Below are 57,671 nucleotides of genomic sequence, written 5' to 3' on the forward strand. Positions count from 1 at the left end.
CTGTGCCGATCCGGTGCGGATCAGGCCGGGCAGGTCGAACCAGCGCCAGATCAGCGCCGCCAGCCCCGCAAAAAATACCAGCAGGATCAGCGCGGTGACCAGATCCAGCGCGGCACGGGCGCGGGGCGGCAGATGCTCGGGCAGCAGGGTGATCGCCATATGGCCCGCGCGCCCGAAAAGCGCCGCCGCCCCCAGAAACCCGGCCCAGACCATGGCGGCAATCGCCGCCTCGTCGGCCCAGACCAGCGGCACGCCCGCGCTGCGCGCCACCGCCCCCGCCGCAGAGATGCCCAGCACCCCCGCCAGCATCAGCCCCGCCGCCGCCGCCTCGACCGAGGCCAGCGCGTCAGAGACCGCGGCAAGCGGGCCGGGGGGGCGGGGGGCGGTGCGGGGGGAGATCATGCCTGCCTCGTGTCTTTGCGCCCCTTCTAATCTTGTAGCCGACAGATTCAATCAGGAATTTTTGCCGCCCCTTGCTCCGCCGGTCCTCGATTCGTTTTGGCCAAGACAGATTCAGGGGTGATGCGCAAGAGCGTCAGCCTGTCTCGGATGCGCGTCGAACGTAATTTCATAGGGTTGCGCCCAATTCTTAACACATTTGCCTGTGCCAAAATCAGAAGTGACGAAAATCACCTTCTGGAGTAAGCTGACGAGGCATTCAGAGGGTGGGGTCACCCCTTGACGCGGAGAACCCCGACCGGGATTTGCCCCGGCCCGCTGAGCCGATTGTTACAAAGGCCCGCTGTTTTCAGGGCCATGGTGTTTTTAACGAGGGGGGCCAGAACATGGCGGGTAACCTATTGGAAGGGCTGTCTGAATTAAAAGAAGCGCGGCGCGGGTTGCGAAAGCTCCTGTGGCTTGCGGCGGGGTTCAGCATCTTTGTGAACCTGCTGATGCTGACCGGCCCTCTGTTCATGCTGCAGACCTATGACCGCGTGCTGGCGGCCCGGTCAGAGCCGACGCTGGTGGCGCTATTTAGCGTCATGGTTTTCATGTTTCTTATCATGGGCATTCTGGACTGGGCCCGGGCGCGGGTGCTGAACCGCATCGGCACCCGGTTTCAGGCCGGGCTTGACCGCCGCGTGTTCGACGCGCTGCTGAAAAAATCCGCCAGCGACCACAGCATCGACGAGACCACCGGGGCGGGCCAGCAGCTCAAGGATCTGGAGGCGATGCGGCGGTTCTATGGCTCGCCGGTCTTTGCCGCGCTGTTCGACGCACCTTGGGCGCCGGTGTTTCTGGTCGGGCTGGGGCTGTTCCACCCGATGATCGGGCTCTTCGCCACGGTGGGCGGCGGTCTGCTGATCCTGTCGGCGCTGCTGAACCAGATGCTGACGCGGGGGGCGGCGGTGAAATCGCAGGTCTCCGCCTATGTGGCGGACCGCTATTCCGACCAGCTGCAGAACGAGGCAGAGACGATCCGCAGTCTGGGCATGCAGAGCAATGCCTTTGAAAAATGGGCGAAATCGCGGGAACGCGCGCTGGATCTGAGCCTGCGCGCCAGCGACATGGGCGGCAATTTCGCCAGCCTCAGCCGGGTGTTCCGGATGTTCTTGCAATCGGCGATCCTTGGTCTGGGCGCGTGGCTGGTGCTGCGCGGAGAGATCACGCCCGGCCTGATGATCGCCTCGTCCATCCTGCTGGGCCGCGCGCTGGCGCCGGTGGAGACCATCGTCAACCAGTGGAGCACGGTGCAGCGCACCCGCCGCGCCTGGGACAATCTGGCGGCGCTGCTGTCGGAAATCCCCGAAGACCGCGTGGCGGTGACGCTGCCGCGTCCGCGCGCCCGGCTGGAGGTGATGGGCCTGACCGTGACGCCGCCGCAGGGCCATGCGCCCACGCTGCGGCAGGTCAGCTTTGCCGTGGCCCCCGGCGAGGCGGTGGGGGTGATCGGCCCCAGCGGGTCGGGAAAATCCACGCTCGCCTCGGCGCTGACCGGCGTCTGGCCGGCGGGGGCGGGCAAGATCCGGCTCGATGGCGCGCCGATCGAACAGTATCACCCGGAACGGCTGGCGGAATATGTGGGCTACCTGCCGCAGCGCGTGACGCTGTTCGACGGCACCGTGGCGGAAAACATCGCGCGTCTGGCCACCAGTTTCGACAGCACCCGCGTGATCGAAGCGGCACAGCGCGCCGCCGCGCATGAGATGATCCTGAAGCTGCCCAAGGGCTACAACACCCCGGTGCAGACCATCGGCACCCAGCTCTCGGGCGGGCAGATCCAGCGCATCGGCCTTGCCCGTGCGCTTTATGGCGATCCGGTGCTGCTGGTGCTGGACGAGCCCAATTCCAACCTCGACAACGAAGGCTCGGTGGCGCTGAACGGCGCGGTTCTGGCGATGAAGGCGGCGGGACATGCCGTTATCATCATGGCGCACCGCCCCGCCGCGATCAAGGAATGCGACAAGCTGCTGGTGCTGGAGGATGGCACCCGCAAGGCATGGGGCCCGCGTGAAGAGGTCATGTCGGAGATGCTGTCCAATGTGCAGGTCATCCGCCGCAACGTGGCCAAGACCAGCGTCGGAGGGCTGGCATGATGGGCAAATCAGATCGCAACCCGCTGTTTTCCGTGACCCTGCCCGCGCTGGCGGGGGGGCTGGCGCTGGTGGCGCTGGTGGGGGGCTTTGGCGCATGGGCCGCCTCGGCGCGCATCGACGGGGCGGTGATCGCCCCCGGCCGCATCGTGGTGGACCGCAACCGGCAGGCGGTGCAGCATCTGGATGGCGGCATGGTCGCCGAGGTGCTGGTCAAGGAAGGCGACCGGATCGAGGCGGGCGCGCTGCTGGTGCGGCTTGACCCGACGCTGGCGCTGTCGGAACTGGCGATCACCGAAAGCCGCCTTTACGAGCTGATGGCGCGGCGCGGCCGGATGGAGGCAGAGCGCGACGATGCGGGCGCGGTGGTCTTTGACCCCGACCTGCTGGCGGCGGCAAGCGCGCCCGAGGTGGCGCGGCTGGTCGAGGGCCAGCGCGGCCTGTTCGAGGCGCGGCAGGACAGCCTGTCCAAGGCGGTGACGCAGCTGGAGAACCAGCAGCTGCAGCTGCAGAACCAGATCGGCGGCATCGACGCGCAGATGGTGGCGCTGGACCGGCAGCTGGATCTGGTGGGGCAGGAAGCGGCGGTGCAGCAGGGCCTGCTGGACCGGGGGCTGGCGCAAAGCTCGCGCGTGCTGAACCTGCAGCGCGAAGAGGCGCGGCTGGCCGGTCTGCGCGGCGAACTGGTGGCGCGCCGCGCCGAGGCGATGGAGCGCATCGCCGAGATCGGCATCGAACTGCTGCAGCTGCAGACCCAGCGCCGCGAGGAGGCGATCACCACGCTGCGCGATCTGGAGATCTCGGAGATGGAAACCCGCGAGCGCCGCGCCGCGCTGAAGACCCAGCTGGACCGGATGCTGATCCGCGCGCCGGTGGCGGGGGTGGCCTATGATCTGCGGCTCTTCGGTGCACAGTCGGTGGTGCGCCCCGCCGATCCGCTGCTCTATATCGTGCCGCAGGACCGGCCCTTGGTGATCGAGGCGCAGGTCGACCCCATCGATGTGACCCGCGTGCATCCGGGGCAGCAGGTGGTGGTGCGGGTGCAGGCCTTCGACATGCGCAACACGCCCGATCTGCTGGGGCAGGTCATGCTGGTTTCGCCCGACGCCTTCACCGACGCGACCACCGGGCGGCCCTATTACCGGGTGGAGGTGGAGCTGCCCAAGACCGAGCTTTCCAAGCTGACCCCGGATCAGGTGCTGATCCCGGGCATGCCGGTGGACAGTTTCATCCGCACCGGCGAACACACGCCGCTGGCCTATCTGACCGCGCCACTGACGCGCTATCTGGATCGCGCCATGCGCGACGACAGCTGACAGGAGCGGCCCATCATCCCCATATATCCCCCTTTGCCGGATTTCACCGAATAAACCCGGGCCCTGATCCGAATTGAATGGCGTTATTGCGCGGCCTGTCCGGCTGAATAAAGGACGGGGGGCGCAATAGCGCCATTTTATTTATGTCTGCAATGGATGTTTTTGCGAAATGACGTTTGCCCCCAAATGAGGGTATCCGGACTCGGGCGACTATGGCTGAATTGGGGCAGGTTCGGGAGAATTGAGACCCGCACCGTGGTGGCCCCGATGAGACCGGAAGAGACCGGACATCCGGGGGGATTTGATTAGCAATCCTTATTTGGGGGAAAGATCATGACCATGAAATCCGCAAACGAAGCCTGGGCCCTTGTCGGGGGCGCTCCCTGGCTGGGCGGCACTCCGAACACCGACAACGGTGATTTCAAGGACATTCCCGGCGTGAACCGGGGCAAGGGCCTTGGGGGTGATGACCACATCGCGGGCAATGCCAATGCCAACGCCATCTTTGGCAACAACGGCAACGACTTCCTGCGCGGCGACGCGGGGGATGACTACCTGTTCGGCGGCAATGGCAACGACATCCTGATGGGAGACGAGCTGAGCGGCGATCAGGGCGATGATGAACTGACCGGCGGCACGGGCGAAGACGTGCTGGCGGGCGGCGGCGGCAACGACAAGATGGACGGCGGGACAGATGATGACCTGCTGATCGGCGGGGCCGGCAACGACTGGGCCACTGGCGGCGACGGCAATGACGTCGTGCTGGGCGGCAGCGACGATGACAAGCTGCTTGGCGGCGAGGGCGACGACTGCATGGCCGGTCAGGACGGCGATGACATGCTGAACGGCCAGGGCGGCAACGACATGATGTCGGGCGGTCTGGGCGATGACACGCTTTATGGCAACAACGGCAACGACACCATGGCGGGCAACGCCGGTGACGATTACATCAACGCCGGCGACGGCGATGACCTTGCCTTCGGGGGCAGCGGCGCGGACACGATGCGCGGCTATGATGGCGATGACAGACTGCTGGGCGGGGCGGATGACGATGCCATCCTTGGCCAGCGCGGTCAGGACAGCCTCTGGGGCAACGAAGGCAACGACAATATCCAGGGCGGGGCGGATGACGACCACATCTGGGGTGGCACCGGCGACGACCTGATCGAAGGCAATGACAACGCCGACTGCATCGCGGGCGGCGACGGCAACGACACCATTTATGGCGACAATGCCGATGGCAACCCCGCCGATGGCGAGGCCAGCGACTCGATCTCCGGCGGTTCGGGCAACGACACCATCTATGCCGGTGAAGATGATGACGTGGTGACCGGCGATACCGGGGACGACGCGATCTATGGCCAGACCGGCAATGACACGCTCGCGGGCAATGACGGACAGGATTTCATGTCCGGCGGCGACGGCGACGATCACATGCAGGGCAATGACGGCTTTGACACCATGTGCGGCGATGCCGGCAATGACGTCATGGACGGCGGCGCCCGGGGGGACAACATGTCCGGTGGCGCGGGCGATGACTGCATGGCCGGTGGTGACGGCAATGACGTTGTCAAGGGCGACGATGGCAACGACCGCATCGACGGCGGCACCGGGCATGACAAGCTGAACGGTGGCCGGGACGATGACTTTGTCTTCGGCGGCAAGGGCAACGACGTGGTCTGCGGCGACTCCGGCGAAACAGGCGGCGGCAACGACACCCTGCTTGGCGGCGTCGGCAACGACACGCTGAAAGGCGGCAAGGACGATGACTGCCTGATCGCGGACAGCGGACAGGACGTGCTGATCGGGGGCGCGGACGGGGATGACTTTGTCTTCGGCCACGAGATCGACGAGGATGGCGACGGCGAATGCGACCGCACCGACCTGACCATCGATTACAACGTCATCAAGGACTTCGACGCCGATCAGGAAGACCGCGTGGTGTTCCACACCGACTTCGAAGGCACGCTCTCTGCCTCGATCGTGGGTGATGACGTGCTCATCACCTCCAGCCTTGGCGGGTCGGTGCTGATCGAAGGTCTGGTGAGCGAGCTTGAGGGCATCGACCCCACCGATCCGTTCTTTGATGAATCGGTGCTGATCGAGTTCCTGACCAAGCAGGGCGAAGATGGCGACGGCAAGGGCATCATCAGCTTCGAGGACAAGTGCATCACGCCCTTCGTCTGCGAACCGGATCAGGCCGAGGTCTACTGCCCCGAACCCTATGTGCCGACGCCGGTCTGCATCACCCCGCTCAGCACCGACAAGGTGGGCGACACGACCATCAACGCCACCGAACTGCAGATCGCCGATCTGTTCGTGGAGGAAGATGCCAACGTGTCGATCCAGAACGGGTCTCTGTATATCGACCTGACCGCCGAGTGAGCGCCGGTCCATCGGTCCAAGAACAGGAGCGCCCCGCAAGGGGCGCTCTGCCGGAGAAGAACCGGACCACGGACAAGACCCCATCCTCGGTCCGTTCTCCGGGGCACCGTTCCAGACATGGGGCGGTGCTTCGGCGCCCCGGTTCCCGGCCTGCACTGCGTGACGCCCCGCCCGCCGCTGATCCGGCAGGCGGGGCGCATGATGTTGGGGTCAGTGGCTGCGCCGGGCCTCGGCGCTGGCGATGCTGGTGCCCACGGGCAGGATTGCGGTGTAATACATGGAAATCAGCTCGCTCTGCCGGTGCGCGCCGGTCTTGGCAAAGATCTGTTTCATGTAGCTGCGCACTGTCGACAGGGAAAACCGCGTATTTTCAGCAGCTTCGTTAAGCGTCTTGCCGTCCAGCACCTCCTGCGCCACCAGCTTTTCCGACTGGGTCAGCCCATGCGTGGCGAAAAAATGCTCGCGCAGCGCGGCGTGATCGGTGCGCGGCGCCTCGAACAGCACCATGGCCTGCGGCGGGGTGCTGGCCAGCAGCGGCGCCACCACCGCCATGCGCATCAGCCCCGACCGCGCCGGCACCGACACGATGGAGGCGGAGGGCGCGGGGCCGGTGGCCACGGCCAGCGCGCGCTGCAGCTGCGCGCGGCAGGCATCGTCGCGCAGGCTCAGCCGCCCGTTCACCATCAGCCAGTCGGGATCATCGGCGCCCGCAGGACCGGGGCTGCGCCCGTCATAACGGATCTCGCCGGTGGCGGTGACCAGAAACACCTCGATGGACAGCACGCGCAGCGTCGCCTCCACCAGACCTTCGGGCCAGATCAGCCGGGAATACACGTCCTCGGTCAGCTGCTGATGGGCATAGGCCAGCCCCATGCGCAAAAGCGCCGCAAGCCCGGGCTGTGTCAGCGGCAGCGGCGCGGTGCAGACCAGCACCGGCACCAGCCGCGCCACCGGCTTGCCCATCCCCACCGCCAGCGGTCCGGCGGCCAGCCAGATCTCGGGCGCCTCCTGCGGCGGGCCATTGGCGGTCAGCGCGGTCTGCACGGCAAGCCGCGCCTCTGCGGCGCGGATCATCGCGGCGGGGGTGGGGCCCCCGTCCGTGCCTGCCGCCCAGCTTTCGCTGATCCGGCGTGTGGCGCTGTCGTAAAACCCCATCAGCAGCGCGGGCAGTTCCGCGCAGAGGCACAGATGCTGAATGAACTCCTGGCGGCGAAAGCCGGAGTCTTCGGAGCCGGTCGGTGACATGAAATTGCCCCTTCTCCCGTCTTTACAAGATAAACCACAACGGGGTCGCCATTTACACACATATGGACGACCCCGAACGACCCTCGGAAATCAAGAAGCCTTATCGGCGAACAGGGGGCCAGACAACGCGACCCGCCCCCGTCATTTTGTGTGAAAGCCCGGTCTGCACCCTGAAAATTGGGCCGTCACCGGAATCGGAAAAATTTGGTTCTAATTACTGTCGAGATTATCCAGACTCCGCCCCAACGTCAACAAATTCCCGGGAATTGCACAAATTGCAACGCTGCGGCGAATTGCGAAAACCCGGCTCTGCTTTGCGGCAAAAGGCGCGGGATCGGGGCCCGCAGCGCGGCGGCTGCGGGCCCGCGCTGCGGTCAGTAGGCGGCCTGATACAGCGCCAGCGCGTCGGCCTCTGTCACCTCGACGGGATTGTTCATCAGCAGCCGTGTCTGCAGCATCGCGTCCTTGGCCAGAACCGGCAGGTGATCCTGTGCCACCTTGCAGTCGCGCAGGCGGCGCGGCGCGCCGGAGCGGGTCATCAGATCGTCCATGAACTCCACAAAGGCTTCGGCCCGCGTCGCGACATCACCCCCCGAGGCGCCCAGCACCACATCGGCCAGTTCGGCATACTGCTGTGCCGCCGCCGTCATGTTGTGGCGCAGCACCGGCCCCAGCATCAGCGCGTTGGTCAGGCCATGGGGCAGGTGGTAATGCCCGCCCAGCGGATAGGCCAGCGCATGCACCGCCGCCACCGGGCTGTTGGAAAAGGCCTGCCCGGCCAGCGTCGCCCCCAGCAGCATCGCCTCGCGCGCGGCGCGGTCGGTGCCGGTGTCGCAGGCGCGCAGCAGGTTCGCCGCCATCAGCCGCAGCGCCTCCTTGGCGAACAGATCGGACAGCGGGTTCTTGCGGTGCCGCCCGGTATAGGCCTCGATGGCGTGCACCATGGCGTCGATGCCGGTGGCGGCGGTCTGCAGCGGCGGCAGGCCCACGGTCAGCTCCGCATCCAGAATGACCCGGTCGGCGTAAAGCTGCGGCGCGACGATGCCCATTTTCGTGGTCTCGCCGGTGGTCAGGATGGTGATGTTGGTCACCTCGGATCCCGTCCCGGCGGTGGTGGGCACCTGCACCAGCGGCGTGCGGCTGCCGCGCACCTTGCCGATGCCATAGAGATCCGCCAGCGGCTGGTCAGAGCGGATCATCACCGCCACCAGCTTGGCAATGTCCATCGACGATCCGCCGCCAAGCCCCAGCACGATATCGACCGAAGCCGCGCGCGCCATGTCCGCACAGGCCAGCACGATGGCTTCGGGCGGGTCGGCCACCACATCGTCGAACACCGTCACCGCAAACCCCGCCTCCTGCAGCGAGGCTTTGGCCGGGTCCAGCAGCCCGTTGCGATGCAGGAAAGCGTCGGTGACGATCAGGATCCGGCGTTCGGCAAAGCTTTCCGCCAGCAGCGGACCAAGCCGCCGGGCGCCGCCCCAGTCCACCAGCAGGGATCCGGGCGTGTCGAAGCTGTAGCTGGGGCGGGCATCGGTCATGATCTTCTCCTTGGGTCATGGCATGGGGTCAGAGCGCCGGGCAAGGCGCTTGCATTTGTATTCACGGTGCCGGGGCACGTGGCGGCGTTTCTGGTCCCGGGGCGGCCAGTGATGCCGCGCCGCCATCCCCGCGCCCGGTCCGGCAAAACTGCGCGGAGTTTCCGGGATAATGCCTGGCTTGGCAAGGCTTGTCGGGCATGGGGCAGGGGGCCAGATGCCCATGCCTTGGGCAGAGGGCACAGGAAAATGCGCTGTCGCCTCGCAGTCTCTTGCCTTTGCAAGCGTATTCATAAATTGTGCGGAAAACCGGCCGCATCCGGGCCAGCCCGGCCCGGCGCATCCCGCAGCGGCCAGCGTTCGGAAAGGGCAGGAGGCAGGCATGGGCCATTGGGCAGACCTCGCAGGACAGAAGATCGCGGTCGTTGGCGGCTGCGGCGGCATCGGCAGGGCGGTGGTGACAGCGCTGCTCGATTCAGGCGCGCAGGTGGCGGTGCTGGATCTGCCGCAGTCGCTGACGCGCCATCCCCCGCCCGCCCCGGTGCGCGGCCATCCGGTTGATGCCGCAAGCTCTGCCAGCGTCGAGGCCGCCTTTGCCGCGCTGGCGCAGGACTGGCCCGCGCTTGACGGCATGGTGAACCTTGTCGGCTTCACCCGGGATCCCGCGCCGCTGGCCGAAACGCCGGATGACCTCTGGTCCGAAATGATCGACGGCAACCTGCAGGCCGCCTTCTTTCTGGCCCGGGCGGCGCTGCCGCTGCTGCGGCGCAGCAACGCGGCCTCGCTGGTCAACATCTCCTCCGGGCTCGCGGTCAAATCCACGCCCGGTTACGGCCCCTATGCCGCGTCCAAGGCGGGGATCCTCGCGCTGACCCGGGTTCTGGCGCAGGAGAACGCGCCGCAGGTCCGGGTCAATGCCGTGGCGCCCTCTGCCGTGGACACCGCGTTTCTGCGCGGTGGCACCGGGCGCGGCGGCGAGGACCGCGCCGACAGCCATCTGGATGTCGGGGCCTATGTCCGCAGCATCCCGCTGGCCCGGCTTGCCACACCGCAGGATGTGGTGGGTCCGGTGCTTTTCCTTCTTTCCCCCGCCGCCGGTTACGTCACGGGTCAGACCCTGCACGTCAATGGCGGCACCTTCATGGCCTGAGAAATGATGAACACGCATACCCTTCCCCAAAGCGTCGGCAGCCTGATCGCCGGCAAGGACGTCACCGGCAGCGGCCACCGCATCCCGGTCTATTACCCCGCCACCGGCGCGCAGATCAGCACCCTGCACGAGGCGGATGCCGCCGAGGTCGATCTGGCCGTGGCCGCCGCGCGCCACAGCTTCGACACCACCGACTGGCCGCGCTGGTCGGTGGAGCGGCGGCAGGCGCTGCTGCTGGCCATCAGCGAAACGCTGCTGGCCCATGCCGATGAGCTGGCGCTGCTGGAATGCTACAATCTGGGCATCTCGCTGCGCGAACTGCGCCAGATCCAGATGACCCGCGCCGCCTACAACTTCCGCTTCTTCGCGGAATATCTGGGCCAGCGCAGCGGCGAGGTTTACGATCAGGTGACCGGCTACCGGTCGGTCGTGGTGCGCGAGGCGGTGGGGGTCGCGGCGCTGATCGCGCCATGGAACGCCCCCACCGCCCTTGCCTCGATGAAGGTGGCGGCGGCGCTGGCCTTCGGCAATACCTGCGTGCTGAAACCGTCAGAGCAGACACCGCTGGCGCTGCGCCGTTTCGTGGAACTGCTGCACGAGGCGGGCCTGCCCGAAGGCGTGGTCAATCTGGTGAACGGGCGCGGTTCGGTGACGGGCGAGGCGCTGGTGGCGCACAGGGGCGTGGATCTGGTCAGCTTCACCGGCGGCACCGAAACCGGGCGGCGGATCATGACCGGGGCGGCGCAGCGGCTGAAACCCTGTTCGCTGGAGCTGGGCGGCAAAAGCGCCAATGTCATCTTTGCCTCCGCCGATCTGGACCGGGCGCTGGATGCGGCGCTGCTGGCGATCTTTTCCGGCAATGGCCAGCAATGTCTTGCCGGGTCGCGCATCCTGCTGGAAAAATCCATCAGCGAGGCGTTCCTTGCCCGCTTTGTCGACCGCGCCCGGCAGCTGCGGATCGGGGATCCGATGCTCGACAGCACCGAAATGGGTCCGCTGGGATCGGCGGCGCATCGCGACCGGGTGCTGTCCTATGTCAAGGTCGCGCAGGAGGATGGCGCGACCCTGCTGACCGGCGGCGGCGTGCCGCAGATGGCGGGGGATCTGGCGGGCGGCTATTTCATCGAGCCGACGGCGGTGCTGGCCCCTTCCAACGCGGCGCGGGTCTGTCAGGAAGAGATCTTTGGCCCCTTCGCCACCTTCCTGACCTTCGAAGGCTACGATCAGGCGATGCAGATGGCCAATGACACCGAATTCGGGCTGGTGTCCTATGTCTGGTCCGATCACCTGCCCACGGTGGAGGCGGCGTCGCGCGACCTGCGTTCGGGGGTGGTCTGGGTCAACACGCCGATGACCCGCGACCTGCGCGCGCCCTTTGGCGGCTACAAGAATTCCGGCGTGGGCCGCGAGGGCGGCGCCGCCTGCGAGGCGTTTTATACCGAGGTCAAGACCGTCACGATCCCCGACCGCCCGGTGACCCTGCGCCAGATCGGCCTGCCGGGCTGAGACGCGGGCCGCCCCCCTTCGGCGGGGCGGCCTCCTTGCCGGGTCAGGGCCGGACCGGTCAGGGCCAGACGGGCGCGCCGTCCAGCCCGGCGGTTTCGGGCAGGCCGCAGATCAGGTTGGCATTCTGCACCGCATGGCCTGCGGCCCCCTTGCCCAGATTGTCGACCACGCCCATGGCGATGACCAGATCGCGCGCCGGATCGGCGGCATAGCTGACAAAGGCAAGGTTCGACCCGCTGGCCCATTTGGTCTGCGGCGGGCGGTCGGTCACCCGGACGAAGGGACGGTCGGCATAAAACTCCCGCGCGGCGGTCAGGCACTGGTCGGTGCTGGCCTGACCCCGGCAGTAGATGGTGACCAGCACGCCGCGCGTCATCGGCACCAGATGCGGCGTGAACACCAGCCCTGCGGCGCTGCCGCCGCTCAGCCCTTCGATGGTGCGGGCCATCTCGGGCATGTGCACATGGCGCAGCAGGCCATAGGGCTGCAGGTTTTCATTGGTTTCGGCATAGCCGAAGCGGTTGTCGGCGCCGCCCCGTCCCGCGCCGGAAATGCCGGTCTTGGCGTCGATCACGATGCGGTCCGGGGCGATCAGCCCGCCGGACAGCAGCGGCGCCAGCGCGGTCAGCGTGGCGGCGGGAAAGCAGCCGGGATTGGCGATGCGGCTCTGGCCGCTGATCCGGTCGGGCCAGACATCGGCGAGCCCGTAGGTCCAGCCCTCGACATGGCGGTGATCGCCGCCAAGATCGACGATCTTCACCTGCGGCGGCACCCGCGCCAGCGCCTCTGCCGAGGTGCCGGTGGGCAGCGAGGCGAAGAGCAGGTCAAGTTCTGGCAGGGTGTCGGGATCCCATTTTTCGATGACCAGACCGGCAAGCCTGGCAGGCACCCCCGGATAGCGGTCCACCAGCCGGCTGCCCGCGCTGCCCTCGCCCGCGGCATAGACCAGATCAAAGGCGGGATGGGCCGCGATCAGGCGCAGCGCCTCGCCGCCGCCAAACCCGCTGATGCCCACGATCCCTGCACGAATGCCCATCTGTCCTGCTCCTGCCTGCCTCCGGCGCCGTACCGGTCTGGCAGACCGGGTCGCGCAGATGAGGGGGCCTGTCAAGCCGCCGATGCAGAAAGGCCGCCCCGGGTGGGGGCGGCCTTTGGGTCCGGCCGGGGGAGGGGTCAGGCCGGAACCTGCCTGTGCCGCCGCACCGCCATCAGGTGATGCAGCATCAGCCCCGCGCCAAGAGCCGAGACGCCCAGCTCCAGCCCGTAGCCGCCCATCTGCGACAGCGGGGTGATGGTCAGCAGCCCGACGATGATCCAGACCGGGCGCAGCAGCCCTTCGACCGGCACGAAACCGTGGCGCAGCCAGCCGCCGCAGACCAGCGCCAGCGCCAGCACCGAGGAGACCGCGACATAGAGGATCTCGGGCCAGCTGCCCTCCATCAGCAGCGCGGGCTTGTAGATGAACAGGAAGGGCAGCAGATAGGCGACCCAGCCGACGCGGAAGGATTCCACCGCCGTCTGGATCTGCCCCGCCCCGGCGATGGTCGCCGCCGCAAAAGAGGCCAGCGCGATCGGCGGCGTGATCATGGACAGCATACCGAAATAGAAGACGAACATATGCGCCGGGATCGGGGCGATGCCAAGCTGCACCAGCGCCGGGGCCGCCAGCGAGGCCAGCAGCAGGTAGACGGCGGTGGTGGGCAGGCCCAGCCCCAGCAGGATCGCCACCAGCGCCGTGACCACCAGCATCCCGAACAGCGAGGCGCCGCCGATGTCGAGCAGCATCATCGACAGCGAGAAGCCAAGCCCGGTGGCCGACAGGATCCCCACGATCATGCCCGCCGCCGCCGTGACCAGCAGCACCTCTGCCGTGGCCATGCCGGTGGTGGCAAGCGCGTCCCATGCCGCGCGCGGCGACAGCGATCCGGGCATCCCGGGCCGCAGCACATGCGCCAGCAGCGCCACGCCCAGCAGGACGAAGATCGTCCATGTCGCCGCGACCTGCGCCTGCAGGTTCAGCACGAAGATCCCCGACAGCAGCACGACAAAGCCAAGGATCGGTGTCCAGCCATTGGCCAGCACCCGCAGCATCGCGACCCGCCGTTCCCCTGCCAGCGTGCCCACGCCGTCGCGCCGCGACAGGAAGTCGATCTGGATGAAGATGGACAGGTAATAGATGAAGGCGGGCAGCAGGGCCGCCACGAGGATGTCGCGATAGGGCACCTGAATGATCTCGGCCATCAGGAAGGCCGCCGCCCCCATGATCGGCGGCATGAGCTGCCCGCCGGTGGAGGCCACCGCCTCGATGGCGCCCGCCTGCCGGGCGCTGAACCCGGTGCGCATCATCATCTGGATGGTGATGACCCCGGTGGACATGACATTGGACACCGCACTGCCCGAGACCGAGCCGAACAGCCCCGAGGCGGTCACCGCGATCTTGGCGGAGCCGCCCGGCCCCTTGCCCGCCACCCGCATCGACAGCTGGGTGAAGAAATCGCCTCCCCCCACCGCGATCAGGAAGCCGCCGAACAGCACGAAGACCGCCACCACATAGGCGCCCACCTGCAGCGAGGCGCCCCATGTCGCGGAACTGTCGGTGCCCAGATAGCGGAACACCTGCGCCAGCGGGATGGCCCGGCCCGACAGCGGGCCGGGGATCAGGTCGCCCCAGAGCGCATAGGCGAAGAAGGCCGCGAAGATGGCGACCAGCGTCCAGCCCACCACCCGGCGCAGCACGTCCATGACCAGCAGCACCACGCAGACGCCAAGGATCAGCGCCTCGGTCGGGTGGAAGGCGGCCATTTCCGACAGCACCTGAAAGCGGGCATAGACCCAGCCGCCCATCAGCAGCGAGGCCAGCGCCCCCGCCATGTCCAGCCAGACGGGCAGGCCCGCCGTGCCCCGCGTGCGCAGGTAGATCGCCGCCATGGAGATGGCGAGCATCACCGCCGCGATCTGTTCGGGAAAGACCAGCATCCCGGCGCGCATCGGCAGGCGCAGCACCCAGATCAGCGCCAGCACCGGCACCGCGGCGCCCAGAATCTGGGCGATCCGCGGGATCAGGGGGGTGTCAGTGAACAGCGTCATCACTCATCCCGGTTTGTGAAAAGGGGGGGAAGGACAGGCAGGGGCAGGTCGCGGTCATTCCGCGACCGGGATCCCGTGTTCCTGATAGAAGGCGAGCGCGCCGGGGTGGTAGGTCATGCCGCCCGCGCGGGCCATGCCTTCGGGCACGAAGCTTTGCCACATCGGGCTGGTGGCCAGCAGATCCTCGCGCCCGTCATGCAGCGCGCGCACCATCGACGTCACCACCGCATCGGGCACGTCGGCATTGGCGAACAGCAGGTATTCATAGCCAAAGACCTTGGTGTCTTCGGTCACCGCCGCCTCGCCGGATCCGGACACGTCGAAGATGCGGGTGCCGGGCAGGATTTCGTCCATCACCGGCGCATCCTCTTCGGACATGGGCAGATAGCGCACTTCGCCGACGCTGGCCTGCATGTCCATCACGAAGGCCGAGCCGATGGTGGCGATGGAGGTGTCGAGGATGCCGTCGCGAAACCCGTCATACATGGACAGGAAATTGGCGGTCGGCACCGCGCGCACGTCGTCATAGCTCAGATCCGCCGTGGCCATCACCGCCCGCATCACATAGTCGCCCAGCGAATTGTCCGGGAAGCGCGGCACGTTGCGGCCCGCCAGATCCTCCAGCGTCGCGATGCCCGAGTCGTCCATGACCAGCATCCCGGAAGTGAAATCCATCAGCGAGGCGACCAGCCGCAGGTTGTCGGCGGGCTGGCCTTCGGAGAGGCCGGTGCCGGTCATGGCGAAATAGGTCTGCGGGTAGTTGGCGATGCCGAACTCCAGCTGCCCCTGATCCACCAGCGGGATATATTGCGCGGTGTTGGCGGTTTCCTGCGGGATGACGCGGATCTCGCCGCCGCTGGAGGCGACGCTGGCGATCGCGATCCCGATCTGGCCGGTGGCCGCCCCGCTCAGCGTGCCAAGCGCCACGTTCTGGGCATGGGCCAGCGGCACGGTGCCAAGGCACAGGGCGGCGGCTGCGGCAAAATTCTTCAGTATCGACATGGGAACCTCTCCGTTGGGGGGATGGAAAGTCCGCGGTGTTTTTTGATCCACCTTGTATACGAACTTTGGACACATGCCTGCACGGGCTCCTCGCTGAGTCAAGGGCTGTCCGGCGCTAAATGTGAATAAATGACGCATCTCTGGTCATCTTCGCAGCGCATGTGCCCATAATTTGGAACTAAAGGGTGCCAGGATACCCGATTTCGGCAATAAAATTATCTGATCACCTGCTGATCCGGTTCGGGGGCTTGACGCATACCCGAATCTTTGTGCACAAACTCCGGCAATGGCACCGAACAGGTCGCGCTGTTTGTGCACAAGGAAAGGGTCTCCCATGTCACAAGCCGAACAGATCGAGGATGGGGCGCTGCGCCCAGCGGTGCGGGCCTATCTGGTCATCCGCGACGCGATCCTGTCGGGGGAACTCGCCTCCGGCACGCATCTGCGCGAAGAGACGCTGGCCAGCATGACCGGCACCAGCCGCACGCCGGTGCGCGACGCGCTTGGCCGTCTGGTGGCCGAGGGGCTGGCGGTGGAGGAAAACCGCAGCCGCTATGTCGCGGATTTTTCGCCTTCCGAAATCATGGTGATGTTCGACCTGCGCGCGCGCCTTGAAGGCTATGCGGCGCGGCTTGCCGCCAGCCGGATCACCGCCCCCGAACTGGACGAGCTGGCGCGGCTGATCGAGGAGATCGACGCGCTGGACATGGCGGGCGGGCGCGACGCGACAGACGAGTTTCTGGTGCTGAACGACGCCTTTCACAACTGCATCCTGCAGGCGACCCGGTCCACGCAGCTGCGCATGATGATCCGTCCGGTGATGTCGGCGCCGGTGGCGCTGCTCAAGCGGCACATCATGGCGCAGTCCATCGGCATCCGCGCCTCCAACGACCAGCACCGCGAGATTCACCGCGCCCTTGCCAGCGGCAATCCCGACTGGGCGGAGGCGGCGGTCAAGGCGCATGTGATTTCCACCAAACCGTTCCGGAAGGCCCCCGCCGATGACTGACCTTTCCGCAAAGACCATCCTCGTCACCGGCGGCGGGCGCGGGCTGGGCCGGGCCATGGCGCGGGCTCTGGCTGCCTGCGGCGCGCGGCTGGTGCTGACCGGCGCCACCGCCTCTGACGCGCTGGCGCAGACCGTCCGCGACTGCACCGAGGCGGGCGCGGCGCAGGTGCGGACCTGTCTTTTCGACGTCTCGGATGCGGCGGCCTGCCAGCGCGCGGCCGAGGATCTGGGCCCCGTCGACGTGCTGGTGAACAATGCCGGGCGCGGCATGCGGCTGATTTCCGAGACGTTCAACACCGTGCCGACGCGGTTCTGGGAAAGCGATCCCGCCGCATGGGCGCAGGTGATCGACACCAATGTGAACGGGCCCTTCTACATGGCGCGGGCGCTGGTGCCGGGCATGGTGGCGCGCGGGCAGGGCAAGGTCATCAACATCTCGACCTCGGACCAGACCATGGTGCGGCGCGGCTACGCGCCCTACGGCCCGTCGAAAGCGGCGCTGGAGGCGGCAAGCCGGGTCTGGGCGCAGGATCTGGCGGGGACCGGCGTCACCGTCAACGTCTTCCTGCCCGGGGGCGCTGCCGACACCGATCTGCTGCCGCCCGCCCCCGACAAGAAAGGCGCGGATGGCAAGCTGCTGTCGCCGCAGGTGATGGCCCGCGGCATCGTCTGGCTGTGCTCGCCCGCCTCGGACGCGGTGACCGGCGGGCGGTTCATCGCGGCGCAGTGGGGCGCGGGCCCCGGCCCCGATGCGGCGGCGGTCAGCCCGCCCGTCGACAAGCCGCGGATCATGTGAGCGGCACGGACATGCGGATGACAGGGAGGGCCCGATGAGCCCCGATCACCTTGATCTCGGCGGCGCGTATCTGCGCCGGATCACCGATCTGGACCGGTTCGCGCTGCCGCTGTCGCTGCTGTTCCCCGAGGCGCGGCAGCAGGAACTGGAGCCGTTCCGTGCCGATCTGGCGCCGTGGCATTACGATTTCGACGCGGGCGCCGTGCTGCTGGGGGTGCATAGCCTGCTGCTGCGGCTCGACGGGCTGACCGTGCTGATCGACACCTGTGTCGGCGCCTGCAAGCCGCGCCCGGCCCGGCCCGAATGGCATGCGCGCAAGGCGCAGGGCTATCTGGCGGCGCTGGCGGCGGCGGGGCTTGGCCCCGAAGACATCGACATGGTGTTCTGCACCCATCTGCACGCCGATCATGTGGGCTGGAACACCCGGCTGCAGGATGGCCGCTGGGTGCCGACCTTTCCGCGCGCCCGCTACGTGATGGGCCGGGCGGAACATGACCACTGGCAGCAGGCCGAGGCGCAGGCCCCCGGCCAGCACAACCACGGCGCCTATGCCGACAGCGTGCTGCCGGTGGTGGCGGCGGGGCAGGCCGATCTGGTCGAGGATGGCGCGGATCTGCATCACGGGCTGAGCGTGCTGCCGCTGCCCGGCCATTCCCCCGGCCAGACCGGGCTTGCGCTCGACCTGCAGGGCAGGCGGGTGGTGTTCTGCGGCGACGCGATCCATTCGCCGCTGCAGATCTTCCGCCCCGACTGGAGCAGCCGTTTCTGCCACGACCCCGATCAGGCCCGCCGCACCCGGCTCGATCTGCTGGAACAGGCGGTGGCGGAGGATCTGGCGCTGATCCCCGCCCATCTGCGCGGGGCGCTGGGGCTGCGCGTGCGCGGCCATGGCGGCGGCTTCCGGCCTGCGCCGCTTTTCTGAACAAGGCGAAGACATGACAAAGAACAAAGGGAAACGTCCATGAGCCAGCAATCCGTCATCATCGTGGGGGCCGGGCCGGTCGGGCTGGTTGCCGCCCTGTGTCTGGCCGAGGCGGGCATCCCCGTCACCGTGGTCGAGGCCCATGGCGAGGTGCCGAAGGATCTGCGCGCCTCCACCTTCCATCCGCCCACGCTCGACATGCTGGACCGGTTCGGCATCTCTGACGAGCTGGTGGCGCGCGGGCTGGTCTGCCCGACATGGCAGTTCCGCGACCGCTCCGAAGGGGTGGTGGCGGAGTTCGACCTTGGCCTGCTGCGCGACGAGACGCGCCACCCCTACCGGCTGCAATGCGAACAGTGGAAGCTGGGCGAGGCGCTGCGCGACCGCATGGAAGGGCGCAGCGACGTGCAGATCCGCTATCACACCCGCGCGCAGGCGGTGACGCAGGATGCCGATGGCGTGACGCTGACGGTAGAGACCCCCGAGGGCAAGACCGAGATCCTGACCGGGCGCTACCTGATCGCCGCCGATGGCGCGCATAGCGCCGTGCGCAAATCGCTCGACATCGAATTCGAGGGGCTGACCATCCCCGAGATCTTCCTGTCCATGTCGACGGATTACGACTTTGCCGAAGCCTTCGGCGATCTTGCCCCCATCGCCTATATCACCGATCCCAACGAATGGGCGGTGCTGCTGCGCACGCCCAGCCTGTGGCGGGTGCTGCTGCCCACCGATCCGGGCCTGTCCGAGGCCGAGATCAAGGATCCGGAGGTGATGCAGCAGCGCCTGCAGAAGATCTGCCCGCGCGAGGGCAAATACGAGATCGTGCATGCCACCGCCTATCGCGTCCACCAGCGCGTCGCCAAACGCTATGTCGAGGGGCGCATCTTCCTTGCCGGGGATGCCGCGCATCTCAACAACCCCTTGGGCGGCATGGGGATGAATGGCGGCATCCATGACGCCATCAACCTGACCGAAAAGCTGATCGAGGTCTGGAACGGCGCCCCGCTGGAGGGCATGACCCGTTACGAGCGGCAGCGGCGGCAGGTGGCCATCGACACCGTGCAGGAACAGTCGCTGCGCAACCGCAAGATCATGGCGGAAAACGACCCCGCCGCGCGGGCCGCCCATCACGACGAGCTGCGCGCCATCGCCGCCGATCCGGTGCGGCACAAGGCGTATCTGATGCGCTCCTCCATGATCCAGTCGCTGCAGGATCTTGAACAGATCGCCTAACATCTGACCACGAAGGGTTTGAACGATGACAGACAGTCTTGGCTACCGCATGAAGTTCGGCGTGATCGCGCCCTCCACCAACACCTCGGTCCAGCCGGAATTCGACGACATGCGCCCGGTGGGCGTGACCAACCATTTCTCGCGGATCGTGATCCCCGACGATCCGGTGCATTCGGACGCGGATTTCAACGAGCTGGTGCTGCGCATCCGCGCCGCCACCATGGATGCCATCGACGCGGTCAAGACCTGTTCGCCCGGCGCGCTGGTCATGGGCATGTCGGCGGAAACCTTCTGGGACGGCAAGGAGCGCGCCGATGATCTGAAGCGCGAGATCGAGGCGCGGGCGGGCATGCCGGTCGCCATGGGGTCGGATGCCTGTCAGGCGGCGCTGTCGCGCTTCGGCAGCGTCAAGCGCATCGCGGTCATCACCCCCTACATGCCGGTGGGCGACGAGCAGGTGCGGCGCTTCTTCACCGATTGCGGCTATGAGGTGGTGACCATCAAGGGCCTGAAATGCCAGAGCCCGATGCTGATCGCGCATGAGACCGAGCAGACGCTGCGCGACGCGATCATCGAGGTGAACGACCCCTCGGTGGAGGCGATCGTGCAGGCCGGAACCAACCTTGCCATGGCGCGGGTCGGGGCGATGGCGGAATTCTGGCTCGACAAGCCGGTGGTGGCGATCAACACCGCGACCTACTGGCACGCGCTGCGCATGAACGGCATCGAAGACAAGGTGCAGGGCTTCGGCTCGCTTCTGACGCATCACTAGTCCGTCTTGGGCCCCTGCGCGGGCCGGGGCCTTTACAGCGCCGGGGCGGCGCGATTAGGGTCGTCTTTGAAAGCGTATGCAAATGAATCGCCCCGGCGCCCCGCGCCGGGGCAGGCATAGCCCGCCCGAAGGGAGCAAGCACCAGAATGCGGCACCACTCCGTTTACAGCTACCGCGCCAAGATCGGCCTTCTGACCCCCGCCACCAACACGGTGAACGAGGCGGAATGGGCGCGGCTGCTGCCCGAGGGCGTGACCTGTCACAGCCATCGCATCGATATGAATGCGGATGCACATGACAGCGAACCGCTGCTGGACCAGATCACCCGCAGCGCCGGAATTCTGGCGCGCGCCGATGTCGATGTCGTGGCCTATGCCTGCACGGCGGGATCCATGGTGACGCCCGCCGACAGCCTGCCGCAGGCGGCCAGCGACCGGCTGGGCCGCCCGGTGCTGACCACCGCCGCCGCCATCGTCGCGGCGCTGCGCCATCTGGGGGTGCGCCGTGTCTCCATCGCGACGCCCTATCATCAGGCGCTCAACGATCACGAGGTGGCCTTTCTGGCGGCGCATGGCGTGACCACGCTTGCCATCGAGGGGCTGGGGCTGGGCGCGAACGGCCCCGTCGATTTCCCGCGCATCGCCCGCACGCCCCTGCCGGAGGTGGAGGCGCTGGCGCATCGCGTCCACCGCCCCGAGGCGGAGGCGCTGCTGCTGACCTGCACCGATTTCCCCACCCTGCCGCTGATCGCGCCGCTGGAAGCCGCGCTGGGGATCCCGGTGGTCAGTTCCAACACCGCAACCCTGTGGGCGGCGCTGCGCCGCGCCGGGATCGGTGACGCCCTTGCCGGGGCGGGGCGGCTTCTGGCGCAGCCCCAGACCCCGCATCCCTGAACATCCGGAGAATCCTTTGCCACGCACGCTTTATGACAAGCTCTGGGACAGCCATGTGGTCCGCAGCTATGACGATGGCAGCGCGCTGATCTATGTGGACCGGCACCTGCTGCACGAGGTGTCGACCCCGCAGTCCTTTCAGGCGCTCGATTCCCGCGGGCTGACGGTCCACCGCCCCGAGGCCAATCTGGCGGTGGCCGATCACGCCGTGCCGACCCTGAACCGCGACCGGCCCATTGCCGACCCGATGGCGGCGCGGCAGACCGCGCTGCTGCAGCGCAACGTGGCGAAGCACAACATCCCCTACATCCCGCTGGATGACCGGCGGCAGGGCATCGTGCATGTGATCGGCCCCGAACAGGGCTTCACCCTGCCGGGCATGACGCTGGCCTGCGGCGACAGCCACACCTCCACCCATGGCGCCTTTGGCGCGCTGGCCTTCGGCATCGGCGCGTCGGAATGCGGCATCGTCATGGCGACACAGGCGGTGGTGCAGCGCCGTGCCCGCACCATGTGCGTGCGGCTGAGCGGCGATCTGCCCCTTGGCGTCACGACAAAGGATCTGGCGCTGCGGCTGATCGCGGTGCTGGGCGCCAATGGCGCCAGCGGCCATGCCATCGAATATGTCGGCGCCGCCCTTGCCGGGCTGGGCATGGAACAGCGCATGACCCTGTGCAACATGGCGATCGAGGCGGGGGCACGGGTGGCGCTGGTGGCCCCCGACCAGATCACCGTCGACTGGCTGCGCGGGCGGCCCATGGCGCCCAAGGGGGCAGAGTTCGACGCGGCGGTGGCCTATTGGCAGACCCTGCGCAGCGACCCCGACGCCAGCTATGACCGCGTGGTAGAGATGGACCTGACCACGCTTGCCCCGCATGTGACATGGGGCACCTCGCCCGAGGATGCGCTGCCCATCACCGGCACCGTGCCCGATCCGGCGCGTGATGGCGACGCGCGGCGGGCGCAGCGGCGGCAGCGGGCGCTGGACTATATGGGGCTGGAACCGGGGCAGGCGCTGGACGGGCTCGCCGTGGATGTGGTGTTCATCGGATCCTGCACCAACGGGCGGCTCGCCGATCTGGAAGCGGCGGCAGCGGTGCTGCGCGGGCGCCGCGTGCATCCGGGCGTGCGCGCCATCGCCGTGCCGGGCTCCGGTCTGGTCAAGGCCGAGGCCGAGGCGCGCGGGCTGGCGCAGGTGTTCCGCGATGCGGGCTTCGAATGGCGCGACGCGGGCTGTTCCATGTGCGTGGCCATGAATGGTGACAGCATCGAACCGGGCCAGCGCTGCGCCTCCACCTCCAACCGCAATTTCGAGGGCCGTCAGGGTCGGGGCGGGCGCACCCATCTGGTGGGCCCCGCCATGGCCGCCGCCGCCGCCGTGACCGGCCATCTGACCGATGTGCGCAAGCTGGAGATCCTGACATGAGCGCGCCCCTGATCCATTTCGACTCGCGTGCCGTGCATCTGCCCGACACCAATATCGACACCGACATCATCTTTCCCGCCCGCTTCCTGCTGCGCACTGACCGCGAGGGCTTGGGCGACTGCGCCTTCGCCGACCGGCGCTTTACGCAGGACGGCGCCGAAAACCCCGAATTTCCGCTGAACCGCGACGGCTGGCGCGGCGCGCAGGTGATCGTGGGCGGCGCGGGCTTCGGCTGCGGCTCGTCGCGGGAACATGCGGTCTGGGCCTTGGTCGACATCGGCATCCGTCTGGTCATCGCCCCCGATTTTGGCGAGATCTTCGCGGGCAATGCCGTCAAGAACGGGCTTCTGGTGCTGCGCCTGCCGCCCGACACCTGCGCCGGGCTTGGCCAGCAGGCCGAGGCGGGCGAGACCTTCACGCTCGACATGCGGGCGCAGACCCTGCACGTGGGCGGGCGTCTGGTCTGCGGGCTTGATCTTGCGCGCGAGGCGCAGGAGGCGTTCCTGAACGGCTGGGACGAGCTTGACGTGATCCTCAACCGCGACATGGACAGCATCCGCGATTTCGAGGCGGGCCACCGCGCCCGCCAGCCGTGGCTGTTCGCGGCCTCGTGACGGGCTGCGGCCCGTCCGGCACGGCGGCGGGCCCCGGCCCGCGCCACACGACCTGAACAAGAAACGACAAGACCCCAACAAGGAGAAGACCATGCAACATATCCTCAAAACCGCAGTCGTGACGGCGGGACTGATGGCGGCGGCACCGGTATCGGCCCAGATGGTGGGGCTTGCCACCACCACCGGCGGCGCCACCGAACAGATCGGCCTGCATCTGGCCACCGTGCTGTCGGATCACAGCGATCTGGTGATCCGCCCGCAGGTCATGGCCAACAGCTCGCAATACATCCCCATGGTCAATGCCGGGCGGGTGGAGTTCGGCATCGCCAATTACCCGCAGGTCGCCCATGCCATGGAAGGCATCGGCATGTCCGAAGGCTCGGCCAATCCCGACCTGCGCATGATCGCCACGATCCTGCCCTTCAACGCGGGGCTGGTGGTGCCGGTCGAGACCGGGATCGAAAGCCTTGCCGATCTCGCCGGCCAAGCCGTGCCGCGCTTTCCCGCCAATTCGCTGGGCGAGTTCTTCTTCACCGCCGCGATGGAGACGGGCGGCGTCAGCTATGACGAGGTGAAGCCGGTGCCGACCTCGAATTTTGGCGAGCAGTTCAACAACATCAAGTCCGGCCTGACCGACGTGACCATCGGCTCGGTCGGCGCGCAGTCGATCATGGATGTGGAGGCATCGCGCGGCGAGGTGCGGTATCTGTCCTTCAAGGAAGGCGACGAGGAGATCCTGTCGCGCTATCTGCCCGGCACCAGCCTGACCACTTGGGGCGACCGCGGCGAGGCGGCGGGTGTCACCCCCGACACCGTGGTGCTGTTCTACGACTACACCCTGTTCGCCCACAAGGACGTGCCCGACGAGGTGGTGACCGCAGCGCTCGAGGCGCTTTACACCAGTGCCGATGCGGCGCGCGCGGGCGGGGCGCTGTGGTCGGAATATGACGAAACCCAGCTGGCGCGGGTCACCACGCTGCCCTATCACCCTGCCGCCGAGGCGTTCTTCCGCGAGCGCGGCATCTGGACCGAGCAGTAACGCGTCATCCTGCCCGTCCGGCAGGCCGTGGCGGGCATCCGCCCGGCGGCCCGGGCGGGCAGTCCATCTACCTATGACAGGGAAGGGCTGGAATGGACGATTCCGTAACACACACCGCGCCGGGGCGGCATGTCTCGGCGGTGCTGGCGGTGGCGGTGCCGCTGCTGGCGATGGCATGGGTTCTGGCGCTGCCGCAGCGCGCCGGGCTGATGATCTTTCCGCAGCAGATGGTGGCGCTGATGCTGGGGCTGTCGCTGGCCGTCTGTTTCCTGCGGCCCCGGCCCGGCACCAGCCTCGGCCTTCTGGACCGGCTGCTGGCCGCCGCCTCGCTGGCGCTGGCCGCACATGTCTTCGTCCGCTTTCCCGTCCTGTCCGAACGGGCATGGGATCACCCGGTGGAGGCGGCGACGGTCGGCGTCGCGGTCATCCTGCTGGTGATGGAGGGGCTGCGCCGGGTGATCGGCATCACGCTCATCATCATCTTCGCGGCACTGGTGCTTTACGCGGTGGCGGGGCAATGGGTGCCCGGCGCGCTGCAGGGCCGTCCGCAGCCGATCGGTGACGTGCTGCAATATCTGGGCACCGATTCCTCGGCCACATGGGGGCAGTCGCTGCAGATCGCGGCCTTTGTGGTGGTGCTGTTCGTGCTTTTTGCCGCCTTCCTGATGGGCACCGGCGGGTCGGATTTCTTTTCCAGCGTGGCGGGGCGTATTTCGGGCAAGGGTCCGGGGGGCTCCGCCAAGGTCGCGGTGACCGCGTCCGGGCTCACCGGCATGATCTCTGGCAGCGCGGTGTCGAACGTGATGACCACCGGCGTCATCACCATTCCGGTGATGAAACGCGCAGGGTTCAGCGCCACCCATGCCTCCGCCATCGAGGCGGTCGCCTCCACCGGCGGGCAGCTGATGCCGCCGATCATGGGGGCTGCCGCCTTCCTGATGGCGGAATTCCTGCAGGTGCCCTATCGCGACATCATCGTGGCCGCCGCCCTGCCGGCGCTGCTGTATTTCCTGTCGCTCTACATCCAGATCGATTTCATCGCCCGGCGCGACCGCCTGCCTTCGGCGCGGGAAGAGGTGCAGGGCAGCTTCGCCAGCATCCTGCTGAAAGGCTGGGTCAGCCTTGTTGCCATCGTGGCGCTGATGGGCGGCATCTTCGGCTTCGACCTCGCGGCGGAGATTTCGGTGGTCTATGCCACGCTGATCATCGTCGCACTGGCACTGGTCGCATGGGCGCTGAAGCTGAGCTATGGCGCCATGAGCCCCCGGCAGGTTCTGGCCGCGCTGATCGAGGCCGGGCGGTCCACCTGCGACGTGCTGCTGATCTGTGCGGCGGCGGGCATGATCATCGGGCTGATGACCCTGACCGGGCTTGGCTTCACGCTCAGCTATTACCTCATGTCCTTCGGGTCAGAGAGCATGTTCCTGCTGCTGCTGCTGTCTGCCGTGATCGGGGTCGTGCTGGGGCTGGGCCTGCCCACCACCGCCGTTTACCTGCTGCTGGCGACGCTGGCCGCCCCGGCGCTGGTGCAGCTTGGCATCCCGCCGATGTCGGCGCATATGTTCCTGCTCTATTACGGCATGCTGTCGATGATCACGCCGCCCATCGCCATCGCCGCCTATGCCGCCGCCAGCATCGGCGGGGCGGACCAGTATCGCACCGGCTTTGCCGCCTTCCTGTTCGGCTGGGCGTCCTATATCCTGCCCTTCTACTTCATCTACAAGCCGGGGCTGCTGATGGACACGTCATGGATGCAATCGGCCTATGTCTTCGTCTCCACGGCGGTGTCACTGGCGCTGATCGCGGGGGGCGTGCTGGGCCATGGCCACAAGGCGCTGTCGCTGGCGCAGCGGGCGCTGTGGGTGCTGCTGGGGATCGCGGTGATCATCCCGCTGAGCCAGATGCTGAGCCCGCTGGCCGAATACGGCGTCGCCGCCGCTGCCGCCGTCGTGCTGGGCGCGCATCTGCTGTCGGCCCGCCGGGAGGCCGCGCCGGTCCGGGCGGAGGTGTCGTCATGACGCCGCGCCATGTGGTGATCGCAGGCGGCAGCCGGGGGATCGGCGCCGCCTGTGCCGCGCGCTTCGCCGCGGGGGGTGATCGGGTCAGCGTGCTGTCGCGCAGCGAAGGGATCCGGGTCGACCTGCGCGAGGCCGGGGCGGTCGCCGCAGCGCTGCAGCAGGCGGAGGCGGCGCAGGGCCCGACCGATGTGCTGGTCTGCACCGCCGGGGCCGCACGGCAGGCCCCCACCCGCGCGCTTGACGCCGCCGCGCTGCGCGAGGGGATGGAGGCGAAATATTTCCCCTATGCCAACATCATCATGGCAGCGCTGCCCGGCATGGCGGCGCGCGGGCGTGGCGTGATCGTGCCGGTGATCGGCATGGGCGGCAAGGTCGCCTCGCCCACACATCTGCCGGGGGGTGCGGCCAATGCGGCGCTGATGCTGCTGACCTCGGGGCTGGGCCATGCCTATGCCGCGTCGGGGATCCGGGTGGTGGGGGTCAATCCCGGGCCGGTGGCCACCGCGCGGTTCGACCAGCTTTTGGCCGCGCGCGCCGCACAGGACGGCATCAGCCCGGAGGCGGCGCGGAACGCCGTCACCGCCGGACTGCCCGCAGGTGCCGTGCCGACCCCCGAACAGCTGGCCGAGATCGTGCATTTCCTTGCCGGTGACGGCGCGGTCATGCTCAACGGCACCGTCATCGCCGCAGATGGCGGCGCGGTTCCGGTGATCTAGGGGCCCGGGCGGCGGCGGTTTTTGAATACGGTTGCACCGCCGGAACGGGGCATATATTCTGGCCTCCCTTGGCAAGGAGACCGAGATGAAGCCCCTGTCCGGCCGTGTTACCTCGCTTGATGTCGCAGCTCTGGCGGGCGTGTCGCAATCGGCGGTCTCGCGCGCCTTCACCGAAGGTTCGTCGATTTCCGAGGCCAAGCGCAAGGCGATCCTCGACGCCGCGCTGAAGCTGAACTACGTCCCCAATTCCATCGCCTCCAGCCTGACGACGCGGCGCACCAATATGGTGGCGGTGATCCTCGGCAATCTCGACAATCCGTTTTACGTGCAGGTGCTGAAGGCGCTGATCACCCGGCTGCAGGCGCGCGGCGTGCAGATCCTGACCTTCACCGTCAAGAACGGCTCCAACAGCGATGACGCGCTGATGCGGGTGCTGCGCTATCAGGTGGATGGCATCATCCTGACCTCGGCGCAGCTGTCGACCCGGATGACCGGCATCTGCCATGACCGGGGCATCCCCATCGTGCTCTTCAACCGCTACATTCCGGGATCCTCCGCCTCGGGGGTGCGCTGCGACAATGCGGCGGGCGGGCGGCTGATGGCCGAGGCGCTGCTGGGGGCGGGGGCGCGCAGTTTCGCGCTGCTGAAGGGTGACCCCAACGGCACCACCAGTCAGGACCGGCAGCGCGGTTTCACCGACTGCCTGCTGGAGCGGGGCATCCCCCCCGCCGACATTCTGGAACTGGAGGGGCAGTCCACCTATGACGGCGGCCATGCCGCGACGCTGCGCGCCTTTCTGGACGAGCGCCACCCGATCCCCGATGCGATCTTCGGCATCAACGACATCATGGCCATGGGCGCCATGGACGCGCTGCGCGGCGAGATGGGGGTGAAGATCCCGGCGGATCTGATGGTGGGCGGCTTTGACAACATCGACGAGGCCGACCGCTGGCCCTACCGGCTGACCACCGTGCGCCAGCCCGTCGACGAGATGACCGAGGAGGCGCTGAACCTGCTGGATCTGGACAATCCCGGCGCCGCCATCCAGCCCGGCATCGACATCAAGGTGCCGGGCCGGATCGTCTGGCGCAGCACCATTCCAAGGCCGGTCGACCTGTGATCCCCTCCCCCGCAGCGGGGGGAGGGGAGTGGCGGCTCAGCCCGCGCTGCGGTCGCGCGCCCACCGGCGTTCGAATTCCCAGACCTCGGGGAAGCCGATCAGCTGGTTGAATTCCGAGAAATCGAACAGCGGCTGCGCCGGGGTCTGCGAGGTGCCATGTTCGACAAAGGCCGCCATCACGGTCTGCACCGCCTGCGCCGCCGCAAGCCCGGTCATCGACGGATAGATCGCCATGGCATAGCCGATCTCTTCCAGTTCCCGCGCCGACAGGATCGGGGTCCGGCCCCCATCCGCCATGTTCGCCATCATCGGCGCGTTGATGCGGCGGCAGGCCTCGCGCATTTCCTCAGTGCTTTCCAGCGATTCAAGGAAGACCACGTCGGCCCCCGCCTCGGCATAGGCCAGACCGCGTTTGACGGCGCCTTCAAAGCCTTCGCTCTGCCGGGCATCGGTGCGGGCGATGATCAGCGTCTCGTCCGAACTGCGCGCCTCGCAGGCGACCTTGATCTTCTCGACCATGTCGATCGCCGGCACCACGCGGCGATAGGGGGTGTGGCCGCATTTCTTGGGGAATTCCTGATCCTCGATCTGGATCGCGACCACCCCGGCCTGTTCATAGCCGCGCACGGTGTGATGCACGTTCAGAAGCCCGCCATAGCCGGTATCGGCATCGGCGATGATCGCGGCATTGCTGACCCGGCAGAGCGTGGTGACCCGGTCCAGCATTTCGGAATAGGTGGCGATGCCCGCATCGGGCAGACCATGCGCCGACGCGGTGGTCCAGTAGCCGGAGGCATAGGCGAAGGGCAGGTCGAACGTGTTGGCGACCACGGCGGCGATCATGTCATGCAGGCCGGGGGCCGCCACGAACTTGCCCGAGGCGAGGGCGGATTTCAGGCTGGTCTTCTTCATGCTGTCGTTCCTGCAAAATAGGTCAGTGTTTCGGCTTCCGAGACGACATCGCCGTATTTGGCGTTCATATCGAACAGGTTGGCCTCGTGGGGCGCGGGGTGGCGGTCGCCCACCGCCTCGCGCGGGATGATCGGGATGAAGCCATGCGCATTGGCATCGACGCAGGAGGCGCGCACGCAGCCCGAGGTCGATACACCGCTGAGAATGACCGTATCCACGCGCCATGTGGTCAGGGTCGGGGCGAGGGAGGTGCCGAAGAACGCGCTGGCATGCTGTTTGGAGATCACCAGCTCATCCTCGGCGGGGGTCAGGCCGGGGGCCCAGTCCGCCCATGGGCTGCCCTTCAGGAAATGCCGCAGCGGCAGCGCTTTCTGGTAGAACCGCCCGCCATCCAGCGCCTTGGGGTGGTAGACGACATTGGTATAGATGACCGGCACCCCCGCCGCGCGCGCCGCGTCGCGCAGGCGGATCGCCGAGGCCAGCGCGTCGTCGCAATCGGCCCAAAGATCGCAGTCCCGGTCGAAATAGCCCCGGACCAGATCGATCAGGATCAGCGCGGGCCTTTTGCCGAAGCCAAGCCGCCCGCCATAGGCGCGGGCGTAGTTTTCGCCCAGATCTTCACTCATCCCTGTTGTCCTCCGTCTCGGTGTCATGGGTCTGCGGGGCCGGGGGCTGCCCGCCTGTCGAATACGCTTGCAGCGGTTCCGATCCGCGCCCCGGCGCGATCTGTGCCGTGCCGGGTCCGGCGGGCATATGCTGGCGGAGCCTCCGGCAAAGGCGCTGTCTGTGCGGCCCGTTTTGTCCCGGACCGGGGGCCGGGGCGGCGGCGCCGGGGCCCTGCGCCCGCTGGGATTTGTCGAATGCCACGTCAGACCTCGTGTCGCTGTCTTGCGGCGGAGACTAGATCTTATTGAATGCGCATTCAATCTCAATTCAGCAGCCCGCCCCGCCGCACCAGCGTCACAAACGGCGCTGGACTTGATCCCCCCTGCCATGCACCTTGTGACCGAGGTTTTTTATGGTCTGCCTTCTGGCGCGGGACGCGCCGATTCAGGAGAGTATGTTATGCCCCTCACGGCACTTTATCCCACCGCCATCCGCACCAGCCTGCCCCGGGACGGCGACCAGCAGGCGCACGGCATGGTGCCGCTTGACGCGGGCCGCACGCTGGTCACATGGCAGGAGGGCGGCACGCTTTATGGCCGCGTGCTCAGCGAGGCAGGCGCGCTGGACACCAAGCCGCTTGGGCTGGGGGGGCCGGATGTGGCGATCGCGTCGGTGCCGGGCGGCGGATTTGCGGTGATGACGCTGGCCGCCAATGGCCCCGACACCCGCACGTCGGTGCAGCTTTATGATGCCAGCGGTCAGGCCATCGGCGCGGTGGCCACGGCTGACCTGCCCGGACGGACCGACGCGGCGGAGAGCCGTCTGGTGGCGCTGGAGGGCGGCGGCTATCTGCTGCTGCGCACCGTCGTCGCACAGGCCGGGGCAGAGATCGCGGCGCAGCGGCTGGATGCCGCCTTCCAGCCTGTGGGCGGGGCGGTGGCGCTGCCGCAGATGGACGGTGCCGACTACCGGATCAGCGACATCGCCGAACTGGCGGGCGGCGGCTTTGTCATCGCCTATACCGAGACCAGCGAGGATGACACGGGCACCAGCTCCGCGCTGCGCAACGCCTATCTGCAGCGGCTTGATGCCAGCGGTGCCTTTGAGGGCGACCGGATCGAGATCACCGGCGATTTCCCCTTCGAGGTCGAGGGCAGCGGCGCCTATGCCCCCAGCGTGGCGGCGGCCCCGGATGGCAGCTTTGCGGCGTTCTGGGGCAGCCTCTATGGCGGCACCTACTGGCAGCGGTTTGACGCGGAAGGCAGCGCCGCCACCCCGAAACTGGAGGTGGGCTTCTATGACAGCACGCCCTTCGACATCGTCGCCGCCGGGCCGGACAGCTATGCCCTGCTGTGGCAGCAGCCGATCTATGAAAGCTTCGACGATTACTTTCCCAGCGGTTATGCCACGGTGCTGGACTGGCGCGACACGGCCGGGGCGGTGCTGCTGTCCTATGAAGCCGGAGATCTCTCTGCCGATGACAGCCCGCTGGGCCGCGACCTGCGGCCCGTGGCGCTGACCGCGCGTCCGGGCGGCGGCGTGATCGTGGCGCAGACGCTTGGGGAGGCGGGCGGCGGTCAGGACGCGGCGCTGTTCCGCTTCGGCCCGCTGCCCGACAGCCGCCTGTCGGGGGAGGATGTGACCGGCACTCCGGCCAGTGACCTGATCCGGCTGACCGGCGACGGCGCGCGGGCAGAGGGCGGCGCGGGTGATGATTTCCTGCTTGGCACCACCGGCGAAGACCGGCTTGACGGCGGGGCGGGCGCCGATGTGATGGTGGGCGGCGATGGCGGCGACATCTATTATCTGGACCATCCCGGCGATGTGGTGGTGGAACGGCTGGAGCACGAGGGCGTCGACCGCGCCTTCGGCACCGTGTCCATGAACCTGCGCGGTGCTGCGGTGGAACGCATGAAGCTGACCGGCAGCGCCGATGCGGTGATCGTGGCCAATGATCTCGACAATCTCGTGATCGGCAATGCCGGGCGCAACACGCTGCACGCCGCCGAGGGCAACGATACCCTGCAGGGCGAGGCGGGGAATGACACGCTTTACGGCAATGCGGGCGATGACGTGCTGATCGGCGGCGCGGGCGCCGACATCCTGAACGGCGGGCCCGGATCGGATACCTACTATGTCGACAATCCGGGCGACCGGGTGGCGGAAAGCTACCGCTGGGAGGGGCATGACACCGTCTATTCCAGCGTCGATTTCCTCATGGGCCGCCAGCATATCGAGGATCTGGTGCTGACCGGCACGGCGGATGTGCGCGGCATCGGCAACGGGCTCGACAATGTCATCCGGGGCAATGGCGGCGCCAACATCCTTGACGGCGGCAAGGGCGTGGACAGGCTGATCGGGGGCGCGGGCAATGACACCTATCTGGTGCGCAGCCCCGGCGACACGGTGGTCGAGGCGGCGGGCGGCGGGGAGGCCGATACCGTCAAGGCGTTCCGGTCCACCCTGCTGCCCGAGCATGTGGAGCGGCTTTACCTGCAAAGCGTGCTGACGCAGGCGGGGGAGGCGGTGCAGATCAACGGCATCGGCAACACGCTCGACAATGTCATCATCGGCAATCCCTATGACAACGTGATCTCCGGGCGCGAGGGCAATGACACGCTGCGCGGGCAGGCCGGGGCCGATACCTTCGTCTTCGACTCCGCCCCCGGTGCGGGCAATGTCGACCGGATTCTGGATTTCAACACCAACACGGCGGATGAGGGCGACAGCCTGCTGTTCCGCAGCGCGCTCTTCGACGGGATCGGGGCGGGCGGGCTTGCGCCGTCGCAGTTCGTGGCGGGGGATCGTGCGCTGGATGCCAGTGACCGCTTCATCTTTGACGCGGGCAGCGGGCGGCTCTGGTATGATGCCGATGGCAGCGGCGGCGGGGCGCAGACCCTGCTGATGACCTTCGATCAGGGGGCCGTGGTCACGGCAGAGGACATCTTCTTCGTCTGACGGCCCCGTCGATAGGGGCTCGAATGTCTGGAAAATCCGGGCATTATCCCCGCAGGGGCAGGCAGCCCCGGCACCCTGCGGGAGACGGACCACATGGCCACGGCAACTCTTGCGCTGGACGGCGTCACTCCGGTCAGCGCTTTTGGCACCACCACGCCCTGGACGGCGGGCAATATCGACGCGCTGTCGCTGGCGGGGTTTCTGGGCGATGCGTCCTACCGCGTGACGCTGGATCTGACCGGCGACTGGGATATCGGGCTGCTGCGGCTGCGCACCGATGCCGAACCGCAGACCCGCGTCACCCTGACCGACAGTGCCAGCGGCACGCGGCGCATCACCACGCTGGATCTGGGCGGCGCCGCGCAGGACATCACGCTGAAGGCCACGCAGGTGCGGTTCATCACCGGCGGCGACCGTGACGTGACGCTGCGCACCGGCGACCAGCCGGTCAGCGCCATCGACCTGTTCGACGGCAATCATGACATCACCACCGGCGCGGGCAGCGTCGGGTCCATCAGCCTTGGCGCCGGCGATGACCTGCTGCGCGGCGGGGCGGGGTTTCTGGGCTCGGTCCGCATGGGGCAGGGCGACAACACCTATATCGGCGGCAGCGGCTTTCTGGGGGCGCTGGTCACCGGCGATGGCGATGACACGGTCACGCTGAACGCGGGCGCGCAAAGCGTCAGCCTTGGCACGGGCAGCGATACGCTGGCGGTGATGGCGGGGTTTGCCGCCTCGGTCAGCGGCGCGGGCGACAGCGTGGTGACGGTGGCGGCGGGTGCCTCTGCCGGGGCGGTGGCCTTGGGCGGCGGGCGCGACCGGGTGGTGGTGGCGGGCGGCTTTGTCGACCAGCTGGGGCTGGGAGAGGGCGACGACACGCTGCAGATCCGCAGCGGCGGCAGCGCCAATGCCGCGCAGCTTGGCGGCGGCGACAACCTGCTGGAGGTGGCAACGGGCAGCTTCGTCTGGTCGGTCACCGCCTTTGGCGGCAATGATACCGCCCGCTATACCGGCACCGGCCGCAGCCAGAGCCTGCAGCTGGGAGAGGGGGACAACAGCCTGCACCTGTCGGACAGCGCGCAGGTCAATCAGGTGCTGAGCTATGGCGGCGCCGACACCCTGCTGATGGAGGGCGCGTCTTATGTGGGCAGCGCCGATCTGGGCGACGGGCGCGACAGCGTGACCCTGACGGCGCAGGCCAGCCTGTCGGGCCTGACCACATGGGGCGGGGCGGTGCTGGCGCTGCGCGACGATGCGTGGATCGACACCGCACAGCTGGGCCATGGCGGCAATTCGGTCACGCTGGGGGGCGCTGCGCGCATCAACAGCCTGCAGATGGGCGATGGCGATGACCGGGTGGTGCTGGGCGGCACCGCGCGGATCTTCATGCTGAAGCTGGGGCAGGGCGACAATGTGCTGACCACGGCGGAGGGCGCCGTGGAATCCGTCTATTCCTATCTGGGCAACAACACGCTGCGGCTTGGCGCCGGGGGCGCGCAGCAGATCACCCTGTCGGGCGACGGCACGGTGCAGGACATCGCCGCCACGGGCTATGTCGGCAGCCTGCAGGTGACGGGCCGCGCCAGCACCACGCTGGTGCTGACGGGGGGCGCGGGGGCGGTCCAGCTGGGCGGCGGCGACGATGTGGTAAGCCTGGGCGCGCAGGGTCTGGGCAGCCTGTCGCTGGGGGCGGGGGATGACCGCGTGACGCTGGCGCCCATCGATGCCGCCGCGCGCATGGTGCTGCTGGGGGGCACGGGCGCCGACACGCTGTCGCTGGCGGGGTATGGTGCGGCGGTCAGCCTGTCGCTGACCCCGCAGGGCACGGCGCAGCAGCCGACCGCCGAAGCCACCGGCCTGCTGCATCTGTCGGGCTTCGAGGGGCTGGAGGGCACGGAGTTTGACGACACGCTGGTGGGATCCGCCGGGGCCGACACGCTGGATGGCGGCGCGGGGGCGGATGTGCTGGTGGGCGGCGATGGCGGCGATCTCTACCGCGTCGATCACATCGGCGATCAGGTGCGGGAAGGCCGCGGCGCCACCGGCACCGACACGATCGAGGCCAGCATCGATTTCCGGCTGGACGCGGTGCGGGTGGAAAACCTGACCCTGACCGGAGAGGCGGTGCTGGGCGCGGGCAATGCGCTGGCCAATGTGATCACCGGCAATGCCATGGACAACCTGCTGGATGGCGGGCGCGGCGTCGACACGCTGGTGGGGGGCTTGGGCAACGACACCTATTTCATCCGCGCCCCCGGCGACACGGCGGTGGAACTGGCCGGTGAGGGCATCGACACCGTGCGCGCCTTCCGCTCGCACGCGCTGGAGGCGAATGTGGAAAACCTGTTCCTGCAGGTGGTGCGCAGCTCGGCGGGCGATGTGGTGGCGGTCAACGGCATCGGCAACGGGCTTGCCAACACCATTGTCGGCACGCCCTTTGCCAACACCCTTGCCGGGCGCGAGGGGCGCGATACGCTCAACGGGCAGGGCGGCGCCGACAGTTTCGTCTTCGACCGTGCGCCGGGGGCGGGCAATGTCGACCGCATCATCGATTTCAACGTGAACGAGGCGAACGAGGGCGATCTTCTGAAGATGAAGGGCGCGCTCTTTGGCGGGCTCGCGGCGGGGCTGCTGGACGCGGATCTGTTCGTGGCCGGACCCCGGGCGCAGGAGGGTGATGACCGCTTCATCTTTGACCGCGCGTCGGGGCAGCTCTGGTTCGATGCCGATGGCACCGGGGCCGCCGACCAGATTCTGGTCGCGACGTTCGAGCAGAACGCGCAGGTGACGGCGGCGGATATCGAGATTTTCTGACCCTCACATCTGGCGGATGCTGGCCTGCACCAGCAGCAGCAGTCGTTCGGCGGCGCGCGGCAGCACCCGCCCGCGCGCCTGCATGATGAGATAGGGCGCCACGGTCAGCAGCCGGTCCAGTTCCAGCCGCCGCAGATCGGCAGAGACGGGCGGTTCCAGCATCAGGTCGATCACCTCCTTGGACATGGGCGCCACGGCGTCGCTGTCTTTCAGCAGCGCGATGATCGCCAGCAGCGAGGAGGTGGAAATCACGTCCTGCGGCGCTGCCAGCCCCGCATCGTGAAAGGCGGTGTCGATGGCGTTGCGGATCGGCGCGCCGCGCACCTGCAGGATCCAGCGCATGTCGCGCAGCGCCGCCATGCCCACCGGACCCCGGTCCAGCAGCGGATGGCTGGCCCGCACCAGCAGCTGCACGATCTCGTCGCGGGCGGGTTCCACGACAAAATCCTGTTCGTCCATCTGCGGCGGCAGCCGGGCCAGCACAAAATCCAGCTCCCCCCGGTCCAGCGCCTGCACCAGCGTCAGCGAGGGCGCCACCTCGATCGACACGTCGACCGAGGGCGTCTGCGTCTTGAGCTGCTGCACCGCAGGCACCAGCTGCCCCAGCGCGGGGCCGGTCACCGCCCCCACCCGCACCACGCCGCCGCGCCCGGTGCGCAGGTCGGTGAAATCATCGGCAAGCCGCGCCAGATCGTGCTGCAGCCGCCGCGCGTGCCGGGCCAGCAGGGCGCCTGCGGGCGTGGGCTCCATCCCCTTGGGCGTGCGCTGGAACAGCTTGGTGCCAAGCTGGCGTTCCAGATCGGTCAGCAGCCGCGACGCGGCAGGCTGGGTCATCCGGCAGAGCGAGGCCGCCACCTGCAGCTGCCCGTGATCGGCGATGGCCGCAATCAGCCGCGCCTGCGCGGGCCGGAGGTCGGTCAGCGATCCCGCCATGTGCATATCCTTTCTGTTATACAGATTGCCGATATTGGTATTTGGTCGGTATGTCGCGCAAGGCTAAAACGGCGTCACCCCGTCAGGGAGTCTCGGGCCGTGAGGGCGGCCCCTAGGGAGGATACCGATGAAACTGAAGAAACTCGCGGGCGCGCTCGCGGTCAGCCTTGCTGCGATCTCCGCTCCGGCCTTCGCGCAGGACAAGGGCACCGTGGGCATCGCCATGCCGACCAAAAGCTCGGCGCGCTGGATCGACGACGGCAACAACATGGTCAAGCAGCTTGAAGAAGCGGGCTATGCCACCGATCTGCAATATGCCGAGGATGACATCCCCAACCAGCTCGCGCAGATCGAGAACATGGTGACCAAGGGCGTCGACGTGCTGGTGATCGCCGCCATCGACGGCACCACCCTGTCGAACGCGCTGGCCAATGCCGCCGCCTCCGGCGTGCGCATCGTGGCCTATGACCGGCTGATCCGCGACAGCGGCGATGTGGACTATTACGCCACCTTCGACAACTTCAAGGTCGGCGTGCTGCAGGCCACCTCGCTGGTCGAAGGTCTGGAATCGCGCTTCCCCGACAGCAAGCCGTGGAACGTGGAACTGTTCGGCGGCAGCCCGGACGACAACAACGCCTATTTCTTCTATGATGGCGCCATGTCCGTGCTGCAGCCGCTGATCGACGCGGGCGACATCGTGGTGCAGTCCGGCCAGATGGGCATGGACAAGGTCGGCACGCTGCGCTGGGACGGCGCCGTGGCTCAGGCGCGGATGGATAACATCCTGTCCGCCAACTACACCGACAAGGACGTGCACGGCGTGCTCGCCCCCTATGACGGTCTGTCCATCGGGATCCTCTCCTCGCTCAAGGGCGTGGGCTATGGCTCCGGCGATCTGGCGATGCCCATCGTCACCGGTCAGGATGCCGAAGTGCAGTCCGTGAAGTCGATCCTTGCCGGCGAGCAGTATTCGACGATCTTCAAGGACACCCGCGAACTGGCCCGCGTCACCGTGGGCATGGTCAACGCGGTGATGGAAGGCTCCGAGCCCGAAGTCAACGACACCACCACCTATGACAACGGCGTCAAGGTCGTGCCCTCCTACCTGCTGGAGCCGCTGCCCGTCGACGCGTCGAACTGGGAAGAGCGTCTGATCGGCTCGGGCTATTACACCGAAGACCAGATCAAGTGATCCCAAAGGCTCCGCCCCTTGCGGGCGGAGTCCCCCATCCCCGGCGCGGGTCCGGGGCGCAAGGACAGGCAACCCCATGACGCTGCTTCTGGAAATGCGCGAGATCACCAAGGAGTTTCCCGGGGTGAAGGCGCTGGACCGGGTGAATCTCTCGGTCCGCAAGGGCGAAATCCACGCCATCTGCGGCGAGAATGGCGCCGGAAAATCCACGCTGATGAAGGTGCTTTCGGGGGTCTATCCCGCAGGCAGCTATGACGGCGAAATCCATTATGACGGCGCGCTGGCGCAGTTCCGCACCCTGCGCGACAGCGAGGATCGCGGCATCGTCATCATCCATCAGGAGCTGGCGCTGGTCCCGCAGCTGTCCATCGCCGAGAACATCTTTCTGGGCAACGAACGCCAGACCGGCGGGGTCATCCAGTGGCAGGAAACCTTCCGCCGCACCGAGGAGCTTCTGGCCAAGGTCGGGCTGCGCGACGCGCCCGGCACGCTGGTCGACAGCATCGGCGTCGGCAAGCAGCAGCTGGTGGAAATCGCCAAGGCGCTGTCCAAGGACGTGAAGCTGCTGATCCTCGACGAGCCGACAGCGGCCCTGCAGGAAAACGACAGCCGCAAGCTCTTGGATCTGATGCTGGAGCTGAAGGCGCAGGGCGTCACCTGCATCATCATCAGCCACAAGCTGAACGAGGTCCGCTACGTCGCCGATACCGTGACCGTCATCCGTGACGGCATGGCGGTGTCGCGGCTGGATGCGGCGCAGGGTCTGGAAGAAGACCAGATCGTGCGCGACATGGTGGGGCGCGACATGTCCCAGCGGTATCCCGACCGGCCCCGCCATGCGGGGGAAACGGTGCTGGAGGTGGCGGACTGGAACGTCTGGCACCCCGAACATGCCGAACGGCAGGTGATCCACGACATTTCCTTCAACGTCCGCGCGGGCGAGGTGGTGGGCATCGCCGGGCTCATGGGCTCGGGGCGCACTGAACTCGCCATGTCGATCTTCGGGCAAAGCTGGGGGCGCGGCATCTCGGGCGAGGTGCGGCTGCATGGCCAGCCGGTGGACGTGTCCAAGGTGGACCGCGCCATCAAGTCGGGGCTTGCCTATGTGACCGAGGACCGCAAGACGCTGGGCCTGATCCTTGACGAGACCATCCGTTTCAACACCACGCTGGCGCATCTGGACGGCGTGTCGGCGCGCGGCGTGCTGAACGAGGCCGAGGAGACCGAGGTGGCCGAACGCTACCGCCGGGCGCTGGCCACGCGCACGCCTTCGGTGATGCAGGAGGTGGGCAACCTGTCGGGGGGCAACCAGCAGAAGGTGGTGCTGGCCAAGTGGCTGTTCACCAGCCCCGAGGTGCTGATCCTTGACGAACCCACCCGCGGCATCGACGTGGGCGCGAAATACGAAATCTATTCCATCATCAACGACCTTTCCGCACAGGGCAAGGCGGTGGTGATGATCTCGTCGGAGATGCCCGAACTCTTGGGCATGTGCGACCGCATTTACGTGATGAACGAAGGGGCCTTCGTGGGCGAGCTTTCCGCCGCCGAGGCCAGCCAGGAGCGGATCATGTCGCTCATCGTGTCGGAATAAGGAGAGCAGGGTTATGACCATGCACACGGCAGAGGGCACGGGACAGGCAGAGACGCAGGGCCTGCGCTCCTATCTGCGGCGCCACATGCGCGAATACGGGCTGCTGTTCGCGCTGATCGCGATCATGGCGTTCTTTCAGGTGGTCACCGGCGGCACGCTGCTGCGCCCGGTGAACATCACCAACCTGTTCCTGCAGAACAGCTACATCATCATCATGGCGCTGGGGATGCTCATCGTCATCGTGTCGGGCAATATCGACCTGTCGGTGGGCTCGGTTCTGGGCTTCATCGGGGCCTTTGCCGCCGTCATGGTGGTGGAATGGGACATGCCGATTTCGGTGACCATCTTCGCCTCGCTGGTGCTGGGCGGGCTGATCGGCGCGGCGCAGGGCTACTGGGTGGCCTATTGGGCGATCCCGTCCTTCATCGTGACGCTGGCGGGGATGCTGGTGTTCCGCGGCGCCTCCCTGCTGCTGCTGCAGGGCCAGTCGGTGGGGCCGTTCCCGGCGGAATTCCAGCTGCTGTCCACCGGTTTCGTGCCCGACCTCCTGCCGCGCGAGGCGACGGCGGGTCTGGCAGAGCTGTTTGGCGTGCGCAATTTCAACGTGCTGGCCATGGGGCTGGGCGTGATCGTCGCCACCGTCATCGTCTGGCTGGGGCTGCGCGAACGCGCCCGCGACAAGGCCTATGGCATCGAAGGCGAGCCCATCAATTTCTTCTGGGCGCGCAACATCATCGTGCTGGGGGCGCTGCTGTTCCTCAGCTACAAGATCGCCACCTTCCGCGGCCTGCCCAACGTGCTGGTCACCATGGGCGTGCTCATCATCATCTACGCCTTCGTCACGCAGAAAACCGTGATCGGGCGCCGCATCTACGCGCTTGGCGGCAACCGCAAGGCGGCGAAGCTGTCGGGGATCAAGACCGAACGGCTGACCTTCCTTGCCTTCGTCAACATGGGCGTGCTGGCGGCGCTGGCCGGTCTGGTCTTTGCCGCGCGGCTCAACACCGCGACCCCCAAGGCGGGGTTCGGCATGGAGCTGGACGTGATCGCGGCGGTGTTCATCGGCGGGGCCTCCATGTCCGGCGGATCCGGCAAGATCGTGGGGGCCGTGGTCGGCGCCTTCATCATGGGCGTGATGAACAACGGCATGTCGATCATGGGCATCGGCATCGATTACCAGCAGATGATCAAGGGGCTGGTGCTGCTCGCCGCCGTGATCTTCGACGTCTACAACCGGCAGAAGCAGGGCTGACCCCCGCCTGCCCGATCTCACGGGCCGGGACGCCTGTCCCGGTCCCTCCTTACCGGAGCACCCATGTCCAAGACCTTCACCCCCGCCCCATGGCCGCGCAAGCTGCGGTCCACGCACTGGTATTCCGGCACCTCGCGCGACACGATCTATCACCGGGGCTGGCTGAAAAATCAGGGCTATCCGCATGACCTGTTCGACGGGCGCCCGATCATCGGCATCCTGAACACCTGGTCGGATCTGACCCCCTGCAACGGCCATCTGCGCGAACTGGCCGAAAAGGTGAAGGCGGGTGTCTGGGAGGCGGGCGGTTTCCCCGTCGAGGTGCCGGTGTTCAGCGCCTCGGAAAACACCTTCCGCCCCACGGCGATGATGTTCCGCAACCTTGCCGCGCTCAGCATCGAGGAACAGCTGCGCGGCCAGCCCATCGACGGCGCCGTGCTGCTGGTCGGCTGCGACAAGACCACGCCGTCGCTGATGATGGCCGCCGCCTCCTGCGACGTGCCCTCCATCGTGGTGACCGGCGGGCCGATGCTCAACGGCTATTTCCAGGGCGAGCGGGTCGGATCCGGCACGCATCTGTGGAAATTCTCGGAGATGGTCAAAGCCGGAGAGATGACGCAGGACGAATTCCTTGACGCGGAACAGTCCATGTCGCGCTCTTCGGGCACCTGCAACACCATGGGCACCGCCTCGTCGATGGCCTCCATGGCGGAGGCGCTGGGGATGGCGCTGTCGGGCAATGCCGCGATCCCGGCGGTGGACAGCCGCCGCCGCGTCATGGCGCAGCTGTCGGGGCGGCGCATCGTGCAGATGGTCAAGGACGATCTGAAACCCTCCGACATCCTGACCAAGGAAGCGTTCGAAAACGCCATCCGCACCAATGGCGCCATCGGCGGATCCACCAATGCGGTGATCCACCTGCTGGCCCTTGCGGGGCGCGTCGGCGTCGACATCACGCTGGAGGACTGGGACCGCTGCGGCCGCGACGTGGCGACCATCGTCAACCTGATGCCTTCGGGCAAATACCTGATGGAGGAATTCTTCTACGCCGGGGGCCTGCCCGTCGTGCTGAAACGGCTGGGCGAAGGCGGGCAGCTGCACAAGGACGCGCTGACCGTGTCGGGCCAGACCATCTGGGACGAGGTCAAGGATGTGGTCAACCACAACGAAGACGTGATCCTGCCGCTGGACCGGGCGCTGACCCCGCAGGGCGGCATCGCCGTGCTGAAGGGCAATCTGGCGCCCAAGGGCGCGGTGCTGAAACCCTCCGCGGCCTCGCCGCATCTGCTGACCCATCGCGGCCGCGCCGTGGTGTTCGAGGATATCGACGACTACAAGGCCAAGATCGACGACGAGGCGCTGGAGATCGACGAGACCTGCGTCATGGTGCTGAAGAACTGCGGGCCAAAGGGCTATCCCGGCATGGCCGAGGTCGGCAATATGGGCCTGCCGCCCAAGGTGCTGCGCAAGGGCATCACCGACATGGTGCGCATTTCCGACGCGCGCATGTCCGGCACCGCCTATGGCACGGTGATCCTGCACACCTCGCCCGAGGCTGCCGCCGGGGGGCCGCTGGCCGTGGTCCGCACCGGCGACATGATCGAGGTCGACGTGCCGAACCGCCGCCTGCATCTGGACATCCCAGAGGCAGAGCTGGCCGAGCGGCTGGCGGCATGGGCGCCGTCGCATGACCTGCCCGCCAGCGGCTATGCGTGGCTGCATCAGGCGCATGTGTCGGGCGCCGATACCGGGGCGGATCTGGATTTCCTGCGCGGCTGCCGCGGCAATGACGTGGGCAAGGACAGCCACTGATGGAGCCCTTCGACCAGAGGATCTGTGCGCTGGGGGAGGGGCCGCTCTGGCACCCCCTCCGGCAGGAACTGTTCTGGTTCGACATCACCGGACGGCGGCTCTTGTCGCACCATCCGGAAAGCGGCGCGCGGCATGATCTTGCGCTGCCGCAGATGTGTTCCGCCGCCGCATGGATTGATCGCGACCGCCTGCTGGTCGCCTCTGACAGCGCGCTTTTGGTGCTGGATCTGCGCCACGGCGCGCTGACGCCGCTGGTGGATCTGGAGGCGGACAATCCCGTCACCCGGTCCAATGACGGGCGTTGCGATCCGTGGGGCGGGTTCTGGATCGGCACCATGGGCAAATCCGCCGAACACGGGGCGGGCGCGCTTTACCGCTTTCATCAGGGCGAGCTGCGGCGGCTGGCGGCGGGGCTTTCCATCCCCAATGCCATCTGCTTTGCCCCCGACCGCAGCCGCGCCTATTTCGCCGACACCGCCGCCGGGCTGCTTTACCGCTTCCGGCTGGATGACCATGGCTGGCCGGTCAAGGCGCCGGGGGTGCTGGTGGATTTCTCGCGCCTTGGCCTCGCGCCCGACGGGGCGGTGACCGATGCCGATGGCACGCTCTGGGTCGCGCTCTGGGGCGAAGGCGCGGTGATCCGGGTCAGCCCGGACGGCGCGCTGGGGGACCGGGTCACGCTGCCCGCCCCGCACAGCACCTGCCCCGCCTTTGGCGGCCCCGATCTGACCACGCTTTACGTCACCTCTGCCACGCAGGGGCTGACTGACGCCGCGCGGGCCGAACATCCGCTGTCGGGGGCCACCTTTGCGCTGCCGCAGGCCGGACAGGGCCGCGCCGAACCCGCCTTTCTGCTCACCGGAGACAGACCATGACGCATGCCATCCCGCTGGGCCTTGTCGGGCTTGGCACCATCGCCCGCAACCAGCATCTGCCCTCGCTCGAAGATGTGCCCGCCTTCCGTCTGGCCGCCATCGCCAGCCGCAATGCCAGCCTTGACGGTCTGCCCGGCTATGCCGACATCGACGCGATGCTGGCGGCAGAGCCGGATCTGGGCGCCGTCTCGCTTTGCACCCCGCCGCAGGGGCGTTTTGCGCAGGCCGCCGCAGCCCTGCGGGCGGGCAAGCATGTGATGCTGGAAAAGCCCCCCGGCGCCAGCGTGTCCGAGGTCATGGCGCTGGACCGGCTGGCGCAGGCGCAGGGCGTCACCCTGTTCGCCACATGGCATTCGCGCGAGGCGGCGGCGGTCGAAGAGGCCCGCGCCCTGCTGGCAGGCGCCACGATCCGCCGCGTGCGCATCGACTGGAAAGAGGATGTGCGGCACTGGCATCCGGGCCAGCAATGGATCTGGCAGGCGGGGGGTCTGGGTGTCTTTGATCCCGGCATCAACGCGCTGTCGATCCTGACCCGCATCCTGCCCGATCCGGTCTTTCCGCTGTCGGCGCTGCTGGAGGTGCCGGAAAACTGTCAGGCCCCCATCGCCGCGCGCCTGTCCCTGCAGACCAGCCGCGGCGCGCCGGTCGAGGCGGAGTTCGACTGGCGCCAGACCGGGCCGCAGACATGGGACATCCATGTGGAAACCGACGGGCCGGAGGTGCTGCTGCGCGAAGGCGGGGCCAAGCTCTTTGTCGATGGCGCGGCGCGGATCAGCGCCGAAGATCGCGAATACCGCAGGCTTTACGCCCGCTTCGCCGAGCTGATCGCCGCCGGGCAGCGCGATGTCGATCTGGCGCCGCTGCAGCTGGTGGCCGATGCCTTCCTGCTGGGGGAACGCCAGATGACGGAGCCTTTCCATGACTGATCCCGTCTCCGAGACTTTTGGCCATATGCCCGATGGCAGCCCGGTCACCCGCATCACGCTGCGGGCGGGGGCCGTGACGGCGCGGGTGATGACCTATGGCGCGGCGCTGCAGTCGCTGGATCTGCCCGACCGCAACGGCGACGTGCAGGATGTGGTGCTGGGCCATGACGACTTTGCCCCCTATCTGGCGCATCGCCGCTTTTACGGCGCGACGGTGGGCCGGGTCGCCAACCGCATCGCGGGCGGGCGCTTCACGCTGGACGGGGCCGACCACCAGCTTCTGACCAACGAAGGCAGCACCACCCTGCATGGCGGACCGGATGGCTTCGACCGCCGCAACTGGACGCTGCTGGGGATGGGCGAGGATGAGGTGGTGATGGGGCTGGTCAGCCCCGAGGGCGATCAGGGCTTTCCCGGCGAATTGCGGGTGACGGCGCATTACGCGCTGCGCGAGGATCCGCAGGGCACGCCCCGGCTGAGCATCACGCTGCAGGCCGAAGGCGACGCGCCCTGCCCGGTGTCGCTGACCAATCACAGCTTCTTTGCGCTGGCTGGCGTCGCCACGCTGGCGACGCGGCCCAATTCCGCGCTGGAAATGCGGCTGACCGTGCCCGCCGCGCGCTATCTGCCGGTGGATGATCTGAGCCTGCCCACCGGGGTTGCCTCGGTCGGGGCCACGCCCTTCGATTTCCGCGAGGGCCGGATGCCGCTGACCGCGATGCGGTCGGGGGCGCTGTCGGGCTATGACCATTGCCTGTGTCTTGACGGCGACCGGATCGAGCTTGTCGACCCGGTCAGCGGGCGGCGCATGGTGATGCACACCAACCTGCCCGGGCTGCAGGTCTATACCGGCAACTATCTGGACGGATCCGTGCCCGGCAAGGCGGGCCACGCGCCGCGCCGTCACGATGCCATCTGTCTGGAACCGCAGCACTGGCCCAATGCCGTGAACATGCCCGCCGACTGGGGGGCGCCCGATCCGGTGCTGCGCCCCGGCGACCGCGCCGAAACCCGGCTGGATCTGAGCTTTCCCGCCCCCTGAGCGGGCAGGGGCGCGCGCGCTTGCGCGCCCTTTCGCCAGCCCGCTGACATATCACGAAATATTCGGCAAAACCCTGTTCTCTGAGGCGCAAAGGCGCAGTATCAGATCGGCATGGATGTCGTTCTTGTCACCGCTGTCATTGCCTGTCTGTTTCTTGTCATCGCGGCGGCGGAACCGCTGGCGGCCCGATTGCGCCTGCCCTACAGCGCGATTCTGGCGCTTCTGGGCATTCTCATCGGCGGCGGCGCCATCTTCTTCCTGCAGACCGAGATCACCGACGCGCTGAACCCGGTGGCCGAGGTCATCATCAACCTGCCGATCCGGTCCAACGTCTTCCTCTATGTCTTCCTGCCGACGCTGCTGTTTCAGGCAACGCTGGGCATGAACCTGCGGCGGATGCTGGATGACTGGGTGCCGATCCTCGTGCTGGCGGTGGTGGCGGTGGTGGTGGCCACGCTGGGGGTGGGCTATGCGCTGGCCTATACCAGCACCCTGCCGCTGATGGCCTGCCTGCTGGTCGGGGCCATCGTGTCGACCACCGATCCTTCGGCGGTGGTGGGCATCTTCCGCTCCATCGCGGCCCCGCGCCGTCTGGTCCGCATCATCGAAGGCGAAAGCCTGCTCAACGATGCCGCCGCCATCGCGCTGTTCGGGCTGTTCATGGGCTTTGTCATGATGGGCGTGCCGGATCCGACGCTGGGCAGCGCGCTGGCGCGGTTCCCCTATCTGCTGGGGGCGGGGGCGCTGACCGGCTGGGTCATGGCGCAGGCGGGCGTCATCGCCATGTCGGGGCTGGCGCAATATGAACGGGCGCAGATCAGCGTGTCGGTGGCGCTGCCCTATCTGGCCTATGTCGCGTCGGAACAGCTTTTCGGCGCCTCGGGGGTGATCGCGGTGGTCACGGCGGGGCTGACGCTGAACCTCGTGGCGCCGGGGCGGATGCCGCCCGCCGCATGGACCAACCTTAACGAGGTCTGGGATCTGCTGGCGCATTGGGCCGGGGCGCTGATCTTCATCCTTGCCGCGCTGCTGATCCCGCGCCTGCTGGATGACGTGCGCTGGAACGATCTGCTGCTGGTCGGCGTGGTGGTGGGCGCCGCCATCGCCGCGCGGGCCGTGGTGCTGTTCGGACTGCTGCCGCTGCTCTGCCGCCTGCGCCTGTCGCCCGAGGTGGAACGGCCCTACCGCGCCGCGATCCTGTGGGGCGGGCTGCGCGGTGCGGTCACGCTGGCGCTGGCGCTGGCGGTCACCGAAAGTTTCCGCGTGCCCTTGGAGATCAAGCGCGTGGTCGGCATCCTTGCCACCGGGTTCACGCTGTTCACGCTGATCGTGCAGGGCACTTCGCTGCGCTGGGTGATCGGCAGGCTGGGGCTGGACCGGCTGGCGCCGCTGGATCAGGCGCTGAGCGATCAGGTTATCGCCGTGGCCCTGCAGACCGTGCGCGAGGAAGTGGCGCGCACCACCGAAACCTATGAGCTGGACCGCGACATCGTGCGCGGCGAGGCGAAACGGTTTGCCGCCCGGCTCGACAAGGCGGTGGAGGCGGCGGAGGATGCCCGCGAAATCCTTGACCGCGACCGGGTGACGCTGGGGCTGATCGCGCTGGCGGGGGCGGAACGCGATGCCACCACGCAGCGCATCCGCGACCGCACCCTGTCGCTGCGGCTGGCGCAGACCGCGCTTGGCGACTGCGACCGGCTGATCGAGGGCGCGCGCAGCGGCGGCAGGCTGGGCTATCAGCGCGCCGCGCGCCGGGCGCTGGCCTATGGCCCCGCGCTGCGCTCGGCGCTGTTCGCGCATAACCGGCTGCGGCTTTCTGGCCCGCTGGCGCGGATGACGGCGGACCGTTTCGATCTGCTGCTGTCGCAGCGGCTGATCCTGCGCGATCTGGACGGGTTCATCGACGGGCGCATCCGCCGCATCCATGGCCGCCGCGTCGCCGATCTGCTGCATGACCTGCTGGCCCGGCGGCAGGAGGCGGCGGAGACCGCACTGGACGCGCTGCGCCTGCAATATCCCGGTTACGCCGAAGAGCTGGAGCGCCGCTTCATCCGCCGCACCGCCCTGCGGCTGGAGGAGCGCGAATATGCCACCATGCGCGAGGACGGGCTGATCGGGCCCGAGCTTTATACCGCGCTGACGCAGGATCTGGCCGCGCGCCGCACCCGCGCCGAACGGCGCCCGCCCCTGGATCTGGATGTGCAGCGCACCGAACTGGTGCGGCAGTTTCCGCTGTTCGCCGATCTGGACGAGGGCGAGCTGCGCCGCCTGTCGCGGGTGCTGCGCGCGCGCTATGTCGGGCCGGGCGATGTCATCATCCGCCGCGACAGCCCGCCCAAAAGCGTGTGGTTCATCGCCTCCGGCGCGCTGGAACAGGAAACCGCAGGCCAGACATGGCGGCTGGGACGCGGCGAGATGTGCGGGCAGCTGGCCATCCTGATGGCGCGGCCGCGCAAGTCGCATGTGCGGGCCATCGCGCCCTCGACCCTGCTGGAACTGGACGAGACGCGGTTTGTCCGGCTGCTGAAACGCAGCCCCAAGCTGCGGCAGGCGGTGCGCGACAGCGGGCAGAAGCGCGGGCTGGATCTGCAGGCGCTGCTGCCCGAAGACGGTTAAAGCAGCCCCGAGATCTGGTCCGCCGCCGCGCGCACCTGCGCCACCAGCGCAGGCTCCGCCCCCAGCTGCGAGACATGGCCGGACAGGTTGATCGCCGCCACATGCCGCCCCTGCCGCGACCGGACCGGGGCGGCGATGGCAAAGGTGCCGGGCGCCAGATCCGACGCCTGCGCCACATGGCCCCGGGCGCGGTCCTTGGCCAGCCATGCCTTCAGCGTCGCAAGGCTGTCGGGGGTGGGGCCGAACGCATATCCCGCGAACCGCGCGTCAAGCTCGTCCCCGGGCAGATCACACAGCAGCACCCGGCCCATGGTGGTCTGGCAGGCGGGCAGCCGCGATCCCACCGGCACGTTCGACACCATGGCGCGCTCCGACAGCGCGCGGTGGATATAGACGGCTTCGGTCCCCTGCAGCACCGCTACATGCACGGTGAACCCGGTGGCGTTGCGCAGCGCCTCGGCGGGGGCGCGCGCCAGATCCCAGACATCGAGCGAGCCCAGATAGCGATAGCCCAGATCCATGACCCGCGCCGCCAGCCGGTAGCGGTTGCCCTGCCGCGCCAGATAACCTTCCTGTTCCAGCGTCACCACCACGCGATAGGCGGCGGAGCTGGTGATGCCCTGTCCCGCCGCGATCTCTGACAGGGTCAGTTCCGGCTGGCGCGGGGTGAAGCCCTGCAGGATCGCCAGCCCCCGCACCAGCGCATTGGCGCGATAGTCTGCCTCGCGCGCCATGGCTCAGCGCGCGTCCAGCCGCGTGCCGATGCGGGCCATCGCCTCGGCATAGCCCTGCAGGATCGCTTCTTCCTCCGGGTGCTGGCCCGCGCTCAGCACGCGGCGCCCGCGCACCACCACATCGCCCACATGCAGCCCGCGCCCGGCAAAGACGTGGTAATCCAGCGCCATGTCGCGGCCCACCACCGCCATGGCGGCGGGTTCGGGGCTGGTCAGTTCCACAAAGCTTGCCATGCCGCCCACGGCAAGCGCGCCCATGGGCCGCCCCGCCGCCTGCGCGCCGCCCGCCGCCGCGCGGGTCCAGAGATTGGCGGCCACATGCGGCTGCGTCTCGGCGGCCAGCACGTTGCGCTGCCGGTCGCGCAGGCGCTGGCTGTATTCCAGCTGTTCCAGTTCCCGCGCGGCAGAGGTGGCGATGTTGGAATCCGAACCGATGCCGAACCGCCCGCCCTGCGCCAGATACTCGGGCGCGCGGAAGATGCCGTCGCCCAGATTGGATTCCGTCATCGGGCACAGCCCCACCACGGCGCCCGACCGGGCGATCCGGCTCACCTCGGCATCCGACAGATGGGTGGCATGGATCAGGCACCATGCGTCATCGACGGGGGCGTGATCGAACAGCATCTCCACCGGGCGGCGCTGCCCGAAGGCCAGCGCATCCTCCACCTCCTTGACCTGTTCGGCGACATGGATGTGCACGGGACAGCCCGGCAGCAGGCTGCGTCGCAGATCCATCAGCCGCGCGATGTCCTCCGCCGTGGCGGCGCGCAGCGAATGCGGCGCGATCCCCAGCCGGTGCCCGGCCCGGTCCGCACGCGGCGCCAGCGCCTGCAGCAGCGCGGCATAGCGGTCGGCATCGGTGATGAAGCGCCGCTGCCCGTCGGTGGGGGGCAGGCCGCCAAAATTGGAATGGGCGTAGAAGACCGGCAGATGCGTCAGCTCCAGCCCGGTCTGCTCGCCCGCGTCGAAGATCGCCAGCGACAGCTCTTCGGGGCGGGCATAGGGGCTGCCGTCCAGATCGTTATGGACATAGTGAAATTCGACGATCCCGGTATAGCCGCCCTTGAGCAGCGCCAGATAAAGCCGCGCCGCGATGGCGCGCATGTCCTCGGGCGACAGGGTCAGCGCGAAGAAATACATGATGTCGCGCCACGACCAGAAACTGTCCACCGGGTTGCGCCGCACCTCCGACAGGCCCGCCATGGCATATTGAAAGGCGTGGCTGTGCAGGTTGGTGATGCCGGGCACCACCGGGTTGTCATAGACCGGCAGGCCGCGCGGGTTGTCATCCTGCACCAGCGTGGCGATGGTGCCGTCGGCGGCAAACTCCGCCGACAGGTTGCGCTGCCAGCCCTGCGGGGTCAGCGCCTGTTTCAGATGGGCACCGGCCAGACGGGTCATGCCGCGCCCTCCGGGGTGAATCCCGCCATGGCCGCCAGCAGCCCGCGCAGCGCGCCGCGCAGATGCTCGGCCCGGTCGGGCCGCAGGGTCCATGGCGGGCTTTCCTCCATGTAGCAGTCCTGCGCGATCTCGATCTGCAGCGCGTGCACGCCCTGCTGCGGCTGGCCGTAATGCCGGGTGATGAACCCGCCCTTGAACCGCCCGTCGCGCACCGCCGACAGCCCGCTTTGCGTCAGCGCGGCAAAGGCGGCATCGGACAGCGCGGGCGCGCAGGCGGCGCCGGAATTGGTGCCAAGGTTCAGGTCGGGCAGCCGGCCTTCGAACAGCCGCGGCACATGGGCGCGGATCGAATGCACGTCCAGCAGCAGGCAGTAGCCATGCGCGGCACGAATGCGCGCGATCTCTGCGGCAAGGGCGGCGTGATAGGGATCCCAGACCTCGGCCAGCCGCTGCGCGCGGTCGGCCTCGTCCGGCTCGGCGCCGTCGCGGTAAAGCGGTGTCCCGTCAAAATCGATGGTGGAGATCAGCCCGGTGGTCGCCCCCGCATACAAAGGCACATCATCGCGGGGCCGGTTCAGATCGACCACATAGCGCGAGGGCCGGGCGGCCAGCAGGCTTGCGCCCTCGGGCAGCACCTCGCGGGCGATCTGGTCCATGTGCCAGTCGGTGTCGCGCAGCACCAGCGCGTCGGGGCGCAGGCGCTGCCGCAGCGGCTCGGGCAGGTCGGTGCCGGCATGGGGCACGTTCAGCAGGATCGGGCCATCGCCCGCGATCCGGTCATAAAGCGGGGTCATCGCGCATCCTTTCGCATCCGAAATACAGTATTCACCCGCGAAAATCCGCCGTCAAGCATCACGACAGCTTGAACCCTGCGGAGCGTGATGGACTTTGCCCGCGCGGCGTGGAAATGATCCGACATGCGCAGCGCCCTTGCCTCCCTTGCCCAGCCCTTGCGGACAGTCCTGTCCCTGCTGGCGGTGCTTGCGCTGGCGCTGCTGTCGGACAGCCGCCCTGACGCCGCGCGCGACGGGGCGCGCATTGCCACGCTGCTTTCCGGGGAAAGCCTGTCGGGCATGGGCGAGGCGGGCCTGCGCGCCCGTTCCGCCGAAACGCCTGCCAAGGGGCCCCAGCCCGGGCCGCTGGCGCTGCTGCCCGCGCCAAAGGTGCAGGAGGTGGCGCTTGTCCTGACGCGGCCCGAGGGTGCGGCCCCGCAGGATGCGCCGCGCCCCGCCACCCGGCCCCGCGCGCATCCGCCCCGCGCCGCCCCCTTCGCCTGACCGCTGACCTTTGCGGCGCCCCAAGGGGCGTCATTCTCATGTCATAGCCCCGCCGCCGCGTGCGGACGGGGCGCGTTCAGGATGAACTCATGCACCGTATCCTGTTGTGGAAACGCCTCTGTCTCTGGGGCGTCTGCGCGCTGTGCCTGTGGCTGGCGCTGCCCAATGCCTTTTACACCCGGGTCGAGGCGTCACATGACGCCCAGACCCAAAGCCAGATCTGGCCGGGCTGGCTGCCTGATGATCTGGTGAACCTTGGCCTTGATCTGCGCGGCGGCGCGCATCTGCTGGCGGAGGTGGACGTGACCAGCGTCGCCGCCCGCCAGATGGACGCGCTCTGGCCCGAACTGCGCGACGGGCTGCGCCCGCTGCGCGATCAGCTGGGCCCGGTCCGCCGGCTTGAGGCGCCTGCGGGCACGCTGTCGGTGGCCGTCACCGCGCCCGAGGGCATGGAGGCCGCGCTGCAGGTGGCGCGCGATCTGGTGCAGCGCGACGGCAGCGGCGAGCTGAGCGTCAGCGCCAAGGACGGGCGGCTGACCGTCGCCTTCACCGAACCGGGGCTGGCCGCGCTGACCGACCGGGTCATGGCGCAGAGCCTTGAAATCGTGCGCCGCCGCATCGACGAGGCGGGCACCCGCGAACCCACCATCCTGCGGCAGGGCGAAGACCGCCTCCTGATCGAGGTGCCGGGGCTCGACAGTGCCGAAGCGCTGAAATCGCTGATCGGCACCACCGCGCATCTGTCCTTTCACCCCGTGCTGCCGAAGGCGGCGCCGGACAGCCTGACCCTGCCTTCGGCGGAGGATCCGCAGACCAGCTACACGCTCGATCCGCGCGCCGTGGTCACCGGCGAAGAGCTGGTGGATTCGAAGCCGAGCTTCGACCAGAACGGCAGCCCCGCCGTGACCTTCCGCTTTGACAGCGCGGGCGCGCGGGCCTTTGGCGATTTCACCGCCGCCCATATCGGCGAACCCTTCGCCATCGTGCTTGACGATCAGGTGATTTCCGCCCCGGTGATCCAGAGCCATATTCCCGGCGGGTCGGGCATCATCTCCGGCCAGTTCACCATCGACCAGTCGACCGAGCTTGCCACGCTGCTGCGCGCGGGCGCGCTGCCAGCGGAGCTGCAGTTTCTGGAAGAACGCACCGTTGGCCCGGAACTGGGGCAGGACAGCATTCAGGCCGGGGGGCTGGCCGCGATCACCGGCTTTGTCGCGGTCTGCGCGCTGATGCTGGCCTGTTACGGCGGCTTCGGGCTGGTGGCCACGGCGGCGCTGGTGCTCAACCTCTGTATGCTGGTGGGGCTGCTGTCGCTGGTGGGGGCCACGCTGACCCTGCCGGGGATCGCGGGCATCGTGCTGACCATGGGCATGGCGGTGGATGCCAATGTGCTGATCTTTGAACGCATCCGCGAGGAACTGCGGCAGGGCGCCTCGCCATGGAAAGGCGTGATGGGCGGGTTCAGCAACGCCTTTTCCGCCATCCTCGATTCCAACGTCACCGGGCTTCTGACCGCCGCGCTGATGTTCTGGCTGGGCTCGGGGCCGATCCGGGGCTTTGCGGTGACGCTGGGGCTGGGGATCCTTACCTCGATGTTCACCTCCGTCTGGCTGACCCGGCTGATCCTGCAGGCTTGGCTGGAATGGCGACGCCCCCGCACCCTGCATCTGAGGGGCGTGCTGGCGTGGCTGCCCGCGCAGACCACGTTCAACTTCTTCCGCTGGCAATGGGCAAGCTTCGGCGCCTCGGCGCTGGCGGTGGTGGTGTCGGTCTTCCTGATCTTCAGCATGGGGCTCAATCTGGGGATCGATTTCAGGGGCGGCACCGCGATCCGGGCCGAAACCACGCAGGAGCTGGACATCGGCACATGGCGGCAGGCGCTGGCGCCGCTGGATCTGGGCGACGTGACCATCACCCAGATCTTTGACCCCGGCTTCGCCGCCGACCAGCATGTCGCCACGCTGCGGATCGAGGCACAGCCGGGTGACGAGGCGCTGCCGCCGCAGACGCTGGCGCAGATCCAGTCCGCGCTGGCCGCAGCCGATCCCGGGGTCAGCTTCACCTCGGTGGAAACCGTGGGCGGCAAGGTGTCGGGGGAGCTGATGACCACGGCGCTGCTGGCGGTGGGGGCGGCGACCCTGGGCATCCTGATCTATGTCTGGGCGCGGTTCGAATGGCAGTTCGCGCTGGGGGCGGTGGCGGCGCTGGTGCATGACGTGGTGGTGACGCTGGGGGTCTTCGCGCTGTTCCAGATCCGCTTCGATCTGCCCATCGTGGCGGCGCTGCTGACCATCCTTGGCTATTCCATCAACGATACGGTGGTGGTCTTTGACCGGGTGCGGGAGAACCTGCGCAAATACCGCGTGATGCCGCTGCGCGACCTGCTCAACCTCTCGGCCAATGAAACGCTCAGCCGCACGCTGATGACCTCGCTCACCACGCTGATCGCGCTGGTGGCGCTGCTGGTGCTGGGCGGCGACGTGATCCGCGCCTTTGTCTTCGCCATCACCTTCGGCGTGGTGGTGGGCACATGGTCGTCGATCTATGTGGCCAAGAACATCGTGCTGATGCTGGGCGTGCCGCGTGCGCGCCCTGCCACCCCCGACACCGCCACCCCCGAAGGGCTGGCGGCAAGCCGCATCTGAGCCCCGCACCGCGCCGGGGGCTTTGCCTTGACCCCGGCGCGGCTGCGGTGTTCTAGTCCGCCGCAGAATTTCCGAGGGAGGATCAGGGGATGCGACATCTTTTCAAGGCCACGCTGGCGGCGGGTCTGGTGCTGGCGCTGCCCGCGCAGGCGGAAACGCGGGTGACGTTCAAGGCGGCCAAGACCGGGTCGTCCTATTACCAGATGAGCGTGCAGGTGGCCGAGGCGATGAAGGCGGGCACCGATGGCGCCATCAGCGTCACCGTCGAGGAAAGCCAGGGCAGCCAGCAGAACGTGATGGAGGTGCGCGCGCGCGGCGCCGATTACGTCTTCACCAGCCCGCCCGCGCTGGTGGCCGCCGCGCAGTCCGGCACCGGTGCCTTTGACGGCAAGGGCAACCCCGCCTTTGACGAGATCCGCGCCCTGTTCCCGCTGCCCTCGCTGACCATGCATTTCGTGATGTCCGCCGACAGCGGTGTCACCGATTATGCCGGGCTTGAAGGTCACAGCCTGCTTCTGGGCAAGGGCAGCTTTGGCGCCAGCGAAGGGGCGAAATACCTCACCGCCTTTGGTCTGGACGGCAAGGTGGAGATCGCGGATGTGGAACTGTCCAACGCCGTGCCCGCGCTGCAGAACGGCCAGATCGACGGTTTCGTGACCGCCGGAAGCTGGCCCGCCCCGAACGTGGTGGAGGCTGCCGCGTCGGTCCCCGTCACCCTGCTGTCGATGACCGAGGAGGAGTTGTCCAAGGCGGGCAGCGCCAAGCTGGTCATTCCGGCGGGCACCTATGCCGGTCAGGACAGCGACGTGGTCACCACCTCGCTGCCCGTGGTCGCCTATGCCACCACCAAGATGGACGAGGACACCGCCTATCAGATGACCCGCACCTTCTGGGAGGAAAAGGAACGCATGGGCGCAGAGTCCGCATGGTGGACCAGCGTCAACCCGCAGCTGCTGGAGAATGTCCGCGGCAAGCTGCATCCGGGTGCCGTGCGCTATTACGAAGAGGCCGGGATGCCGGTCGCCGACGCGCAGAAGTAAGCGCGGCGCGGAGGGAAACAGGGGGCCGGGCATCTGTCCGGCCCCTCCTTTATTGCGAAAGGAACGGGCATGGGGCCTGAACAGGATCTGCCGCGCAGCCCGCTGGGGCGCGGGCTCTGGATCGGGGCGGCGGCGCTGCTGGTGATCTACCATATCGGGCTGATCTTCTGGGGTCTGGTGCCCAACCTCGTCAGCCGCCCGCTGCATCTGGCGGTGGTGCTGCCGTGGATCTTCCTGTTCGGGGCGCGCGGTCTGTCGCTGGTCACGGGCGCGGTGCTGACCGGCTTCGGCATGGCGGCGGCGCTGTGGGTGGCGCTGAACCATGACATGCTGGGCGATCAGTACGGGTTTCTGGAAAGCCCGTTCCAGATCGGCGTCGCCGTGGTGCTGCTCGCCACGGTGATCGAGGCGGCGCGGCGGGCCATCGGCTGGCCGCTGCCCATCGTGGCGGTGACGGCGCTGGCCTATGCGGTCTGGGGCCAGCATATTCCGGGCGAATTCGGCCATGCCGGGCTGCCCATGGCCTCGTTCCTTGGCACCATGACCATTGCCGAAGGCGGCATCTGGGGCTCGCTCACCGCCGTGTCGGTGGGGGTGGTGTCGATCTTCGTGATCTTCGGCGCGGTGCTGAACGCGGGCGAGGCCGGGCAGGGCTTCATGAATGTTGCCGCCGCCGCGGCGGGGCGGCTGACCGGCGGGGCGGCCAAGGTCTCTGTCATCTCCTCGGCGCTTTTCGGCTCCATCTCCGGCTCGGCCAGCGCCAATGTCGCCTCCACCGGCGCCATCACCCTGCCCGCCATGACCCGGCTCGGCTATCCCAAGCGGCTGGCGGCGGGGGTCGAGGCGGTGGCCTCCAGCGGCGGGCAGATCATGCCGCCGCTGATGGGGGCGGGCGCCTTCGTCATGGTCGAACTGACCGGCACGCCCTATACGCAGATCATGGCGGCGGCGATCCTGCCTGCCATCCTGTACTTCTGGGCGGTCTGGGTCGGCATCAACGCCTATGCCTCGCGCTATCCCCTGCGCGGGATCGAGGCGGGCGACCAGCCCGCGCGGCGCGACGTGGTCATCACCTCGCTGTTCTTCCTTGTGCCCTTCACCGTGCTGATGCTGGGCATGTTCGCCGCCGGATACACCCCGCAATATGCCGCCTGTCTCGCGATCCTCGCCGGGGCGGTGCTGCTGCTGACCAATGCCCGGCTGGGATTCGATGCCGCCGAAACCCGCAGGCGGCTGGTTCTGGCGCTGCTTGCCTCGGCGCGGCAGGTGTCGATGATCGCGGCCATCATCCTGTGTGCGTCGATCGTGATCGGGGTGCTGGGGGTCACGGGGCTGGGGGTCAAGATCACCTCGCTGATCCTGTCGGGCTCGGGCGGGCTGCTCTGGCCGTCGCTGCTGCTGACCGCGCTCGCCTGTCTGGTGCTGGGCATGGAGGTGCCGACCACCGCCGCCTATGTGATCTGCGTGTCGGTGGCGGGGCCCGCGCTGACGCAGCTGGGGCTGGAGCCGCTGCAGGCGCATCTGTTCGTGTTCTGGTTCGCGCTGCTGTCGACCATCACGCCGCCGGTCTGCGGCGCGGTGTTCATCGCGGCGGGGATGATCGGGGAAAGCTGGGTCAAGGTGGCGCTGACCGCCATGGCGCTTGGCGTCGGGCTTTACATCATTCCGCTGGGGATGATCGCCAACCCCCATGTGCTGGAGCTGACCAGCCATCCCGCGCTGGCCCTGTTCGCCTTTGCCCGGCTGGCGCTGGGTCTGGCGCTGCTGTCGCACGGGCTGATCGGGCGCAGGCCGTGGCCGGTGCGCGTGGGCCTGATCATTTGTGGCATGATTGTGGCGTTTCTGGGGCTGTGGATCTGACTATCTGCCTGATTTGACGCAGTTAATTGGGCGGAAGGGGTGCGGACCCTATCCTTTGGGGTAGGGGATTATTCCACCGGGTTTAGAAACGATCCCTCCGCCCGCTCGCCCAAGACAGGGGGCCTGTCTATATTCATCCTCAGAAGACGACACTGATTAAGAGGAAGACGCAAATGACTGGTTACATTGAAATCCTTGTTGCCCTGATCGCCGTTGCTGCCGCTGTCGAGTTTGCTCAGGACTATTTCTCGCGCCGCAACCAGAACGACCAAGACTGCTGAGGCCTTGCGGCCCGCGCCCCAGGGGCGCTGCAGGCCGCAGGCAGGGGCAGGGGACAGGCCCCCACCATCCGTCCCCACCGTCAGCCGCGACAGAGATCGCCGCTGACCACGCGGAGGGGTGACGCTTCCCCCCGATGCGCCAGAAAGGCCGGACGCGGCGCGCTTGCCGCAAACGGGGCCTTCGGCTGGTTCGACACCGCATTATAGACAAAGAACGCATTCGAGCGTGGAAACGGCGTGACATTGCCGTTGGACGCATGAAGCGTGTTGCATTCAAAGAAGATGACCGTGCCCGCCGGGCCGGTCGCGGCATCGATGCCCGCCTCTGCGGCAAGCTGTTCCAGCACCGCCTGCGAGGGCACGCCGACCTCCTGCTTCTTCAGGCTGGATTCGTGGTTCGCCTCCGGCGTCTCGCCCTGACAGGCGATGAACCGGCCATGCGAGCCGGGGATCAGCATCAACGGCCCGTTCAGCGCCGAATTGTCGGTCAGCAGCACAGAGGCCGACACCGCGCGCATCCGGGGCATGCCATCCTCGGCGTGCCATGTCTCGAAATCGGAATGCCAGTAGAATTCCT

The 57,671-nt window shown here is 67.8% G+C and carries 44 protein-coding genes (2 of these 44 only partly in view); 31 read left to right on the plus strand and 13 right to left on the minus strand.

What is annotated here, in order from left to right; all coding sequences use genetic code 11:
• Nucleotides 1-402 carry the 5' portion of a TRAP transporter small permease gene (locus VK682_RS14430; RefSeq protein WP_324782096.1) on the minus strand. It extends 168 nt beyond the left edge of the window, so 402 of the gene's 570 nt are visible here — the first part of the coding sequence; the start codon lies at nt 400-402; its stop codon lies beyond the left edge, outside the window.
• 437 nt (nt 403-839) lie between these two features.
• On the opposite strand from VK682_RS14430, the gene VK682_RS14435 reads away from it, so the two are divergent.
• The 3 genes from VK682_RS14435 (at nt 840) to VK682_RS14445 (ending at nt 6,235) form a co-directional block, all read left to right on the plus strand.
• Nucleotides 840-2,537 (plus strand): type I secretion system permease/ATPase, encoded by a 1,698-nt coding sequence (locus VK682_RS14435; RefSeq protein WP_324782097.1) that lies wholly within the window; start codon nt 840-842, stop codon nt 2,535-2,537.
• Nucleotides 2,534-3,850, plus strand: coding sequence for an HlyD family type I secretion periplasmic adaptor subunit (locus VK682_RS14440; protein WP_230796454.1), 1,317 nt, complete (start codon nt 2,534-2,536; stop codon nt 3,848-3,850). The genes VK682_RS14435 and VK682_RS14440 overlap by 4 nt, the downstream gene beginning before the upstream one ends.
• Before the next feature lie 339 nt (nt 3,851-4,189).
• Entirely contained in the window at nt 4,190-6,235 is a 2,046-nt protein-coding gene (locus VK682_RS14445) for a calcium-binding protein (RefSeq protein WP_230796455.1), read from the plus strand.
• A 210-nt stretch (nt 6,236-6,445) separates the two neighbouring features.
• Here VK682_RS14445 and VK682_RS14450 read toward each other — a convergent pair whose 3' ends face one another.
• Together VK682_RS14450 and VK682_RS14455 are read right to left on the minus strand one after the other, a co-directional pair.
• Nucleotides 6,446-7,480: a helix-turn-helix transcriptional regulator gene (locus VK682_RS14450; protein ID WP_230796456.1), complete on the minus strand. Its 1,035-nt coding sequence runs from the start codon at nt 7,478-7,480 to the stop codon at nt 6,446-6,448.
• A 374-nt stretch (nt 7,481-7,854) separates the two neighbouring features.
• Nucleotides 7,855-9,021 (minus strand): iron-containing alcohol dehydrogenase, encoded by a 1,167-nt coding sequence (locus tag VK682_RS14455; protein ID WP_230796457.1) that lies wholly within the window; start codon nt 9,019-9,021, stop codon nt 7,855-7,857.
• Between the two features lie 379 nt (nt 9,022-9,400).
• Here VK682_RS14455 and VK682_RS14460 point away from each other — a divergent pair, with 379 nt between their 5' ends.
• Both VK682_RS14460 and VK682_RS14465 read left to right on the plus strand, forming a co-directional pair.
• Entirely contained in the window at nt 9,401-10,168 is a 768-nt protein-coding gene (locus tag VK682_RS14460) for an SDR family NAD(P)-dependent oxidoreductase (RefSeq protein ID WP_165616832.1), read from the plus strand.
• 6 nt (nt 10,169-10,174) lie between these two features.
• Nucleotides 10,175-11,674 carry an aldehyde dehydrogenase gene (locus VK682_RS14465; RefSeq protein ID WP_230796458.1) on the plus strand — a complete coding sequence of 500 codons (1,500 nt, stop codon included), beginning with the start codon at nt 10,175-10,177 and terminating at the stop codon, nt 11,672-11,674.
• Nucleotides 11,675-11,732: 58 nt separating this feature from the next.
• Here the strand turns inward: VK682_RS14465 and argC are convergent, their stop codons facing one another.
• The 3 genes from argC to VK682_RS14480 form a co-directional block, all read right to left on the minus strand.
• Nucleotides 11,733-12,710 carry an N-acetyl-gamma-glutamyl-phosphate reductase gene (gene argC, locus VK682_RS14470; RefSeq protein WP_230796460.1) on the minus strand — a complete coding sequence of 326 codons (978 nt, stop codon included), beginning with the start codon at nt 12,708-12,710 and terminating at the stop codon, nt 11,733-11,735.
• A 137-nt stretch (nt 12,711-12,847) separates the two neighbouring features.
• Nucleotides 12,848-14,761 carry a TRAP transporter permease gene (locus tag VK682_RS14475; protein WP_230796461.1) on the minus strand — a complete coding sequence of 638 codons (1,914 nt, stop codon included), beginning with the start codon at nt 14,759-14,761 and terminating at the stop codon, nt 12,848-12,850.
• 54 nt (nt 14,762-14,815) lie between these two features.
• The gene (locus tag VK682_RS14480; protein ID WP_230796462.1) at nt 14,816-15,763 is read right to left on the minus strand and encodes a TAXI family TRAP transporter solute-binding subunit; all 948 of its coding nucleotides are present in this window, start codon (nt 15,761-15,763) and stop codon (nt 14,816-14,818) included.
• A 334-nt stretch (nt 15,764-16,097) separates the two neighbouring features.
• Here VK682_RS14480 and VK682_RS14485 point away from each other — a divergent pair, with 334 nt between their 5' ends.
• The 12 genes from VK682_RS14485 to VK682_RS14540 all read left to right on the plus strand — a co-directional run bounded on the left by VK682_RS14485 (nt 16,098) and on the right by VK682_RS14540 (nt 28,324).
• Nucleotides 16,098-16,772: a GntR family transcriptional regulator gene (locus VK682_RS14485; protein WP_230796463.1), complete on the plus strand. Its 675-nt coding sequence runs from the start codon at nt 16,098-16,100 to the stop codon at nt 16,770-16,772.
• A complete protein-coding gene (locus tag VK682_RS14490; RefSeq protein WP_230796464.1) occupies nt 16,765-17,568 on the plus strand; it encodes an SDR family NAD(P)-dependent oxidoreductase in 804 nt (267 codons plus the stop codon). Before VK682_RS14485 ends, VK682_RS14490 begins: the two co-directional genes overlap by 8 nt.
• A gap of 34 nt (nt 17,569-17,602) precedes the next feature.
• A complete protein-coding gene (locus VK682_RS14495; RefSeq protein WP_230796465.1) occupies nt 17,603-18,490 on the plus strand; it encodes an MBL fold metallo-hydrolase in 888 nt (295 codons plus the stop codon).
• A 39-nt stretch (nt 18,491-18,529) separates the two neighbouring features.
• Nucleotides 18,530-19,726 carry an FAD-dependent oxidoreductase gene (locus tag VK682_RS14500; protein ID WP_230796466.1) on the plus strand — a complete coding sequence of 399 codons (1,197 nt, stop codon included), beginning with the start codon at nt 18,530-18,532 and terminating at the stop codon, nt 19,724-19,726.
• 25 nt (nt 19,727-19,751) lie between these two features.
• Nucleotides 19,752-20,498 carry a maleate cis-trans isomerase family protein gene (locus tag VK682_RS14505; RefSeq protein WP_230796467.1) on the plus strand — a complete coding sequence of 249 codons (747 nt, stop codon included), beginning with the start codon at nt 19,752-19,754 and terminating at the stop codon, nt 20,496-20,498.
• A gap of 146 nt (nt 20,499-20,644) precedes the next feature.
• Nucleotides 20,645-21,391: a maleate cis-trans isomerase family protein gene (locus VK682_RS14510; RefSeq protein ID WP_089848356.1), complete on the plus strand. Its 747-nt coding sequence runs from the start codon at nt 20,645-20,647 to the stop codon at nt 21,389-21,391.
• A gap of 16 nt (nt 21,392-21,407) precedes the next feature.
• Nucleotides 21,408-22,817 (plus strand): 3-isopropylmalate dehydratase large subunit, encoded by a 1,410-nt coding sequence (leuC, locus tag VK682_RS14515; protein ID WP_324782098.1) that lies wholly within the window; start codon nt 21,408-21,410, stop codon nt 22,815-22,817.
• Nucleotides 22,814-23,431 (plus strand): 3-isopropylmalate dehydratase small subunit, encoded by a 618-nt coding sequence (gene leuD, locus VK682_RS14520; protein ID WP_324782099.1) that lies wholly within the window; start codon nt 22,814-22,816, stop codon nt 23,429-23,431. The genes leuC and leuD overlap by 4 nt, the downstream gene beginning before the upstream one ends.
• A 91-nt stretch (nt 23,432-23,522) precedes the next feature.
• Nucleotides 23,523-24,470 carry a TAXI family TRAP transporter solute-binding subunit gene (locus tag VK682_RS14525; RefSeq protein ID WP_324782100.1) on the plus strand — a complete coding sequence of 316 codons (948 nt, stop codon included), beginning with the start codon at nt 23,523-23,525 and terminating at the stop codon, nt 24,468-24,470.
• Between the two features lie 92 nt (nt 24,471-24,562).
• Nucleotides 24,563-26,488 carry a TRAP transporter permease gene (locus tag VK682_RS14530; protein WP_324782101.1) on the plus strand — a complete coding sequence of 642 codons (1,926 nt, stop codon included), beginning with the start codon at nt 24,563-24,565 and terminating at the stop codon, nt 26,486-26,488.
• Nucleotides 26,485-27,204 carry an SDR family NAD(P)-dependent oxidoreductase gene (locus tag VK682_RS14535; protein WP_230796474.1) on the plus strand — a complete coding sequence of 240 codons (720 nt, stop codon included), beginning with the start codon at nt 26,485-26,487 and terminating at the stop codon, nt 27,202-27,204. Before VK682_RS14530 ends, VK682_RS14535 begins: the two co-directional genes overlap by 4 nt.
• An 85-nt stretch (nt 27,205-27,289) precedes the next feature.
• A complete protein-coding gene (locus VK682_RS14540) occupies nt 27,290-28,324 on the plus strand; it encodes a LacI family DNA-binding transcriptional regulator (RefSeq protein WP_089848344.1) in 1,035 nt (344 codons plus the stop codon).
• A 36-nt stretch (nt 28,325-28,360) separates the two neighbouring features.
• Here VK682_RS14540 and VK682_RS14545 read toward each other — a convergent pair whose 3' ends face one another.
• On the minus strand, nt 28,361-29,236 hold the full coding sequence (locus VK682_RS14545) for an isocitrate lyase/PEP mutase family protein (protein WP_230796475.1): 876 nt from the start codon (nt 29,234-29,236) through the stop codon (nt 28,361-28,363).
• The gene (locus VK682_RS14550; protein ID WP_230796476.1) at nt 29,233-29,862 is read right to left on the minus strand and encodes an isochorismatase family protein; all 630 of its coding nucleotides are present in this window, start codon (nt 29,860-29,862) and stop codon (nt 29,233-29,235) included. The genes VK682_RS14545 and VK682_RS14550 overlap by 4 nt, the downstream gene beginning before the upstream one ends.
• A 439-nt stretch (nt 29,863-30,301) precedes the next feature.
• On the opposite strand from VK682_RS14550, the gene VK682_RS14555 reads away from it, so the two are divergent.
• Both VK682_RS14555 and VK682_RS14560 read left to right on the plus strand, forming a co-directional pair.
• Nucleotides 30,302-32,800, plus strand: a complete 2,499-nt coding sequence (locus tag VK682_RS14555) for a calcium-binding protein (protein ID WP_324782102.1) — start codon at nt 30,302-30,304, stop codon at nt 32,798-32,800.
• 93 nt (nt 32,801-32,893) lie between these two features.
• The gene (locus VK682_RS14560; RefSeq protein WP_324782103.1) at nt 32,894-35,614 is read left to right on the plus strand and encodes a beta strand repeat-containing protein; all 2,721 of its coding nucleotides are present in this window, start codon (nt 32,894-32,896) and stop codon (nt 35,612-35,614) included.
• Nucleotides 35,615-35,617: 3 nt separating this feature from the next.
• On the opposite strand, the gene VK682_RS14565 is transcribed toward VK682_RS14560, so the two are convergent.
• The gene (locus VK682_RS14565) at nt 35,618-36,547 is read right to left on the minus strand and encodes a LysR family transcriptional regulator (protein ID WP_089848333.1); all 930 of its coding nucleotides are present in this window, start codon (nt 36,545-36,547) and stop codon (nt 35,618-35,620) included.
• 127 nt (nt 36,548-36,674) lie between these two features.
• Between VK682_RS14565 and chvE the strand changes: the two genes are divergently transcribed.
• The 8 genes from chvE to VK682_RS14605 all read left to right on the plus strand — a co-directional run bounded on the left by chvE (nt 36,675) and on the right by VK682_RS14605 (nt 47,856).
• On the plus strand, nt 36,675-37,739 hold the full coding sequence (chvE, locus tag VK682_RS14570) for a multiple monosaccharide ABC transporter substrate-binding protein (RefSeq protein ID WP_089848331.1): 1,065 nt from the start codon (nt 36,675-36,677) through the stop codon (nt 37,737-37,739).
• A gap of 76 nt (nt 37,740-37,815) precedes the next feature.
• Nucleotides 37,816-39,333, plus strand: a complete 1,518-nt coding sequence (gene mmsA, locus VK682_RS14575; RefSeq protein WP_089848329.1) for a multiple monosaccharide ABC transporter ATP-binding protein — start codon at nt 37,816-37,818, stop codon at nt 39,331-39,333.
• A gap of 19 nt (nt 39,334-39,352) precedes the next feature.
• Nucleotides 39,353-40,585: a multiple monosaccharide ABC transporter permease gene (gene mmsB, locus VK682_RS14580; protein ID WP_230796567.1), complete on the plus strand. Its 1,233-nt coding sequence runs from the start codon at nt 39,353-39,355 to the stop codon at nt 40,583-40,585.
• 63 nt (nt 40,586-40,648) lie between these two features.
• Nucleotides 40,649-42,397, plus strand: a complete 1,749-nt coding sequence (araD, locus tag VK682_RS14585; RefSeq protein ID WP_089848325.1) for an L-arabinonate dehydratase — start codon at nt 40,649-40,651, stop codon at nt 42,395-42,397.
• Complete coding sequence (locus VK682_RS14590; protein WP_230796479.1) at nt 42,397-43,272, plus strand: SMP-30/gluconolactonase/LRE family protein; 876 nt, start codon at nt 42,397-42,399, stop codon at nt 43,270-43,272. The genes araD and VK682_RS14590 overlap by 1 nt, the downstream gene beginning before the upstream one ends.
• Complete coding sequence (locus VK682_RS14595; protein WP_089848320.1) at nt 43,269-44,198, plus strand: Gfo/Idh/MocA family protein; 930 nt, start codon at nt 43,269-43,271, stop codon at nt 44,196-44,198. The genes VK682_RS14590 and VK682_RS14595 overlap by 4 nt, the downstream gene beginning before the upstream one ends.
• Nucleotides 44,191-45,240, plus strand: a complete 1,050-nt coding sequence (locus VK682_RS14600; protein ID WP_230796481.1) for an aldose epimerase family protein — start codon at nt 44,191-44,193, stop codon at nt 45,238-45,240. The genes VK682_RS14595 and VK682_RS14600 overlap by 8 nt, the downstream gene beginning before the upstream one ends.
• A 111-nt stretch (nt 45,241-45,351) precedes the next feature.
• On the plus strand, nt 45,352-47,856 hold the full coding sequence (locus VK682_RS14605; protein WP_230796482.1) for a cation:proton antiporter: 2,505 nt from the start codon (nt 45,352-45,354) through the stop codon (nt 47,854-47,856).
• Here the strand turns inward: VK682_RS14605 and VK682_RS14610 are convergent.
• The 3 genes from VK682_RS14610 to hutG are packed head-to-tail and all read right to left on the minus strand — an operon-like array spanning nt 47,853 to nt 50,785.
• Nucleotides 47,853-48,590: an IclR family transcriptional regulator gene (locus VK682_RS14610; protein ID WP_230796483.1), complete on the minus strand. Its 738-nt coding sequence runs from the start codon at nt 48,588-48,590 to the stop codon at nt 47,853-47,855. The genes VK682_RS14605 and VK682_RS14610 overlap by 4 nt on opposite strands.
• 3 nt (nt 48,591-48,593) lie before the next feature.
• Nucleotides 48,594-49,991, minus strand: a complete 1,398-nt coding sequence (locus tag VK682_RS14615; protein WP_230796484.1) for a formimidoylglutamate deiminase — start codon at nt 49,989-49,991, stop codon at nt 48,594-48,596.
• Nucleotides 49,988-50,785, minus strand: coding sequence for an N-formylglutamate deformylase (gene hutG, locus VK682_RS14620; protein WP_230796485.1), 798 nt, complete (start codon nt 50,783-50,785; stop codon nt 49,988-49,990). The genes VK682_RS14615 and hutG overlap by 4 nt, the downstream gene beginning before the upstream one ends.
• A gap of 123 nt (nt 50,786-50,908) precedes the next feature.
• Between hutG and VK682_RS14625 the strand changes: the two genes are divergently transcribed.
• The 4 genes from VK682_RS14625 (at nt 50,909) to VK682_RS14640 (ending at nt 56,813) form a co-directional block, all read left to right on the plus strand.
• Entirely contained in the window at nt 50,909-51,268 is a 360-nt protein-coding gene (locus tag VK682_RS14625) for a hypothetical protein (RefSeq protein WP_230796486.1), read from the plus strand.
• A gap of 89 nt (nt 51,269-51,357) precedes the next feature.
• Nucleotides 51,358-53,913 carry a protein translocase subunit SecD gene (gene secD, locus VK682_RS14630; RefSeq protein WP_230796487.1) on the plus strand — a complete coding sequence of 852 codons (2,556 nt, stop codon included), beginning with the start codon at nt 51,358-51,360 and terminating at the stop codon, nt 53,911-53,913.
• A gap of 89 nt (nt 53,914-54,002) precedes the next feature.
• Nucleotides 54,003-54,953 (plus strand): TAXI family TRAP transporter solute-binding subunit, encoded by a 951-nt coding sequence (locus VK682_RS14635; RefSeq protein ID WP_324782105.1) that lies wholly within the window; start codon nt 54,003-54,005, stop codon nt 54,951-54,953.
• A gap of 69 nt (nt 54,954-55,022) precedes the next feature.
• Nucleotides 55,023-56,813 (plus strand): TRAP transporter permease, encoded by a 1,791-nt coding sequence (locus tag VK682_RS14640; RefSeq protein ID WP_324782106.1) that lies wholly within the window; start codon nt 55,023-55,025, stop codon nt 56,811-56,813.
• Nucleotides 56,814-57,174: 361 nt separating this feature from the next.
• Here VK682_RS14640 and thpD read toward each other — a convergent pair whose 3' ends face one another.
• Nucleotides 57,175-57,671, minus strand: the 3' portion of a protein-coding gene (thpD, locus tag VK682_RS14645; RefSeq protein WP_324782107.1) for an ectoine hydroxylase. 448 nt of this gene lie beyond the right edge of the window; 497 of the gene's 945 nt are visible here — the last part of the coding sequence; its start codon lies off the right edge, out of view; the stop codon is at nt 57,175-57,177.

The organism is Salipiger marinus (assembly GCF_035481585.1).
In the GTDB taxonomy this organism is placed as follows: domain Bacteria; phylum Pseudomonadota; class Alphaproteobacteria; order Rhodobacterales; family Rhodobacteraceae; genus Salipiger; species Salipiger marinus.

Excerpts from the sequence above, each read along its gene's own strand:
- VK682_RS14500 (WP_230796466.1), top strand. The coding sequence starts at position 18,530 with ATGAGCCAGCAATCCGTCATCATCGTGGGGGCCGGGCCGGTCGGGCTG.
- VK682_RS14535 (WP_230796474.1), top strand. The coding sequence starts at position 26,485 with ATGACGCCGCGCCATGTGGTGATCGCAGGCGGCAGCCGGGGGATCGGC.
- VK682_RS14610 (WP_230796483.1), bottom strand. The coding sequence starts at position 48,590 with ATGGCGCGCGAGGCAGACTATCGCGCCAATGCGCTGGTGCGGGGGCTG.
- VK682_RS14495 (WP_230796465.1), top strand. The coding sequence starts at position 17,603 with ATGAGCCCCGATCACCTTGATCTCGGCGGCGCGTATCTGCGCCGGATC.
- VK682_RS14590 (WP_230796479.1), top strand. The coding sequence starts at position 42,397 with ATGGAGCCCTTCGACCAGAGGATCTGTGCGCTGGGGGAGGGGCCGCTC.
- mmsA (WP_089848329.1), top strand. The coding sequence starts at position 37,816 with ATGACGCTGCTTCTGGAAATGCGCGAGATCACCAAGGAGTTTCCCGGG.
- VK682_RS14475 (WP_230796461.1), bottom strand. The coding sequence starts at position 14,761 with ATGACGCTGTTCACTGACACCCCCCTGATCCCGCGGATCGCCCAGATT.
- VK682_RS14505 (WP_230796467.1), top strand. The coding sequence starts at position 19,752 with ATGACAGACAGTCTTGGCTACCGCATGAAGTTCGGCGTGATCGCGCCC.
- VK682_RS14625 (WP_230796486.1), top strand. The coding sequence starts at position 50,909 with ATGCGCAGCGCCCTTGCCTCCCTTGCCCAGCCCTTGCGGACAGTCCTG.
- VK682_RS14480 (WP_230796462.1), bottom strand. The coding sequence starts at position 15,763 with ATGTCGATACTGAAGAATTTTGCCGCAGCCGCCGCCCTGTGCCTTGGC.
- VK682_RS14455 (WP_230796457.1), bottom strand. The coding sequence starts at position 9,021 with ATGACCGATGCCCGCCCCAGCTACAGCTTCGACACGCCCGGATCCCTG.
- hutG (WP_230796485.1), bottom strand. The coding sequence starts at position 50,785 with ATGACCCCGCTTTATGACCGGATCGCGGGCGATGGCCCGATCCTGCTG.
- VK682_RS14510 (WP_089848356.1), top strand. The coding sequence starts at position 20,645 with ATGCGGCACCACTCCGTTTACAGCTACCGCGCCAAGATCGGCCTTCTG.
- VK682_RS14490 (WP_230796464.1), top strand. The coding sequence starts at position 16,765 with ATGACTGACCTTTCCGCAAAGACCATCCTCGTCACCGGCGGCGGGCGC.
- VK682_RS14465 (WP_230796458.1), top strand. The coding sequence starts at position 10,175 with ATGAACACGCATACCCTTCCCCAAAGCGTCGGCAGCCTGATCGCCGGC.
- chvE (WP_089848331.1), top strand. The coding sequence starts at position 36,675 with ATGAAACTGAAGAAACTCGCGGGCGCGCTCGCGGTCAGCCTTGCTGCG.
- VK682_RS14545 (WP_230796475.1), bottom strand. The coding sequence starts at position 29,236 with ATGAAGAAGACCAGCCTGAAATCCGCCCTCGCCTCGGGCAAGTTCGTG.
- VK682_RS14460 (WP_165616832.1), top strand. The coding sequence starts at position 9,401 with ATGGGCCATTGGGCAGACCTCGCAGGACAGAAGATCGCGGTCGTTGGC.
- VK682_RS14525 (WP_324782100.1), top strand. The coding sequence starts at position 23,523 with ATGCAACATATCCTCAAAACCGCAGTCGTGACGGCGGGACTGATGGCG.
- VK682_RS14445 (WP_230796455.1), top strand. The coding sequence starts at position 4,190 with ATGAAATCCGCAAACGAAGCCTGGGCCCTTGTCGGGGGCGCTCCCTGG.
- VK682_RS14450 (WP_230796456.1), bottom strand. The coding sequence starts at position 7,480 with ATGTCACCGACCGGCTCCGAAGACTCCGGCTTTCGCCGCCAGGAGTTC.
- VK682_RS14600 (WP_230796481.1), top strand. The coding sequence starts at position 44,191 with ATGACTGATCCCGTCTCCGAGACTTTTGGCCATATGCCCGATGGCAGC.
- VK682_RS14530 (WP_324782101.1), top strand. The coding sequence starts at position 24,563 with ATGGACGATTCCGTAACACACACCGCGCCGGGGCGGCATGTCTCGGCG.
- leuD (WP_324782099.1), top strand. The coding sequence starts at position 22,814 with ATGAGCGCGCCCCTGATCCATTTCGACTCGCGTGCCGTGCATCTGCCC.
- VK682_RS14440 (WP_230796454.1), top strand. The coding sequence starts at position 2,534 with ATGATGGGCAAATCAGATCGCAACCCGCTGTTTTCCGTGACCCTGCCC.
- VK682_RS14605 (WP_230796482.1), top strand. The coding sequence starts at position 45,352 with ATGGATGTCGTTCTTGTCACCGCTGTCATTGCCTGTCTGTTTCTTGTC.
- argC (WP_230796460.1), bottom strand. The coding sequence starts at position 12,710 with ATGGGCATTCGTGCAGGGATCGTGGGCATCAGCGGGTTTGGCGGCGGC.
- secD (WP_230796487.1), top strand. The coding sequence starts at position 51,358 with ATGCACCGTATCCTGTTGTGGAAACGCCTCTGTCTCTGGGGCGTCTGC.
- VK682_RS14635 (WP_324782105.1), top strand. The coding sequence starts at position 54,003 with ATGCGACATCTTTTCAAGGCCACGCTGGCGGCGGGTCTGGTGCTGGCG.
- VK682_RS14615 (WP_230796484.1), bottom strand. The coding sequence starts at position 49,991 with ATGACCCGTCTGGCCGGTGCCCATCTGAAACAGGCGCTGACCCCGCAG.
- VK682_RS14555 (WP_324782102.1), top strand. The coding sequence starts at position 30,302 with ATGCCCCTCACGGCACTTTATCCCACCGCCATCCGCACCAGCCTGCCC.
- VK682_RS14550 (WP_230796476.1), bottom strand. The coding sequence starts at position 29,862 with ATGAGTGAAGATCTGGGCGAAAACTACGCCCGCGCCTATGGCGGGCGG.
- araD (WP_089848325.1), top strand. The coding sequence starts at position 40,649 with ATGTCCAAGACCTTCACCCCCGCCCCATGGCCGCGCAAGCTGCGGTCC.
- VK682_RS14595 (WP_089848320.1), top strand. The coding sequence starts at position 43,269 with ATGACGCATGCCATCCCGCTGGGCCTTGTCGGGCTTGGCACCATCGCC.
- VK682_RS14640 (WP_324782106.1), top strand. The coding sequence starts at position 55,023 with ATGGGGCCTGAACAGGATCTGCCGCGCAGCCCGCTGGGGCGCGGGCTC.
- mmsB (WP_230796567.1), top strand. The coding sequence starts at position 39,353 with ATGCACACGGCAGAGGGCACGGGACAGGCAGAGACGCAGGGCCTGCGC.
- VK682_RS14560 (WP_324782103.1), top strand. The coding sequence starts at position 32,894 with ATGGCCACGGCAACTCTTGCGCTGGACGGCGTCACTCCGGTCAGCGCT.
- VK682_RS14540 (WP_089848344.1), top strand. The coding sequence starts at position 27,290 with ATGAAGCCCCTGTCCGGCCGTGTTACCTCGCTTGATGTCGCAGCTCTG.
- VK682_RS14565 (WP_089848333.1), bottom strand. The coding sequence starts at position 36,547 with ATGGCGGGATCGCTGACCGACCTCCGGCCCGCGCAGGCGCGGCTGATT.
- VK682_RS14485 (WP_230796463.1), top strand. The coding sequence starts at position 16,098 with ATGTCACAAGCCGAACAGATCGAGGATGGGGCGCTGCGCCCAGCGGTG.